Source organism: Exiguobacterium sp. KRL4 (genome assembly GCF_001870785.1).
GTDB lineage: Bacteria > Bacillota > Bacilli > Exiguobacteriales > Exiguobacteriaceae > Exiguobacterium_A.
This window is the reverse complement of the sequence record NZ_MOLV01000010.1, coordinates 57,672-114,849: the sequence shown is the minus strand read 5'-3', so window position 1 is coordinate 114,849 and position 57,178 is coordinate 57,672. Positions and strand designations below refer to the sequence as shown.

The 57,178-nt window shown below is 49.3% G+C and carries 62 protein-coding genes and 1 riboswitch (1 of these 63 running past the window's edge); of the genes, 16 read left to right on the top strand and 46 right to left on the bottom strand.

Features of this window, described 5'->3' with window-relative positions; genetic code table 11:
• The 3 genes from BLD48_RS08490 to BLD48_RS08480 form a co-directional block, all read right to left on the bottom strand.
• Positions 1-278, bottom strand: the 5' portion of a protein-coding gene (locus BLD48_RS08490) for a hypothetical protein (protein ID WP_026833248.1). It extends 139 nt beyond the left edge of the window; only the first 278 of its 417 coding nucleotides appear in the window; the start codon lies at positions 276-278; its stop codon lies beyond the left edge, outside the window.
• 59 nt (positions 279-337) lie between these two features.
• Positions 338-1,030: a hypothetical protein gene (locus tag BLD48_RS08485; protein WP_071499830.1), complete on the bottom strand. Its 693-nt coding sequence runs from the start codon at positions 1,028-1,030 to the stop codon at positions 338-340.
• A 68-nt stretch (positions 1,031-1,098) separates the two neighbouring features.
• Positions 1,099-2,052 carry a potassium channel family protein gene (locus BLD48_RS08480; RefSeq protein ID WP_236629973.1) on the bottom strand — a complete coding sequence of 318 codons (954 nt, stop codon included), beginning with the start codon at positions 2,050-2,052 and terminating at the stop codon, positions 1,099-1,101.
• A gap of 112 nt (positions 2,053-2,164) precedes the next feature.
• Here BLD48_RS08480 and BLD48_RS08475 point away from each other — a divergent pair, with 112 nt between their 5' ends.
• The 3 genes from BLD48_RS08475 to BLD48_RS08465 all read left to right on the top strand — a co-directional run bounded on the left by BLD48_RS08475 (position 2,165) and on the right by BLD48_RS08465 (position 3,625).
• Positions 2,165-2,392, top strand: coding sequence for a DUF1659 domain-containing protein (locus BLD48_RS08475; RefSeq protein ID WP_026829726.1), 228 nt, complete (start codon positions 2,165-2,167; stop codon positions 2,390-2,392).
• A gap of 28 nt (positions 2,393-2,420) precedes the next feature.
• Positions 2,421-2,627 (top strand): DUF2922 family protein, encoded by a 207-nt coding sequence (locus BLD48_RS08470; protein ID WP_071499829.1) that lies wholly within the window; start codon positions 2,421-2,423, stop codon positions 2,625-2,627.
• A 98-nt stretch (positions 2,628-2,725) separates the two neighbouring features.
• Positions 2,726-3,625, top strand: coding sequence for a hypothetical protein (locus tag BLD48_RS08465; protein ID WP_071499828.1), 900 nt, complete (start codon positions 2,726-2,728; stop codon positions 3,623-3,625).
• A gap of 152 nt (positions 3,626-3,777) precedes the next feature.
• Here the strand turns inward: BLD48_RS08465 and BLD48_RS08460 are convergent, their stop codons facing one another.
• Positions 3,778-4,200 carry a hypothetical protein gene (locus BLD48_RS08460; protein ID WP_071499827.1) on the bottom strand — a complete coding sequence of 141 codons (423 nt, stop codon included), beginning with the start codon at positions 4,198-4,200 and terminating at the stop codon, positions 3,778-3,780.
• 354 nt (positions 4,201-4,554) lie between these two features.
• Here BLD48_RS08460 and BLD48_RS08455 point away from each other — a divergent pair, with 354 nt between their 5' ends.
• Both BLD48_RS08455 and BLD48_RS08450 read left to right on the top strand, forming a co-directional pair.
• The gene (locus tag BLD48_RS08455) at positions 4,555-5,238 is read left to right on the top strand and encodes a lytic transglycosylase domain-containing protein (protein WP_071499826.1); all 684 of its coding nucleotides are present in this window, start codon (positions 4,555-4,557) and stop codon (positions 5,236-5,238) included.
• A 14-nt stretch (positions 5,239-5,252) separates the two neighbouring features.
• A complete protein-coding gene (locus tag BLD48_RS08450; RefSeq protein ID WP_071499825.1) occupies positions 5,253-5,834 on the top strand; it encodes a DUF1643 domain-containing protein in 582 nt (193 codons plus the stop codon).
• A 42-nt stretch (positions 5,835-5,876) separates the two neighbouring features.
• On the opposite strand, the gene BLD48_RS08445 is transcribed toward BLD48_RS08450, so the two are convergent.
• The 8 genes from BLD48_RS08445 to BLD48_RS08410 all read right to left on the bottom strand — a co-directional run bounded on the left by BLD48_RS08445 (position 5,877) and on the right by BLD48_RS08410 (position 17,591).
• Positions 5,877-8,252, bottom strand: coding sequence for a glycoside hydrolase family 31 protein (locus tag BLD48_RS08445; protein ID WP_071499824.1), 2,376 nt, complete (start codon positions 8,250-8,252; stop codon positions 5,877-5,879).
• Positions 8,253-8,409: 157 nt separating this feature from the next.
• Entirely contained in the window at positions 8,410-9,933 is a 1,524-nt protein-coding gene (locus tag BLD48_RS08440; protein WP_071499823.1) for a cardiolipin synthase, read from the bottom strand.
• A gap of 103 nt (positions 9,934-10,036) precedes the next feature.
• Positions 10,037-11,161 (bottom strand): GTP-binding protein, encoded by a 1,125-nt coding sequence (locus BLD48_RS08435; protein WP_071499822.1) that lies wholly within the window; start codon positions 11,159-11,161, stop codon positions 10,037-10,039.
• 191 nt (positions 11,162-11,352) lie between these two features.
• Positions 11,353-12,222 carry an alpha/beta fold hydrolase gene (locus BLD48_RS08430; protein WP_071499821.1) on the bottom strand — a complete coding sequence of 290 codons (870 nt, stop codon included), beginning with the start codon at positions 12,220-12,222 and terminating at the stop codon, positions 11,353-11,355.
• Positions 12,223-12,234: 12 nt separating this feature from the next.
• Entirely contained in the window at positions 12,235-12,681 is a 447-nt protein-coding gene (locus BLD48_RS08425; RefSeq protein WP_071499820.1) for a DinB family protein, read from the bottom strand.
• The gene (locus BLD48_RS08420; protein WP_071499819.1) at positions 12,674-13,189 is read right to left on the bottom strand and encodes a GrpB family protein; all 516 of its coding nucleotides are present in this window, start codon (positions 13,187-13,189) and stop codon (positions 12,674-12,676) included. Before BLD48_RS08420 ends, BLD48_RS08425 begins: the two co-directional genes overlap by 8 nt.
• 84 nt (positions 13,190-13,273) lie before the next feature.
• Positions 13,274-15,991 (bottom strand): bifunctional 2',3'-cyclic-nucleotide 2'-phosphodiesterase/3'-nucleotidase, encoded by a 2,718-nt coding sequence (locus tag BLD48_RS08415; RefSeq protein ID WP_071499818.1) that lies wholly within the window; start codon positions 15,989-15,991, stop codon positions 13,274-13,276.
• 205 nt (positions 15,992-16,196) lie between these two features.
• Positions 16,197-17,591: a hypothetical protein gene (locus tag BLD48_RS08410; protein ID WP_071499817.1), complete on the bottom strand. Its 1,395-nt coding sequence runs from the start codon at positions 17,589-17,591 to the stop codon at positions 16,197-16,199.
• 223 nt (positions 17,592-17,814) lie between these two features.
• Between BLD48_RS08410 and BLD48_RS08405 the strand changes: the two genes are divergently transcribed.
• A complete protein-coding gene (locus BLD48_RS08405) occupies positions 17,815-18,264 on the top strand; it encodes a hypothetical protein (RefSeq protein WP_071499816.1) in 450 nt (149 codons plus the stop codon).
• 4 nt (positions 18,265-18,268) lie between these two features.
• Positions 18,269-18,763, top strand: a complete 495-nt coding sequence (locus BLD48_RS08400; RefSeq protein WP_071499815.1) for an SMI1/KNR4 family protein — start codon at positions 18,269-18,271, stop codon at positions 18,761-18,763.
• A 14-nt stretch (positions 18,764-18,777) separates the two neighbouring features.
• Here the strand turns inward: BLD48_RS08400 and BLD48_RS08395 are convergent, their stop codons facing one another.
• The 3 genes from BLD48_RS08395 to BLD48_RS08385 all read right to left on the bottom strand — a co-directional run bounded on the left by BLD48_RS08395 (position 18,778) and on the right by BLD48_RS08385 (position 21,417).
• Positions 18,778-19,332: a GNAT family N-acetyltransferase gene (locus tag BLD48_RS08395; protein ID WP_071499814.1), complete on the bottom strand. Its 555-nt coding sequence runs from the start codon at positions 19,330-19,332 to the stop codon at positions 18,778-18,780.
• A gap of 129 nt (positions 19,333-19,461) precedes the next feature.
• Positions 19,462-20,619, bottom strand: a complete 1,158-nt coding sequence (locus BLD48_RS08390) for an MFS transporter (RefSeq protein ID WP_083412278.1) — start codon at positions 20,617-20,619, stop codon at positions 19,462-19,464.
• Between the two features lie 39 nt (positions 20,620-20,658).
• The gene (locus BLD48_RS08385; RefSeq protein WP_071499813.1) at positions 20,659-21,417 is read right to left on the bottom strand and encodes an MBL fold metallo-hydrolase; all 759 of its coding nucleotides are present in this window, start codon (positions 21,415-21,417) and stop codon (positions 20,659-20,661) included.
• A 117-nt stretch (positions 21,418-21,534) separates the two neighbouring features.
• Between BLD48_RS08385 and BLD48_RS08380 the strand changes: the two genes are divergently transcribed.
• Positions 21,535-21,945 (top strand): Lrp/AsnC family transcriptional regulator, encoded by a 411-nt coding sequence (locus BLD48_RS08380; protein ID WP_071499852.1) that lies wholly within the window; start codon positions 21,535-21,537, stop codon positions 21,943-21,945.
• A gap of 95 nt (positions 21,946-22,040) precedes the next feature.
• Here the strand turns inward: BLD48_RS08380 and adhE are convergent, their stop codons facing one another.
• Positions 22,041-24,635 (bottom strand): bifunctional acetaldehyde-CoA/alcohol dehydrogenase, encoded by a 2,595-nt coding sequence (adhE, locus tag BLD48_RS08375; protein WP_071499812.1) that lies wholly within the window; start codon positions 24,633-24,635, stop codon positions 22,041-22,043.
• Positions 24,636-24,968: 333 nt separating this feature from the next.
• Between adhE and BLD48_RS08370 the strand changes: the two genes are divergently transcribed.
• The 4 genes from BLD48_RS08370 to BLD48_RS08355 all read left to right on the top strand — a co-directional run bounded on the left by BLD48_RS08370 (position 24,969) and on the right by BLD48_RS08355 (position 28,717).
• Complete coding sequence (locus tag BLD48_RS08370) at positions 24,969-25,520, top strand: beta-class carbonic anhydrase (RefSeq protein WP_071499811.1); 552 nt, start codon at positions 24,969-24,971, stop codon at positions 25,518-25,520.
• 148 nt (positions 25,521-25,668) lie between these two features.
• Positions 25,669-26,991 (top strand): Na+/H+ antiporter family protein, encoded by a 1,323-nt coding sequence (locus BLD48_RS08365; RefSeq protein WP_071499810.1) that lies wholly within the window; start codon positions 25,669-25,671, stop codon positions 26,989-26,991.
• Between the two features lie 204 nt (positions 26,992-27,195).
• Positions 27,196-27,789, top strand: coding sequence for an undecaprenyl phosphate transporter UptA (uptA, locus tag BLD48_RS08360; RefSeq protein WP_014970176.1), 594 nt, complete (start codon positions 27,196-27,198; stop codon positions 27,787-27,789).
• A 58-nt stretch (positions 27,790-27,847) separates the two neighbouring features.
• A complete protein-coding gene (locus BLD48_RS08355; protein WP_071499809.1) occupies positions 27,848-28,717 on the top strand; it encodes a hypothetical protein in 870 nt (289 codons plus the stop codon).
• Positions 28,718-28,763: 46 nt separating this feature from the next.
• Here BLD48_RS08355 and BLD48_RS08350 read toward each other — a convergent pair whose 3' ends face one another.
• The 3 genes from BLD48_RS08350 to BLD48_RS08340 all read right to left on the bottom strand — a co-directional run bounded on the left by BLD48_RS08350 (position 28,764) and on the right by BLD48_RS08340 (position 31,393).
• Positions 28,764-29,531: an ABC transporter permease gene (locus BLD48_RS08350; protein ID WP_071499808.1), complete on the bottom strand. Its 768-nt coding sequence runs from the start codon at positions 29,529-29,531 to the stop codon at positions 28,764-28,766.
• 1 nt (position 29,532) lies between these two features.
• Complete coding sequence (locus BLD48_RS08345; RefSeq protein ID WP_071499807.1) at positions 29,533-30,456, bottom strand: ATP-binding cassette domain-containing protein; 924 nt, start codon at positions 30,454-30,456, stop codon at positions 29,533-29,535.
• Positions 30,457-30,586: 130 nt separating this feature from the next.
• Entirely contained in the window at positions 30,587-31,393 is an 807-nt protein-coding gene (locus tag BLD48_RS08340) for a transporter substrate-binding domain-containing protein (RefSeq protein ID WP_071499806.1), read from the bottom strand.
• Between the two features lie 206 nt (positions 31,394-31,599).
• On the opposite strand from BLD48_RS08340, the gene BLD48_RS08335 reads away from it, so the two are divergent.
• Positions 31,600-32,241, top strand: a complete 642-nt coding sequence (locus BLD48_RS08335) for an SDR family oxidoreductase (protein ID WP_071499805.1) — start codon at positions 31,600-31,602, stop codon at positions 32,239-32,241.
• A gap of 44 nt (positions 32,242-32,285) precedes the next feature.
• Here BLD48_RS08335 and BLD48_RS08330 read toward each other — a convergent pair whose 3' ends face one another.
• The 4 genes from BLD48_RS08330 to BLD48_RS08315 form a co-directional block, all read right to left on the bottom strand.
• Positions 32,286-33,314 (bottom strand): YhgE/Pip domain-containing protein, encoded by a 1,029-nt coding sequence (locus tag BLD48_RS08330; RefSeq protein ID WP_071499804.1) that lies wholly within the window; start codon positions 33,312-33,314, stop codon positions 32,286-32,288.
• A gap of 72 nt (positions 33,315-33,386) precedes the next feature.
• Positions 33,387-33,809 carry a MarR family winged helix-turn-helix transcriptional regulator gene (locus BLD48_RS08325; protein ID WP_071499803.1) on the bottom strand — a complete coding sequence of 141 codons (423 nt, stop codon included), beginning with the start codon at positions 33,807-33,809 and terminating at the stop codon, positions 33,387-33,389.
• 80 nt (positions 33,810-33,889) lie between these two features.
• Positions 33,890-34,198, bottom strand: a complete 309-nt coding sequence (locus BLD48_RS08320) for a hypothetical protein (protein ID WP_071499802.1) — start codon at positions 34,196-34,198, stop codon at positions 33,890-33,892.
• A 27-nt stretch (positions 34,199-34,225) separates the two neighbouring features.
• A complete protein-coding gene (locus BLD48_RS08315; protein ID WP_071499801.1) occupies positions 34,226-34,960 on the bottom strand; it encodes a nuclease-related domain-containing protein in 735 nt (244 codons plus the stop codon).
• 128 nt (positions 34,961-35,088) lie between these two features.
• On the opposite strand from BLD48_RS08315, the gene BLD48_RS08310 reads away from it, so the two are divergent.
• Complete coding sequence (locus BLD48_RS08310) at positions 35,089-35,406, top strand: hypothetical protein (protein ID WP_236629971.1); 318 nt, start codon at positions 35,089-35,091, stop codon at positions 35,404-35,406.
• 49 nt (positions 35,407-35,455) lie between these two features.
• On the opposite strand, the gene BLD48_RS08305 is transcribed toward BLD48_RS08310, so the two are convergent.
• From BLD48_RS08305 to BLD48_RS08220, 18 genes are all read right to left on the bottom strand, one after another.
• The gene (locus BLD48_RS08305) at positions 35,456-36,088 is read right to left on the bottom strand and encodes an ABC transporter ATP-binding protein (protein ID WP_236629970.1); all 633 of its coding nucleotides are present in this window, start codon (positions 36,086-36,088) and stop codon (positions 35,456-35,458) included.
• Positions 36,089-36,100: 12 nt separating this feature from the next.
• Positions 36,101-37,519, bottom strand: a complete 1,419-nt coding sequence (locus BLD48_RS08300) for a hypothetical protein (protein ID WP_071499799.1) — start codon at positions 37,517-37,519, stop codon at positions 36,101-36,103.
• Complete coding sequence (locus BLD48_RS08295) at positions 37,516-38,274, bottom strand: hypothetical protein (RefSeq protein ID WP_083412276.1); 759 nt, start codon at positions 38,272-38,274, stop codon at positions 37,516-37,518. Before BLD48_RS08295 ends, BLD48_RS08300 begins: the two co-directional genes overlap by 4 nt.
• A gap of 18 nt (positions 38,275-38,292) precedes the next feature.
• Entirely contained in the window at positions 38,293-39,042 is a 750-nt protein-coding gene (locus tag BLD48_RS08290; RefSeq protein WP_071499797.1) for a permease prefix domain 1-containing protein, read from the bottom strand.
• On the bottom strand, positions 39,032-39,376 hold the full coding sequence (locus tag BLD48_RS08285; RefSeq protein ID WP_071499796.1) for a PadR family transcriptional regulator: 345 nt from the start codon (positions 39,374-39,376) through the stop codon (positions 39,032-39,034). The genes BLD48_RS08290 and BLD48_RS08285 overlap by 11 nt, the downstream gene beginning before the upstream one ends.
• A gap of 114 nt (positions 39,377-39,490) precedes the next feature.
• Positions 39,491-40,228, bottom strand: a complete 738-nt coding sequence (locus tag BLD48_RS08280; RefSeq protein ID WP_028106556.1) for a Bax inhibitor-1/YccA family protein — start codon at positions 40,226-40,228, stop codon at positions 39,491-39,493.
• Positions 40,229-40,286: 58 nt separating this feature from the next.
• Positions 40,287-41,078 (bottom strand): AAC(3) family N-acetyltransferase, encoded by a 792-nt coding sequence (locus tag BLD48_RS08275; RefSeq protein WP_083412275.1) that lies wholly within the window; start codon positions 41,076-41,078, stop codon positions 40,287-40,289.
• 10 nt (positions 41,079-41,088) lie between these two features.
• The gene (locus BLD48_RS08270; protein ID WP_071499794.1) at positions 41,089-44,097 is read right to left on the bottom strand and encodes an AAA family ATPase; all 3,009 of its coding nucleotides are present in this window, start codon (positions 44,095-44,097) and stop codon (positions 41,089-41,091) included.
• Positions 44,079-45,200 (bottom strand): exonuclease SbcCD subunit D, encoded by a 1,122-nt coding sequence (locus BLD48_RS08265; protein WP_071499850.1) that lies wholly within the window; start codon positions 45,198-45,200, stop codon positions 44,079-44,081. The genes BLD48_RS08270 and BLD48_RS08265 overlap by 19 nt, the downstream gene beginning before the upstream one ends.
• Before the next feature lie 71 nt (positions 45,201-45,271).
• On the bottom strand, positions 45,272-45,472 hold the full coding sequence (locus BLD48_RS08260) for a helix-hairpin-helix domain-containing protein (protein ID WP_071499793.1): 201 nt from the start codon (positions 45,470-45,472) through the stop codon (positions 45,272-45,274).
• Positions 45,473-45,563: 91 nt separating this feature from the next.
• Positions 45,564-45,953 carry a hypothetical protein gene (locus BLD48_RS08255; protein WP_071499792.1) on the bottom strand — a complete coding sequence of 130 codons (390 nt, stop codon included), beginning with the start codon at positions 45,951-45,953 and terminating at the stop codon, positions 45,564-45,566.
• Positions 45,954-46,065: 112 nt separating this feature from the next.
• Positions 46,066-47,094: a ThiF family adenylyltransferase gene (locus tag BLD48_RS08250; RefSeq protein WP_071499791.1), complete on the bottom strand. Its 1,029-nt coding sequence runs from the start codon at positions 47,092-47,094 to the stop codon at positions 46,066-46,068.
• Complete coding sequence (locus BLD48_RS08245; RefSeq protein ID WP_071499790.1) at positions 47,091-47,858, bottom strand: thiazole synthase; 768 nt, start codon at positions 47,856-47,858, stop codon at positions 47,091-47,093. Before BLD48_RS08245 ends, BLD48_RS08250 begins: the two co-directional genes overlap by 4 nt.
• Position 47,859: 1 nt before the next feature.
• Positions 47,860-48,063, bottom strand: coding sequence for a sulfur carrier protein ThiS (thiS, locus tag BLD48_RS08240; RefSeq protein ID WP_071499789.1), 204 nt, complete (start codon positions 48,061-48,063; stop codon positions 47,860-47,862).
• A complete protein-coding gene (locus BLD48_RS08235; RefSeq protein WP_071499788.1) occupies positions 48,048-49,052 on the bottom strand; it encodes an NAD(P)/FAD-dependent oxidoreductase in 1,005 nt (334 codons plus the stop codon). The genes thiS and BLD48_RS08235 overlap by 16 nt, the downstream gene beginning before the upstream one ends.
• Positions 49,049-49,645, bottom strand: coding sequence for a thiamine phosphate synthase (locus BLD48_RS08230; protein ID WP_071499787.1), 597 nt, complete (start codon positions 49,643-49,645; stop codon positions 49,049-49,051). The genes BLD48_RS08235 and BLD48_RS08230 overlap by 4 nt, the downstream gene beginning before the upstream one ends.
• Before the next feature lie 89 nt (positions 49,646-49,734).
• A riboswitch (TPP riboswitch) is annotated at positions 49,735-49,837 on the bottom strand.
• 59 nt (positions 49,838-49,896) lie between these two features.
• Complete coding sequence (gene nagZ / locus BLD48_RS08225; protein WP_071499786.1) at positions 49,897-51,135, bottom strand: beta-N-acetylhexosaminidase; 1,239 nt, start codon at positions 51,133-51,135, stop codon at positions 49,897-49,899.
• A complete protein-coding gene (locus BLD48_RS08220; RefSeq protein WP_071499785.1) occupies positions 51,132-51,557 on the bottom strand; it encodes an OsmC family protein in 426 nt (141 codons plus the stop codon). Before BLD48_RS08220 ends, nagZ begins: the two co-directional genes overlap by 4 nt.
• A gap of 197 nt (positions 51,558-51,754) precedes the next feature.
• Between BLD48_RS08220 and BLD48_RS08215 the strand changes: the two genes are divergently transcribed.
• Both BLD48_RS08215 and BLD48_RS08210 read left to right on the top strand, forming a co-directional pair.
• Positions 51,755-52,948, top strand: coding sequence for an MFS transporter (locus tag BLD48_RS08215; RefSeq protein WP_083412274.1), 1,194 nt, complete (start codon positions 51,755-51,757; stop codon positions 52,946-52,948).
• 221 nt (positions 52,949-53,169) lie between these two features.
• The gene (locus BLD48_RS08210) at positions 53,170-53,667 is read left to right on the top strand and encodes a C40 family peptidase (protein WP_071499783.1); all 498 of its coding nucleotides are present in this window, start codon (positions 53,170-53,172) and stop codon (positions 53,665-53,667) included.
• A gap of 77 nt (positions 53,668-53,744) precedes the next feature.
• Here BLD48_RS08210 and BLD48_RS08205 read toward each other — a convergent pair whose 3' ends face one another.
• The 5 genes from BLD48_RS08205 to BLD48_RS08185 all read right to left on the bottom strand — a co-directional run bounded on the left by BLD48_RS08205 (position 53,745) and on the right by BLD48_RS08185 (position 57,128).
• A complete protein-coding gene (locus tag BLD48_RS08205; protein WP_071499782.1) occupies positions 53,745-54,824 on the bottom strand; it encodes a hypothetical protein in 1,080 nt (359 codons plus the stop codon).
• Positions 54,825-54,834: 10 nt separating this feature from the next.
• On the bottom strand, positions 54,835-55,644 hold the full coding sequence (locus BLD48_RS08200) for a hypothetical protein (protein ID WP_071499781.1): 810 nt from the start codon (positions 55,642-55,644) through the stop codon (positions 54,835-54,837).
• Positions 55,641-56,321 carry an ATP-binding cassette domain-containing protein gene (locus BLD48_RS08195; protein WP_071499780.1) on the bottom strand — a complete coding sequence of 227 codons (681 nt, stop codon included), beginning with the start codon at positions 56,319-56,321 and terminating at the stop codon, positions 55,641-55,643. The genes BLD48_RS08200 and BLD48_RS08195 overlap by 4 nt, the downstream gene beginning before the upstream one ends.
• Positions 56,314-56,694: a GntR family transcriptional regulator gene (locus BLD48_RS08190; RefSeq protein WP_071499779.1), complete on the bottom strand. Its 381-nt coding sequence runs from the start codon at positions 56,692-56,694 to the stop codon at positions 56,314-56,316. The genes BLD48_RS08195 and BLD48_RS08190 overlap by 8 nt, the downstream gene beginning before the upstream one ends.
• A gap of 143 nt (positions 56,695-56,837) precedes the next feature.
• Positions 56,838-57,128 carry a hypothetical protein gene (locus BLD48_RS08185; protein ID WP_071499778.1) on the bottom strand — a complete coding sequence of 97 codons (291 nt, stop codon included), beginning with the start codon at positions 57,126-57,128 and terminating at the stop codon, positions 56,838-56,840.
• Positions 57,129-57,178: the final 50 nt, after the last annotated feature.

The window sequence follows — 57,178 nt, the reverse complement described above, 5'->3', positions numbered from 1 at the left end:
GGCGATCCGTCAAACGTCTCGAACTGCTGGCAAAAAAAGGCTTCTTCCGCCTCACTCCAGGTTACGGCTTCTCCAATAAATCCGGTTGAGAATCGGACGAAATCGGCAATCGACGGACCAATCACTTCGGATGGCAAACGTTCACTCATCCGACCGACCAGTTCGTAGCGATCGCGTTCCGCCTGCTCTGCTTCTTCTAATGAATGGCACAGCAAGACTTCCCGATTGATCTCCACCAAAACGACATAATCACCTTGCGGCAAATTGACGTGTATCATCACTACACCCCTTGGATTAAATTCGTGTAGTTTCTAGATGTCACTTTCTATGAGTTAATTTATAATGTCCATTTTCGATCAAACATCAATTCTATCGGTTCGTTATCCTTAGACTTTAACATACGAACCCGTGTCGTATCAATTTGATCGAGTAAATCCGCATCGCTCAATGATCGGATGGCTGGTGCTTCCGACTGCTCAATCCGTGACCGGAACGATGTCAGCAAATCCTGTTGCCCGCTCGCAATCGCATACCAGGCAAGTCGTGCGAATGGCTCATCCTTCGCCGTTTCTAAGGCATAACTCTCAAAAATATCTGGTAAGTAACTGGCAAACTGATCGAGCGCGTCGATCCGCTCCGCGAGATCAAGAATCGTCAACCAACTCGGCAACGACAATAACGATTCACTTGACCACCAATCGATTAAATCAATATGTTCCTTAAACAGTTGTTGCGCTTCCGGACGGTCGATGAAATGCTGCATCGTCTGGATCAATTCGTTCCAGGCGATCGACCAGTATTCGTCAGACGGATTGGCGGAGATGAAAAATTGACGATAGACCGTCAACAGTTCCGACACTTCTTGAAGATGCTCGACTTCTAGCCGTTGATTCAACCGACTAACTGCTTTTGTAAAATAACTTGGTTCTAACGTCAGTGCCATATACAGTAGTTTCGGTACATCTTTTAGTTCGCCTTGATCGACCGTCTCAAATAATTCCTGGATCCATTCTGGTTGTGGGTTCGTCATACGTTTTTCTCCTCTGCATAGTAAATGTATTTACTATACCCGAAAAAGAATTAGTGTAATCCACTTTTTCATAATGCCCCAATCTGTTTCGCCGTTTCTTCACTGCATAAAACGATCAACGTCGTATTCGGCGGAATCGGTTCATCAAGCCGGCGGTTCAAATCCAGCCGTTTGCCGTCCGATAAAATCGTCACCCCGTCTTCGAGCATCGCGTGGAAAGCTTCCCGAAACGTCGTCCATTCCGGTTTTGCCGGAAGCGAAAACATGCCGTCCCCGTCTTTCGTCAGCAGATTCGTCACAACCTTCGTCACGCCGGGATGGTGGGCGGCGAGAATCGCCATCCGGGCAATCGTCTCGTCGCCGAGCAGGACTTCATCGACTTTGACTTGTTCAAAACTGTCGAGGTGTTCCTCGAGCATCATCTCAACGATCGTATAGATGTTCGGATTGGCGCGTTCGATGCTCGCTGCAATCAATAAGGTCCGTCCGTCCGCCAGTGCCGGGGGGATCGAATGATCGGCGAGGACGATTGCCCGGGTCGCCTTTTTGATGTTCGCCCGTTGTAACGTCGATTCGAGTGCCGGGTCGCCGCTGACATAATGGAACCGGGGATGGCTGAACGGTTCGCGTTCCAGATCGTCGATCAAGATGACGTCCGTCGCCTCCAGCAACTCATCGATGACGTGTTTCGAACGCCGGCTGTAGCCAAACACTAACGTATGTCCCGTTTCTTTCACTTGCAATAACCCTCTTTCCTTTTGATTTCGGATCAACTGGACGCCGTCGACGAGCTTTGAAATCAATCCGCCGACAATCCCGATTCCGAAGATGAAGACAAAAATCGTCATGAAACGACCAAAATCCGTATTCGGGAAAAAGTCCCCGTATCCGACTGTCACGACGGTCGTCATCGTCCAGTAGACGGCCCGGAAGTAAGTCCCGAACGTGTCCGGTTCTGCGAGATACATAATCAAGGCGACACCAAATACAAACACAAACGAGGCATACGCTAACGTCCGCATCCTCAAAAAGGACATGCGACGTAAAAATCGTAACCAGACCATAACTTTTATTCACCCTTTCCGAACAATTTGTCCTTTCGTCCTGTCAATAAGGGCGAAGGAGGTGATACACATGACACAGGCAGAAGAAATCAAAACGAGTTTAGTCGTCGTCTTCGAACGAAACGACAAGGTCACACCAAACGGAGATGCCGTCATCGCCCGCCGTCGCTTCAACGGACTGCGCGCTGACTTGGATCCACAAGCTGTCGCTTCGATTGGCCAAGCCATCGGGAAACTGCTCGCTGGCGCGTACACGCACACGGAAATCAGCCGTGACTTTGCCTTACTTAATGCCTAACACACCCACTCACTAAAGGAGGAATTCGATGGAACACACAATTGTTTTGACATTCGAGACGATGCTGAAAAAACCGTATCGCTTGCGTCTCGCCGGTGCCAAACCGGAAACGTCGGTCGATGAGATCAAGGCGCTTGCTCAGTTGATGGTCGACCACGATCCGTTTCATGACGGGCTCGTCAAGTTGAGCCAAGCCGAGCTCCAAAACAGTTCCGAAACGGCTTACGTCATCTAATGAACGAAAAGTTCTTCCGTCATCATCACCCGTAGAGGTGGTGGTGACTTTTTTTTGGTATACTAGAATCATCAAGCAACTGGAAAGGAAGTCAATTTATGGCCAAACGCCCTCTTACGCCCCGCGAATGTGAACTTGTCGTCAGCAGCCTCTACGTGATGGAGCTGATTCCGTTCGAAGGAATCATGGAACGACTCGAATCGATCACACTGCGCGACATCATCGGACCGGTCGCTTCCGGCGAGATGACCCGGGAACAGGCAGCCGATGCTCTCGATCAATACATCAAAGTGCGCCGGCGTCGCTTCCGCAACGTCCCACCGGAACACCTCTGGTCCCTTGACGACCGGATGGAGCAAGAAGCGTTACGGATGATCCGTAAACGGGCTCCGTTGACGGCGGGTGAAAAACTTCAACCAAAAGCGATTCCCTTTGAAATGGGTGACACCGTCGAGATGACCGTGACCGAAGTCCAGGAACGAAACGGGAAGGTCAACGTCATCGGAAAAGTCGGTCAAGTGACGGCAAAACTTCCGGTCGCCAATCGTCAAGCAGTCAAGAGCAGTAAAAAACTGTCGGCTTGGGTGACGGGAATCGAAAAGAAACCCGCCTTGATTCACTTGTCGACATCCGACTACGGCAAACATCAGCCGTCCGCCGACGTAAAAGAAGCCTATGTCACGGCCATCGCCGCGCTACGGCACTATTTCGAGACGAACGTCCTCCCCTCGACGGAAGAAGTCGACCTCGCAAAGTCGCTTTTCCAACGGATGATTCGTCGCGACCAAAACGATTGGTTCACGGTTTATGTCGCGATGGGGCGCCCTCAGCTCGATCATGTCCGGCGCTGGGTCAAAGTCATCCAAATGCTCGGCAAGTCCCTCCGTGGCGACGAAGAAGCGACACGTCTTTTGGCGTCACAAGAAGACCGGTTCTTTAAAGATGCGTTACTGCGCGCGTGCCGGGCGACTGAAACCAACTTTTCTACACCTATGTAAGTCTTTCGACTAGGACGAACCTTTCTCCTCGTTCATTCATACAACATTTTTTACCAACCGTTCCGTCCGTCTGTTTTTTCAGATAGACCGGGGCGGTTTTTTTGAGGAACATTAAAAAAGACCGACGGGCATTTGCCCGTCGGTCCGACGTATTACGTGATATCAATCGTTGATTCCAGTGCCCGGCACGTCCGGCGTACGGTCGGAAGGAAATCCGTCCGTTTGGCGACGCCACCTTTAATCAGGAAATGTTGAATTCCTTTTGTACGCTGAATCGCGGTCAAGACCGTCACGAGTTCAATGAACCAGTTCGAGATCAATTCGACGACCTGCTCGTCAAAAGCTGCTGCTCCATACACATCATATCCATTGTCACAGGGATGGTTCGGGAAACGCTCCTTGAACCGAAAAATCAGTGTAGCCGTCGTCGGAATGTAAAAGTGATCGAAGATGATCCGTTGTTCGTGATCTGTTTCCTTCTCCGTCAGTCCATCCATCATCAACTTCGGTTGACTCCCGATATTTAGAGTCCAACTTGTTTTCTTTCGTTCGCCAGTGGAAGTGATCGTTCGCATGGTTTCGTCCATCTCCTTTGATGTGTAAGCGTTTACCTCTTCATTTTACAAGCTCGTCAACAGTTCCTGCAACCGTCAATTTCTTAAAAATGAACGATGACTTCATCTGACGTTCAGTCTACCAAATTTCCGCCGGTTTGACGATGTCAGTAATTAACAACTTTTTTCCTAGTGGCACACGTCTTGAACCCCACTCTCCGGATTTGTGTCGCCTTTTTGAACACGACATGAAAAAGTCGGTCCAGGATGTGAACGCTCTCACCGTTGCCCGAGAGCGGACTTCACAAAAATACTATTAGCCACTAGCGAAATGTGATACCATTCAGTGGAATCACAGAAAGAGGAGAGAACAATATGCGAAAAGTTTTTCGATTGAGCATCTTGTTCGTACTGATCGTCCTCATCGGTAGTAGCATCATCTACTGGCAAAACCGGGAACGTGTCCAAAATGAACTGTACCGCACCTATTATGGACAATCCGGTGTCCCAGCCGAGAACATCGACATCTACGAACAAGCCGGTGACCGGTACGAGGTCGATTGGAAGTTGCTTGCCGCAATTCACCGCGTCGAGACGATCTTCTCGAAATCGTCCGCCATGCAGTCTTCCGTCGGCGCCATCGGTCCATTCCAGTTCATGCCGAAAACGTGGGTCGGATGGGGCTATGAAGGCGGCACGTCACTTGGCGACATCGAGCACGACGGGATTGATCTGACGGATCCGGACGCCATCAAACAATACGGTGGTCTTGGCGTTGACGCGAGCGGAGACGGTAAAGCCGATCCAACTGATTTGACGGACAGCGCTCATACGGCAGCGAAGTACCTCAATCAGCATGACGTCACGACACGCTCCGACCGAGGCACGCTTGAATCTGCCCTGTTTGAATACAATCGCAGTGAACAGTATGTCAGCGACGTCCTCAACCAATACGATGCCTATCAACAACAAATCGAGCCGATTGATGCGAACGATCTCGATTTCAAGAAAGAGATACTCGCGCAACTCCTTCGCATCAGCTTACGTTTGACCAACTAAAAGGAGGCACCACCATGACACAACCCGATCGTTCGACATTGACGATTGAGGAATCGTCGATCCGCGTCCAGACGACGTTTGACGAAGCTAAAACGAAACGGTATTTACGCAGCTATATCTTTGACGACATCGAGGACGGCACGCACGTCGCTGCCCTAATCTATACGCCGCGGACGACGGACGCCTTTTTATCCGGGACGACGACGCAGCGCGCCTATAACTTGATGAAGAAATACGTCGAAGGACCCGTCCAGCAATACGACATCATCAGCCTGATACCGGACCTGCTCGTCAGCGAGGATTTACCCTTTGCCCAGGCGAGTTTCGACGAAGTCAACTATGAGTTCGTCGAGCAGACGTTACGCCAGGTCAAGGAAAAGAACGGAGTCGTCTTATGCGGCTGGGGTTCCCCCGGCCGCTTGATGCACCACTTGCCCGCCTATGAGAATCTGTTTGATCAATACGCGGATATTCTGTATTGTTCCGGTATCACCACGAAAGGTGAACCGAATCATTTACGGCTGACGGTCGACGACAGTCCGATGATCACCTATCAGGACATGAAACTGAAAGCCAAAAAATTAAAACGCAAATAAACAATCCCCCTCTGACGTCAAACGTCGCAGGGGGATTGTTCGTTAGAACAGCATGATTTCAAGCAGACAATCAACGAGATCCTTTTCAAGATCAAGCGCCTGCAGCTGGTGCATCAAGTTGACCGGTTCCAGTCGTTGCGATAACAACCGGTACAAGCGGTCCTTCAAATCATAGCCGATCTCGGCCTGATCGAGGAACGTATACAACCGTTCCATCCGGTTGTCGTTCGTCGACATGTCGACCTGAAGCGACAAAACTTGTGTCTCCCCGACCTCTCCGAGTTCGACCGACAATGATTGAGTCTGATGGTCGTAACGGCTCGGTAAAACTTCCCCGTTGCGCAAGACATGCCCTTCATTGACTCCGCGAAGAATCAACGTCACCTCACGTTTTTCCGGCAATAGTTCCCGTTTTCCGAATGGCGTCGCGATCGTCAACGTCCGCGCTGCCCAGTCGAGTTCGAATGCCGTTTCGACGTTTTCCCCGTCCCGGTGTGCGACACCGACGTTGTCATCCTCAAATAACGTGAAGCGGTTCGATGCGCCCGGGAAGACAAGCAATTCGAGATGCTCCGGATTGTGGAGCGCATTTGAATGTTCGAGGTGTTGACCAAGTGGGACGATCGCCCCAGCCTTCGCAAGAACCCCTTGATCTTCGAGTTTACGGAACAGACGCATCTGTTTGCCGCCCGAGTAGCGGTGACCGGTGAAGAAATCAAACCATTCGCCGTCCGGTAACCAAGCCGTCGTCGCCGCGACGTGCAGCTTCGGATTCATCGGTTCGACGATTGGTGTGACCATCAGTTCCGTCCCGAAGTAATACTGGTTCGGCACCGCGTAGGCGAGTTCGTCTTCCGGATGTTCGTAATACATTGGGGAAACAAGTGGGAGACCGTCAAAGTGGTTCCGGGCATTCATCGTATAGACGTACGGGACGAGCTGATGACGAAGTCGTAAATACTTCTTCATCACTTGTTCCGATTCGACCGAATACCGCCACGGTTCTTTCCCGTTAAAGATACTCATCGTACTGTGCAGACGCATGATCGGGCTGAAGACGCCGTACTGTAACCAGCGGGTCGACAGTTCATCGTCCTTTTCCCCACGCTGGTGTCCACCGATATCATGACTCCACCAGCCGTAACCGATGTTTGATGCCGTCGCCGTGAAGTACGGTTGGAACTTGAGTGATGCCCACGAAATCAACGTATCGCCTGAGAAACCGACCGGGTAACGGTGACTGCCGGGTCCGGCATACCGCGAGAAAATCAACGGACGGTTGCCGTCACGGGCGATGTCAAGCGCATGGTAATGATTGAGCATCCAGAGTGGATCGAGCCCCTTCATCTTCGAGTTCGCCCCCTGCTGCCAGTCGATCCACCAGAAGTCGACGCCGTCCGCTTCATGCGGGTGATGGAGTTTCGTGAAGTAATGTTCGATGAAGTCGCGGTCCGAGAAGTCAAACGGAATCCGGTCTTCCGTATCCGGGTCGACGCCCAACGCAACAGCCATCGCTTCATAAGACTCTTCAAAACCACGGACTCCGTCCGCCGGGTGCAGGTTGAGCGTCACCATCCGGTCGTCCGCTTTCAGCCACTGCAGGAACCCTTTTGGATCCGGGAACAGATCACGGTTCCACGTATACCCGGTCCAGCCACTGCCGTATTTCTCCGGAATGTCCGTCACGTGCCAGTCCATGTCGATGACACTGACCGAAAACGGGACGTCTTCCGCTTTGAAGCGGGTCATTAAATCCTTATATTCTTTTTCATTGTACCGCCAGTACCGGCTCCACCAGTTCCCGAGCACTTGCCGTGGCAACATCGGGGTCGGACCGGTCAGACGATAAAAATCTTTTAAGGCTTGTTTATAGTCATGTCCATAGCCAAAGTAGTAGATGTCTTGTGCGCCTTCCTGACGCGGTTCGACAAAATGATCTTCCGTCAGGATGAACGACGCCGAGTCATCGATTGCCGCGTATCCTTGTCGAGAGATGATTCCTTCTTCGAGCGGAATCTCCCCGTCGGCATGGTCAAGCGTCCGTGCGGTTCCTTTTAAGGTCCGCAGTGGTCCGCCGTACGTGTAGCGGCTGTAGTACGTACTGAAGTTTCCAAGGACGTCGATGTATAACGTGTTCGACGCAAACGGACCTTTCGTATAGTGCAGGTGGACGTGTTCCGTGATGATTTGCAAGTCGGTTTCGTCCTCGACGATCCGGTACGACGGAACCGGGAAATCACGGTTCCAGACAGTTTGAGTCGGTCGATCCTCGAATCGCCCGTCCGCTGCGTACTCGAGTCGGATGAGACGACTTGTTAAGACGGTGAAGCGATACGTGTCGCCTTGGACGATTGCTTCTGGTCGTGCCAATGGTTTCATGTCTCGGGTATAGAAATGGGATTCGTCAATTGTGCGCATACGGGATCAGGACGCGAACGTCCTTGTCACTTCCTTCCAAAAATGAATGTGCAACCGATTACACTACTAGTGTATAAAACTTGTTGTTCCCGTTTCAAGTGACAGCTAATCAAAAAACGCACCGCTCCTAGAAATCAGAGGCGATGCGGTACTCGTTTTAGAGTAGTGGTGAAATCAGACGCGAGAACGATTCGAAGATCCGGAACCGCATCGGTCGCTTGACATAATCGGCGGACGACAACTGAATCGAGACTTCAAAATCATCGATGAAATCACGTTCGAGCCGTGCCGCACTCTCCGAATCGTACATGAATGCCATCAATTCATAGTTCAAGACGAAACTCCGGATATCCATGTTCGCCGTTCCGACGACAGCAATCTTCCCGTCGACTAAAAATAACTTCGCATGGACGAAATGACGGTTGTACGTATAGATCTTGACACCGTCACTCAGCAACGGACCGAAGTACGACCGCGTCCCATAGTAGGATGTAAAGCTGTCCCCTTTTCCGGGAGTCAAAATCCGGACGTCGAGTCCCGCCCGCGCTGCAAGACGAAGCAACGTCATCGTCTCATTATCCGGAATCAAGTACGGGGTCGAAATCCAGATCGAGCGTTGGGCTGAGATGATGGCGGCGATCAGAGCGTTACGGATTGCCGGATCTTTTGATGTCGGCCCACTCGTCACGACCTGAACTGCGCCGTCTGATTCGACGTCATGTTTCGGGAAATAGTGTTGAATCGCTTCATCATCAGCGAACGTTTCCCATGTGTCACTGCCCTCTAGATGGGCATACAGCCAATCATCGAGGAACGTTGCCTGTAATTCCTTGACGGCCCGTCCTTCAAGCCGGAGATGCGTATCGCGCCAAAAACCGAACTTCTTACTTTTGCCGTCGTATTCATCGCCGACATTAAGCCCTCCCGTGAATCCGACCTTCCCGTCAACGACGACAATTTTCCGGTGATTCCGGAAGTTGGCCGTAAAGATGAACAACGGACTTGAAATCGGGTCATAGGCGGCAATCTTCGCCCCGGCTTCCCGGAGCGGCTTCAAAAATCCCTCCCCGAGCATATAGCTGCCGAGACCGTCGAACATGAACCGGACCTCGACCCCTGCTTCGAGCCGTTCGATCAAGGCATCACGAATCGCTTGACCAGTCTCGTCGCTTCGATAAATATAGTACTGGATATGGACATGGTGTTCGGCAGAACGAATCGCCCGGAGAATTTCCGGGAACGTCTCACTCCCGTTCGTCAAGATTTGACTCGCCGTATGGACGTCGACCCCTCCGCCGCCAAAGTTCCGGATCGTATTGGCAAGCTTCAAATGATTCGGTGGCAACTCACTGACGGCAAGTGACCGAACAGGACGAATCGCCTGTTTCAGTAACATCCGTTCGTCATGTGACCGGCGATTCCGCCGACGGCGACGCGGATTGCGTCCAAACATCATCCAGATGATGACACCGAGGATCGGCAGGAAAACCAATACTAAAAACCAAGCGATCGTCGACTCGGCCGTCCGGTTCTCAATGAAGATGATCATGATGACCGCGAGCGGGACGACGGTCGCGGAAATCGTCAAGACATAAAACAGGTAGCCTAATTGATATAGCCCCCAAATGATTCCACCTGCGACTAAAAACACGAGCGCGAACTGTAAAAGCCGATTGCGCACTAGACTTCCTCCTCTGCAACGTACTCTATTCTTTTCATTCCCTGTCTCCTTTAAAAATATAGCAAAAAAAGAAACCACGGATGTGATTTCTTGAAAAGTTGACCTATTTTGAAAAATTCATCTCGTACATCTCGCGCCCCGGAATCGGATCCCGGAGTGACGACCAGTCGTTTTCATCTGCTCGGACGAGACAGGCATCAAACTGTGCTTCGAGTGTTTGTTGATCAAAGCCGATGCCAATCAAGACCAGTTCCGTCCGGCGATCGTTGACACTCTCAAAACGTCCGGCATATTCCATGTTCGACGCATATCCTGCTTGATTGAACAACAGCGCGATTTCCGGACGCGTCGCGAGATACAAAAATCCTTTGGCGCGGACAACTTCTTCCGGCCACGCCTCAATCAAGGCCAGCAACCGTTCGGGATGAAATGGGAGATCCCGCTTGTAGACGAACGAACTGATCCCGTACTCTTCCGTTTGCGGAACATGTTCCTCGGCATTCAGCTCGCGAATCCAACCGGCGCTTGCTGCCGCCTGTTCGAAATCAAACAGATCGACATCCAAAATCTCAGCCGGATCGACCTGAGCATGCGTCGTCTCAATCAGTTTTGCGATCGGATTCAGCGCCTTCAAGTATCCGATCACCTCGTGTTTTTCTTCATCTGTCAGGCGATCAATCTTGTTCAAGAGAATGATGTCGGCAAACTCGACCTGATCGACGAGGAGATCCACGACTTCACGGACGTCCGTCTCGTCAACTGCCTGCTGCCGTTCAATCAACGATTCACCGGATTCAAAATCCTTCAAGAACCGGTAGCCGTCGATGACCGTCACCATCGCATTGATTTTCGTCGTTTCCGTCAAATCAATCAAACTGTCTTCATCGATGTATGTAAAGGTCTGGGCGACGGGAATCGGCTCGGAGATGCCGCTCGATTCGATGACGATGCCGTCGATATTGCCTTGGTCGACGAGCCGTCGCACTTCAAGTAATAGATCGTCGCGTAACGTACAGCAGATACATCCGTTTGACAACGTCACGAATGATTCTTCCGTCCGCGAAAAACCACCTTGTTCGATCAACGTCGCATCGATGTTGACCTCACTCATATCGTTGACGATAATGGCGAGCTTACGCCCTTGCCGATTGTTCAATAAATGGTTCAATAACGTCGTCTTGCCGGAGCCGAGATAACCGGACAGAACGGTGATGGGAATCGGATGCATATTCAAATCTCCTTTTTAGTCAAATCGTAATGATTACGTTTTAAATAGTAATCGTTCCGATTTAGACTGTCAACTGATTTTTCATCTAGCTACTCAAAGTCATGCAAAAATACCCTCCCCGTCCCGGTCTTTGGCACCAGGACAGAAAGAGCATGAAGTGACACGTTTAGCTATCTAATGATTTACGACTCTCACTCAAAAAACGATGTCCTGATCAAACGGACGATCTTTTCCGCCGCTTCCTGCGAGAACCCAGCAATCGTATAATGATTCGTGTTCGGGATCACATGGAAGGTTGCGTCCGGCAGACTCTCCGCAAACCGTTGATGGGCCGCATTGATCCGTTTCGTTAGCTCCGGATGCAGCCAGTTTTCCGGCATCCCGCCCGCCCAGTCGGAAGCTGATAACACGAGTACGGGTGGCGTGACATGGCTGACGAGCTGTAAGACGTGTTGATTGTTCGCTTCGACCGCCTGCCACTCGTCAAGCGTCCCGCGCCAATGATTTTTCCGTGCCATGTTGCGCCACATCGGCACACGGTCCGCTTCCGGCAAGCTCGTGAACATCCGCGCACCAAGATCGTCCGGGATCAGCCAGGCGATCGGTCGGACATGACTTAAGACATACAAAAAACGGTTCCATTCTTCCTGTGTCCGTTCGTACCAGTTCGGCAGTTCGGCATCGACCTCCGGATGCGACGGATCAAGCAAGACGATGCCTGCCGTCTCGTCCGGTCGGCGGCGACCGAGCTCAAGTGAAATATAGGCACCAAGCGAATGACCGATCAAGACGAACGGTCCGCGAATATCAAGCAGGTCAAGGACCCGTTCCAGCTCGTCCACTTGTTGGGTAAACAACCGTTTGTTTTTCCCGCGGGTCGATTTGCCGTAGCCCAGCCGCGAGTATTCAAAGACCCGTCCTTGTTTTAATAATTCACCGCGGAGCCAGCCCCATTGATGATGACTCGACATCATCCCGTGATCGAGGATGAACGTTACGTTCCCTGTTCCGGTCAGGCGGGTGTCAAACCGCCCGTCCGCTGTATCCACAATTCGTTCCATTACGACTTCCCCCTATTCAAATAATGCCAGATCAAACTCATAACCAAGTACATTCAGATAATCAAATAATTGTGACCGATGGTGATACAAATGGACGGCTGCTTCCATCAGCCAACCCGTCGAATCGTCCGCGACACCCCAGTAGGTCGGTCGGGTCGTAAAACCGGTCAGCAACCGCTGTTCATAATACTGAAACGACTGGTCCAACCGGTCTACGATTTGGTCGACCGGCACCGGGACGGCATAGAAGTCCGCCATCTCAGCCGCCGTCACTCCCGTTGCGATCCGTAAATCGGCTTCGAGCAAGACGGCAAGGTGGACGGCCACTTCATAGACTGACCGCTTGCCGGGAATCGGGCGCTTGTCCCAGTCACCCGGCTGAATCAGCCGAATCAGTTCACTGGTCGTCCGGACACCAACAGCGACATGGCGCCGTAACGCGTTTTTCCACTCATCCATGATCCGACCACACAATCGCCCGTTGTTCCATCGCTTTGACGAACGTATCCTTCCCGGCAATATACGCACTAATGTCCGCTGGGTACTGATTCGCCAGTTGTTCCTTGATCTCACTATAAGCCTGGACTTCATCCGGATGTTCCCGTAAGTAATCGCGAAAGACGACGTGGCGGGTAATTTCCGGATTCCCGCTCGCATAGAGATGAATATGGTGCGTCCGGTCGTCGCCGCCCTTACGGTAATACCGGCGTCCCGGCATACCGAACTCACCTTTCGCTTCGTAGCCGATCGTTTCCATCGCTGCGTCAAATGCTTCGATACCGTCCAGCATATCAACGACCGGCAGGATATCCAGAATCGGTTTTGCCGACAGTCCCGGGACCGACGTGCTGCCGATATGGTGCACCGCAAGCAAACGTTCCCCGAAAACCGTTCTGAGCCGCGTGGCTTCCTGTTCAAATGCGTCTGACCAAGACGCTTGATATGGTGTGACGATGACTTGTCTCATGGTATCCTCTCCCCTCGTATGTAGTATGCCAGTTTTGTTGACAAAATAAAAACGACTCCTCACGTGAGAAGTCGTTTTACTGCATTATTTTTTCGTGATGAAGTAACGTGACTGATCGAGACGATCAGATGCTGTATAGATGTTCATCTTGTATGAACCTGTCGCAAGACCTGTCCGCATCTTCAAGACGTAGTTTCCGTGGTTGTCCGCAACGTCCTGCGCAATCAATTTGTAGCCGTTGCTTGTTTTTTCGAACAGACGGACGATTTGACGTTTTTCAACTTTCCCCGTCAAGGTCTTTTTACCCGTCCAGGCTTTGACCGGATAGGTGTTTTTGATCGTGAACGACGCTTTTTTCGTGATCTTGTTTGAGATATCCGTCGACTTGACTGTGTATGTGCCCGTCATCAAACCATTTTTGACCGGAATCTTGAACCCGCTTGCCGTCGTCTTCGCTTTTGCGATTTTCGTCGACCCTTTATAAAGCGTGACATCAAGCCCTTCCGTCGCTTTTCCTGTCACGACCGTCGAACCGTAGACGGCTGATTTCTTGTCGATAGCTGGTGTCGCGACGACACCTGTCCCGACCGTAACTGTCGTTTCTTTTTTCATGAAGCCGAGTTCCGAGACGACCGTCAGTTTGTCACGGAGTTTGACCGGACGGACCGTGACAGAGTACTTACCCGTTTCGTCTGCCGTTGCCGTTCCAAGAACCGTCGTTCCGTTTTTGACCGTGACTTTTGCTCCTGCGACCGCTGTTCCCGTCACAAGTTTTGCGCCCGGTTTGACGGCACTGACGCTGACGTTAAAGTCTTTCATCGGAACGTCGAGCTTAAATTTAAGGAACGTGCCTGTCTCACCAACGCGTTTGACACCTGTATTCGTGATGCCTTCATACCGTTTCGTATAGTCCGCTGCTGCTTCGGCAGAATCAAAGTCAACCGTGATCGGTTTACTGGCGACGAGTGACCAGTTGTTGTCCGCTTGATAATCAACCGGCTGTTTCGCTTTGATGAAGTCCGAGATGACGTTCCGTGTTTCGTAAGCGGATTTGTAGACGATGTTTTTTCCGCCGCCGAGACCCGGGAAGCTTGCGCTGCCGGCACGATAGTTGTTCGTTGCGACGAGGAACTCTTGCTCGTCCGTGATTTCCTTGCCTTGATACTTGATGTTTTGGACACGATTCGCATCTTCCTTGACGACAACACCGTTGAAGTCATACTTCGCTGGTTTCGTGATGTCGATATCGTATGTCAAACCGTCCAAAATATCGAAGTTATAGCTGCGGAACTCTTTGTTCAACAAGTCTGTTTTTGCATCCGTCACTTCATTGAATTGACCAGCTGACATCTCGAGCCAGTTCTTCACGTCAGATCCTTTGACTTTGACGACTTCGAGCGTGTTTGGATAGACGTACAGATCGGCGACGTTCTTTAAGGCGATCGGTCCTTTTTTGATCAACGTATAGTCTGACGCGTTGACTTGATTGCGGCCACCTGTCTTGAACGGTGCGCCGGCAGACAGGAGCGGTAAATCTTTATATTGCGCGAGATCCGCATTTTCTTTTAATTGTTTCTCGACGTACCACTTTTGAGCGTTCGTGACGAACTGGACGGAATCGTCATCTTGAACGAGAGCAAAGAAGCTTTGGATGTCATCGTTGATCGTTCCGACTTGTTGGCGGATGTAAGCGAGTGTTCCTTCATGCGCCTTTTCAATCAACTTGACGGCTCCGGCGTCTGCCGTCGTATCTTTTGTGACGTCCGCCAGTTTCGCAGCCGATGTATCGACGACCCATTTGTCGCCGTCTTGTTTTAATTGAAGATCGATGACGCCAACATTTTTTCCTTGCGTGTTGGCCATGACGACCGGTTTACCGTTGATGAGACCGTTTGCAGCATCGACATTCGGTAAACCGTTAAAGGAAGATTTCGCATCCGGGAACTTCCCGTGCTGGTGACCGGTCATCAAGACATCGATGTCGGCGATTTTTGTCAACGCGTACCCGACGTTTTCATCGCCGTCTTTTTGATCCGCTGTATCCCCGATTCCTGTATGGGCAAGTGCGACGACGACGTCTGCACCGGCGTCTTTTAATTTTTTCGCCGTTGCTTTAGCGACCGGAACGATATCTTCCGCTGTCACTTTCCCTGTCAGGTTGCCGGCATCCCACGCCATGATTTGTGGTGTGACGACCCCGAAGACACCGACTTTGACCGTCTTCATCTGACCGTTTTGGTCTTTGACTTGACGTTCGATGATTTGATAATCCTTCCCGTCCGTGTTGAACTCGGAAACGATCGGTTTTTTCGTAACAGCATCGAGGACATTCGAGTTGACGAATTTGATTTCGCCGCTTGATGCTTTCATCGCTGATTTCAAGAAGTCGAGCCCGAAGTTGAACTCGTGATTCCCGAGGGTGACAGCGTCATAACCGAGGTATTCCATCAGCTCATACATCGGATGTTTGCCTTTGTTGCCTTTGTCGTACTGATTTTTGACGTAGTCACCAAACGGTGTCCCTTGAAGCGTATCGCCGTTATCAAACAGGAAGCTGTTCGATTCCCCGACGACGTTTTGTTCCTGTTTGATGACGGTCGCAGCTTTGACAAGACCAATCGTCTCATCTTGCGCATCCTTGAAGTAATCGTAGTTCATCGAGTTTGTATGTAAATCAGTGGTCTCTAAAAAACGAAGTTTGACGACGCTGTTATCGGCGGCGAGTGTCTTGACTTGAATGACGGGCGCAAGCATCGGTGCGATCAACGTGCTGGCAATGACGATTTTCGTGACTTGTTTCATCTGATTTCCCCCTAAGTATAAATGACTGCTCAACTAATTTAACACGCTTTCATTGTAGCTTATAGCGACTTTGAATAGGTCGGACATCCGTCTTATTTAACCTGCTTAACTAATTCCAAATACTGGCTTAATAATCTTCAAACAGCCTTTACATGTTAAATCAAAAAACGCCGGCCTTCCCTCTCAGGTCGACCGGCGTCATTGGTTATACAGTTGGTTTTCGTTTGATGACAAATCCGATCAATCCGGCAATCAATGCCATCCCGGCGGCATAGAGCGGCGTCAGTCCTGCCGGTTGCTGTGAAAACTGCAACAGCGCTTCATTGCGCCAAGCGACCGTAAAGTCTGCCGTCGTCGCTTGAGCAACGAGGAAACTCGTCACGCCGACGAGGACGGCGAAAACGATTGGATCGATAATCGTCTTGAACGCCCGGATACTTACGAGTAAATACAGAATAAACGGAATCAGAATCAAGATCCAGTACGCACTTTCTGAGTTGACTGGCTCCGGCGTGACTCCTGCTGATTCGGCATCAAGCGCTTGAATCGTCTGGCGGGCGATACCATAGTCAATTGGTTCAAGATTCAACCGGGTATCCGATAAATCGGGCCGTTCACCGCCGAGAATCGTCAACAGTTGTTCTGTCACCCGATCCGTGTCGACTTCTGCCAAAACATCTTCAATCGATTGATTTAATTGACCGGTCGAGGTTTCACCGTTCAGCATCGTCACCGGGACATCAACGTCCGCACCGAGCACATTCGCTTTGTAGGCAATCTGCCCCCCGTGCAACAAGTCGTACATACCGCCGCTGCCGGCATCCAGACTCGCGACGGTCAAGGCCGTCCGAAGTGCCGAATCCCCGTCATACTGCGTTTCATCTGTGACGACGAGATACAGTTGGAGGCAACTCGCGAACATTAAGACGAGCAAGCTGCCACGGGCTGCTGCCGATAAACCGGACAACCCTTGCGGATACAGTGCCAAATAACTTAAACCGATCACGATGCCGAGCGCAAGCAACCCTTGTGTCAACACACCGTCCTGGAACGATAAAAAGGAAATCGAGTCACTGCGCTGAACGAGCATGAACCAACCGATCCAAGCCGTCACTAAAAAACTGACGGACCGGACTGTCCAGCCGAGCCGGTTGGCTTTGATCCGCATCATTAAAAAGAGAATAAAAACAAATACGATACCGAATACAGACAGCAAAAGGGAACCATATGTCACGTCGAAGGTCAGCGGTGACAAGACTTGATTCAAATCAATCCCAAAGATCGACAGGACATCTCCGGCCGAACTTGCTCCGAGTACTTGGTTGATGATCGCTTCCCGGACGGCACCCGGCATCGTCACGTCGAGTCCGCCGATGAACAGCAACATCAGTGTGACCGTCACGTCATTACTGCCCCAGGTGACACCCGCATCCTGCATTTGCTTCACGAGTGACTGATAATCGCTTGAGGACTCGATTTGTCCGGTCACGAATGTCATCAGACCATATAACACGGCAAAGAAAATCAGACCAAGTCCTATCCCGAACACGAGATCCATAATTGAGAAGCGCCTTTTGCGCCGCTCTTGTCGTTGCTCCATCCTAAATCCCTCCTTTTACTCTGTTTGACTATTCCTGTTCTATCCCATTCAGAAACACTAACCGCCTAATTTCAATGACTTCTGGTCATTTTTGTACGATATACTCTAATTATAACCAAATTTGTATGGAAGAGGGATTTTGCTTTCATGAGGAGGAACGACGTGATGACCCAGACGTCACAAGGACTAATGACGTTAGAACATTAAAAGGAGTTGGATTTAGATGTCGATTGATCACACTTATCTCATGACACTGATTGAAATGAGTCGGTACGATAAAGCACAAACCTTATTTGATACGTATGACATCGATGAAATCAGTGACGAATTAGTCTGGCACGCTTTTGATCACGAAACAGATATTTTGTATCAGTTCGTCTGTTATCTGATCGAACAAAAAGAAACGGTCAAACTGCATGATTTAGCAATCGAATTATCGATGCATCCTTTTTGTCATTTGGACGGTGCTTACTTCCGTGCCTATGACCATTTTCAGCGAACAGTTGCCCTGACCCATCGTCAAGACGTCGCCTGCCTAGAGTATCTGTTGTTCTTAGCGGAAGTGCCCGATCAAGTCACACTGAAACAGGAAGCCCTTGCTGTGGCGAATGAAATCATTCTGTTGGAACCAAAGAATCAAATCGCAAAAGACTTTTTGAAGGGAATGAAATAAACATATGCATCAGGCAGGGATGGAAACATTACTTCAATTACAGGCCCGCTTAATCAACGGTCAGCTTGAAGTGCAAAAGGAAGAAGGATATGTCGAGGTCGAGTCGTTCACCTTCTACTCAGGCGCCAGCCCGAAAGAATTGGCTCGACTTCCAAAAGACACACCAAAAGAAATCGTACACTTTTTAAGTTTTCATAATGGCGCTCGTCTTTATTTCACTCCGGACGGCGGCGGTGGTTTCGAGTTGTTTACGATTGATGATATTTTAGCGTACCTCTCGATTTGGGAATGTCCAACGGGGTTCATTCCGATCGGTGCCGGTCCTGACGGCGAATGGCTCGTTTGCGAATCGATCAGTGAAAGCGACAACCGGATCTGGACCGGCGAATTTCTGACGTATGAAGACTCTGACTTCGAGCGGCTCCCCTTCTCTTTCTCGAAGTGGCTCGATTATCTGATCGTTGCGCAAGGGGCGATGTATTGGGACTGGTTTCGTTAATACTGTTTAACGAATCAATCTGTTTTGGTAATACGCGGTTTAAAGAGGAGAAATAACGGGATTCCCGCAAACTTTCGCAGCAACTGATAAAATTCATGTGTTTCTACAGCTGTTCCGTTTAAGAGTACTTCATATTTTGCCCATCGGTCTTCATACACCAGACCGGAATCTCGATAGCCGTTCCGCACATAGAATTTTTTCCGTGTCACCCGCTGTTGATAATTTCCAGCACTCTCATCCAGATTCTCAATGTTTAATATTATACGATTTCCCAGCCGGTGTTTTTCAATCTTCTTTAAGAGTTGACTCCCGTAGCCGCTAGATCTTGCCTGACCGTCAACAGAAACATACAAAACGTATGTTAAATCTTGATACGTGATCAGGTAAGTAAAACCAACAAAAATGTTTTGGTCATACAGCGCCCAAAAATCCACCGAGCGCTTGTTGGCTTTTCTTAACAACATGTTCATCGGCATCCGTTCATGATCCGGGAATGCTTCCAGGTATAATTGGTTCACCCGGTCGATATCCCGATGGTCTTTCGTCAATTGTTCTGTTTCCAAAAACATGTTCACTACTCCTTTTATAAAAAAGAAAACTCAATCCGGTCGAAAAACAAAAGTCTTCTCCGACCACATTGAGTTTTTTAGTTGTTTATTGAAATTCGTTTTTTGCATGACTTGCGTGCTATGTTGCATTCATCGCAGAGACAGACGACGGTAAAAAAGAATCGTCAACAACACGATGATTCCAAGCAGTACATACATGACGCTGTATCCAATAACCGGCAACATCAAGCCGAGTAAAACCGGACCGAGTCCATTTCCGATATCAAAAAAAATAAGAAACGTCGCCGTTGCACGTGCTTTTCCTTCGCGCGAGACAGCTTTAACAGCCATCGTCTGGCTGATCGAAGAGAGATTCCCGAATCCGAGTCCAATCAACAGGCTAGCGAATAGAAAGACAACGGCATCAGTTGCACTACTCAGTAAAAACAGTCCGACGGCAGACAGGAGAAAGGCGGGATACATGACCACGTCGGGTCCGCGCTGATCCATCAAACGTCCCGTGACAGGACGTGAAACCAAAACCGTCAGCGTGTAGACGATAAAGAAATAACTGGCAGCAGTAATTAGATTACGCTCGATGGCAAATAAACTGATATACGAGAGAATACTGGAAAAACAAAAAGTCATCACTAAAATAATCAAGCTGATGGGTAATGCTGTTCGTTCAAGCACATGCGTCCACTTCAAATACGGAGTCGGATTATTCGTTTTCTTCGATGGAACCGAAAGGAACCATCCACACATCACATTCAGGACTGCCAACAGCAAACAGAATAAAAAAATTGTCGTAAACCCTGTGCGGGGCATCAAAAACAGTCCAACGAACGGACCAATTCCGGTGGCTAATGCTGTACTTACTGCAAAGTATCCGATGCCTTCACTGCTTCTTTCTTCCGGAATTGTCAAGACGACGATCGTTCCGATGATAGTTGTTGCAATCCCCATTGCAAAACCGTTTAACAAACGGGTAAAGGCAAAAAAGGTAAATCCAAAATCCAAAATATAGAGCGCCATCGTCAGGGCAAAGAACAGTAGTCCAAAGCGTAACAAGGACTGACCGTTCACTTTCGACAAAAGCATCCCTGTCACCAGACGCCCCATCAACGCACCGATGATAAAAATACCTGCGACTAACCCCGCCTGACCAGTCGTCGTACCCAATTCATTGAGGGCATACAGTGTGATGATGGAGTTTAGCAACAAATACATAAAAATCAAGAAAAAGTTGATACTTGATAACACCACGAATTCTTTTGTCCATAAAGACCGTTTATCTATCTGCTTCAAAATGAGTGCCTCCAAAAATTACGGCAACCCCAATTAAACTTAAAACACAAACCGCTCGCCATCTTCCGGCACGATCAGTTGAGAAGAAAAATGATGTTCATCGGCAAACGTTCTTAAATCTGTTCGAGACAATGCCCAGTGATTCACAGCTTCCATATGGACAGAAAGAATCCGTGCGGTTGGTGCGACCTGATGAACAGCTAAGACGTCTTCCGCTCCCATCACCAGTGAGCCGCCTTCCACAAACTGGTTATCACCCGCGTTGACGACGATGACTTCCGGTTGATGCTGCTCGATCACTTTCTCCACTTCTTCATACCAGACCGTATCTCCGGCAATGTAGGTTGTTTTTTCATCTTCATGTTTAAAGACGACTCCGCATACCGAACCGGCGATTTCCAAAATGGGTCCTCTGCCGTGCTCGCCTTTTGTTTGAATCAACTGAATTCCTTCAAAAACCGTATCTTCTTGTAAAACTTCGACGTTTTGGAATCCGCTGTTTCTAATTTCTTGGGCATCCTGTTCATTCTGAGTGAACAAAGGAATGTCTTTTGATAGTACTTCTTTTGCCACATCGTCCCAATGATCGAGGTGCAAATGTGTGACAATGACAGCATCTGCATCGATAATGGAGTCGAGTGAAACCGGCAAGTCGTTTAACGGATTTTTTTGATCTTGTCGTGCCGAATTCGGAAATGCCGGATATGCTCCCTTGTCTGCTAAAAACGGGTCAATCAAAAATGTTTTACCGGCATAGTCCAGTTTTAACGTTGCATTACGGATATGTTGGATGTTCATGTATACCACTCCTTTTCGTTGTTAGGAGCCTAGTATATAATTTGAACGTCATCCCGATACAGAGCTTACTGAAGGTATTTTTGCCGTTTTACTTTACTTATGAAGGGATTTGAAATCGTGTTGGATCAGACGGACTTACAAATCATCAACGAGCTGTCTCAGAACAGCCGAATCACCATGAAAGAATTGGGTCAAAAAATTCACTTAAGTGGACCCGCAACATCTGCCCGGGTCTTGAAATTAGAGGAACAAGGAATCATTGAAGGATATACGATTCTTCTCAACCCCTTAAAGATGGGATATACGATCCATGCGATGATCAGTATCTATACGAAAGATACTCACCATCAACCTTATCTCTCGTTTCTAAAAAAACATCCGTTGTATGTTCTAAATAATTATAAAATCAGCGGGGACAGTTGTTACCTGCTCGAATGTCGTTTTCCATCTAACAAAGAATTGGATTCGTTTTTAGTTGATTTAAATGTGCATGTGAACTATCAATTATCCATTGTGATTAACAAATGAGTGAACTATGCTTCACGATTTCGAACACACGAAAGCCTTGCCTCCGTTAACCGGAAGCAAGGCTCTTTTCGTTTGCCATGATGTTTTTCTCTCTATTAGATGCCTTCGTAGGCGAGTTCCATGATTTGACGGAGTTCCGTCACGAGCGGCATTTTCGGATTCGCTGTCGTACATTGATCCTCAAACGCATCGACGGCCATCTTGTCGAGTTTCGCTTCAAAGTCTGCTTTTTTGATACCTTGGGCTTTGAATGACATCTTGATGTTGAGGCGTTGTCCGAGTTCACTGACCGCATGGATAAATGATTCGACTCCTTGTTCCGTCGTTGCTGCCGGCAGACCGAGGTAACGGGCGATTTCCGCATAGCGTTCATCCGCGATGAACGATTCGTATTTCGGGAAAGCTGCGAGTTTTGTTGGTTTTGATGCATTGTAACGGATGACGTGTGGCATCAGAATCGCATTTGTCCGACCGTGCGGCGTGTGGAACTCTCCACCGATTTTGTGCGCAATCGAGTGGTTGATGCCGAGGAAGGCATTGGCAAACGCCATTCCGGCCATCGTTGATGCATTGTGGACTTTTTCGCGTGCTTCGGCGTCTGAACCGTTATCGTAAGCGCGTGGCAAGTACTCAAAAATCATCTTGATCGCTTTTAACGCCAGTCCATCCGTATAGTCGTTCGCAAGGACAGAGACGAAGGCTTCCGTTGCGTGTGTCAGGACGTCCATTCCGGTGTCGGCCGTGATCGAGGCAGGTACCGTCATGACGAACTCCGGATCGATAATCGCGACGTCTGGTGTCAACGCATAGTCAGCAATCGGGTACTTGACGTTTTTCTCTTTATCGGTGATGACGGTGAACGGTGTGACTTCTGATCCCGTACCGGAAGTTGTCGGAATGGCGACGAACTTCGCTTTATTGCCGAGTTCTGGGAATTTATAGGCCCGTTTGCGGATATCCATGAATTTTTGGCGTAAGTTCGAGAATTTTTCGTTTGGCTGTTCGTAGAACAACCACATGCCTTTCGCAGCATCCATCGCTGATCCGCCACCGAGGGCGATGATCAAATCCGGTTTGAAATCGTGCATCGCCTGGGCACCGATCTGAACAGTCGTCACGGATGGATCCGGTTCGACTTGGTCAAAGATCCGGTAGCTGACGCCTGCCGGCAAGTTACGGATGACTTTATCGGCATAGCCGAACTCGACCATCGATTGATCAGTGACGATCAGCGCCCGAGAGACATTTTGAATCGATTTCAAGTATTGAACGGAGTTTTTTTCAAAGAAAATCTTTTCCGGTACTTTGAACCACTGCATGTTCACGCGTCGTCTCGCCACCTTCTTGACATTGAGTAGATGTTTCGCCGTTACGTTTTCAGAGACCGAGTTTTTCCCGTATGATCCACAACCGAGTGTCAGCGATGGTGTCAATTCATTGTAAAGATCGCCGATTCCGCCGTGTGCTGATGGACTGTTGACGAGAATCCGGCACGCTTTCATCCGGAGACCAAATGCCGTCATCAAGTCGTCGTTCATCGTATGAATGACTGCCGTATGACCAAGTCCACCGATTTCAAGCATGCGTTCGGCGACATGGAAAGCGTCATTCGTTGAGGCGACACTGTACGCACCGAGGACAGGGCTTAATTTTTCGTGTGACAATGGTTCTTCTGCACCGACTTTTTCGAGTTCCGCGACAAGCATGACCGTGTTGCTCGGAACGTCGATGCCGGCTTTTGCTGCGATCCATGTCGCTGGTTTCCCGACGATGTCCGCATTGACGGCACATGTATCGGTTTTGATCACGAGCGCTTCAAGACGTTTTTTCTCGTCCGGTGTACAGAAGTAGCAACCGAGTGCTTCCATCTCGGCTCGTACTTCCGCGTAGATCTCTTGATCGACGATGACCGCTTGCTCGGACGCACAAATCATTCCGTTATCAAACGTTTTCGACAGGACCAAATCACTGACGGCGCGTTTGATTTTAGCTGATTTTTCGATGTAACACGGTACGTTACCCGGTCCGACACCGAGTGCTGGTTTACCGGTTGAGTAAGCGGATTTGACCATGCCGGCTCCGCCTGTCGCGAGGACCATTGCGATATCCGTGTGGTTCATCAAGACTTTTGTTGCTTCGAGTGACGGTTGTTCGACCCACTGGATACAATCTTTCGGAGCACCGGCTTTGACGGCAGCGTCACGTAACGTTTTTGCTGCTTCGAGCGAACATTGTTGTGCTGACGGATGGAACGCGAAGACGATCGGGTTACGTGTTTTGATGGCGATCAATGCTTTGAACATCGTTGTAGACGTCGGGTTCGTCACCGGTGTGACGCCACACACGACGCCGACCGGTTCTGCGATGTACGTGATGCCGTTTTGGACATCCTCTTCTAAAATTCCGACCGTTTTTTCATCACGAAGACTGTTGTAGATGTACTCCGTTGCAAACATGTTTTTAATCATTTTATCTTCAAAGACACCACGACCTGTTTCTTCAACTGCGAGACGTGCCAGTTCGACGTGACGTTCAAGACCGGCAAGTGCCATGTCCCGGACGATCGTATCGATTTTCGTTTGATCAAATGTCAGTAATTCCTGAAGTGCCGTTTGACCTTTCGCGACGATTTGATTGATTGCTTGTTCGACAGGTGAGACATCTTGTTTGATTTTTTCTTTGACAGCCATGTTAGGTTTCCTCCCTATTTTGGAACGAATCTGAGTCTGCATTTCCCTACTGCATGTTAGGAATGCCAAGCTGGTTTCGAATAGTTTGTGCTTTCCTTCACAAATCAATCATACCGCCTTTTGTTACATTTGTGCATGGCTATCCTGTGAACTATTTCACATGAATGAGAGCGTTTTCAGCGAAACAACCTGTTCTGACGCAAGGATTCGCTTTTTTGCCCCGCTCCTGTGACAACTGTCACAGTAAATCATGAATCTGCTTGTCTGACCAATCGTTCATCGTGTACGCTAGAAATAGTTCCATCATTCATTTGTCTTAAAGGAGGAAGTATCATGTCAGTCGTTAATCAAATGCTTGCGTTTAATCAACAGTTCGTCGAAGAAAAACAATACGAACCATTCATCTCGGATAAGTTCCCGGATAAGAAGGTTGTGATTCTGACCTGTATGGATGCACGTTTGACAGAGCTCCTTCCCCACGCACTTGGTCTTAAAAACGGTGATGCAAAAATCATCAAAAATGCCGGGGCCGTCCTGTCCCATCCATTTGGATCCGTCATGCGGTCGATTCTCGTCGCCCTCTACGCCCTTGGTGCGGAAGAAGTCATTGTCATCGGACATCATGACTGTGGGATGAGTACGATTGATCCGACGAAGATGATCGCCGAGATGCAGGACCGAGGAATCAATGAACAAGTGCTGCACACGCTGGATGCTTCCGGTGTCGACTTGAAGCAATGGTTACGCGGCTTCACTTCGGTCGAGGAAAACGTCAGTCACTCCGTTGGTCTGATTAAAAATCATCCGTTGTTGCCACCAGGTACGGAAGTTCACGGACTCGTCATCGATCCGGGAACAGGAAAACTCGATCAAGTCGATTGCTGAATCGCTCTTTAATGTAGAAGAAAGGTATGACCTGCCTCGATTTGATGCCGGTCATACCTTTTTGTGTTTTTTTCTTGACAGTCCAAAGAACGGTCTGTATGATACTTTAGTATAGTACAGTGATACCTAAAGAAAGTGTGGTTTTATAATGTTTAATGCCGTTATTATTGCCGTTGTTCTATTATTTGTTTTAGCCATCTTCCGCGTCCATATCGTCCTCGCGATGGTCCTCAGTTCCCTTGCAGGTGGATTGATTGGGGGACTTGGTCTTAATACGACGATCGGAACGTTTGCCGAAGGACTTGGCGCCGGAGCCGAAATCGCTCTTAGTTACGCCTTGCTTGGCGCATTCGCCGTCGCCTTGTCAAAAACCGGTCTTCCGGATGCCTTGGCACACGCCTTGATTACACGTTCCAAAGGCTCAGCGGATGCGACATCCGTTAAAAAGCTCAAAGGATTCATCATCTTTGCGATTCTCTTGCTGGCGATCAGCTCACAAAACGTCTTGCCAATCCACATCGCCTTTATCCCGATCATCATTCCGCCATTACTTGGTCTTTTTAATGAAATGAAAATTGATCGCCGTCTGATGGCAATCGTCATGACGTTTGGTCTCGTCACACCATACATGTTCCTGCCGATCGGATTTGGTGATATTTATTTGAATCAGATCCTGTTACCAAACATCTCGAAAAACGGGATGGATATCGCCGGCGCGTCCGTCGTTCAGGCGATGGCGATTCCTGCACTCGGAATGCTCGTCGGTTTGTTAATCGGACTTTATGTATACCGAAAACCACGGGAGTATGAAATGCGCAACATCGCACCGGACGATTATGAAATCCCGGTCATCACGAAAACGAAGTTGTTCCTCAGTGGACTCGTCGTCCTTGCGACTTTGATCGTCCAATTGACGACTGAATCGATGATCATCGCGGCGACGACAGGACTGGTCTTGTTCCTTGTCCTCCGCCTTGTCCGCTTCAGTGAAGCAGACGATGTCATCACACGTGGCATGCGGATGATGTCGTTCATCGGCTTCGTCATGATTTCAGCAAACGGATTCTCAAACGTCCTTCGCAAGACGGGTGACATCAACCCACTCGTCGAGAATTCGAAATCATTGATGGGCGATTCGCAACTTGTTGCCGCCTTTGTCATGCTCTTGATTGGTTTGCTCGTTACGATGGGAATCGGTTCAAGCTTCTCGACGGTTCCCGTCATCGCCGCGATCTTCGTTCCACTGTGTATCCAGTACGGATTCAGCTTGGAAGCGACGATCGCCATCATCGGAACAGCTGGTGCACTCGGTGACGCCGGAAGCCCGGCCTCTGACTCGACGCTTGGTCCGACCAGCGGACTGAATGCGGATGGCCAACACGATCACATGCGGGAGACCGTCATTCCGACGTTCTTGCACTATAACCTGCCGTTACTCGTCTTCGGTACGATTGCCGCAATTGTCTTGTAACCGATATGTCCACGACAATGAACCAACGTCCTTTGCTGACGTTGGTTCATTTTTTAGGATGACATGACCCGTTCAAATTTTCATTTTTTACCTCAAAGATGCTGTTTGTATATCAGTTTAATCGAGTCCTTCATTTTTTTCTTTCAATTTTCGGGTTTCTTCTCTAATATAAAGGGATGAAGTGAAGCAAAAGGAGTGTTCGATGTGTTATCTCAGGTTGTCAACAACGTCTTATTATATTTAGCCGACTTAGGCTATTTCGGGATTGCACTTGGTCTCATGATTGAAATCATTCCGAGCGAAATCGTTTTATCCTATGGTGGATTCATGATTTCTCAAGGAACAATCGGCTGGCCGCTTGCTGTCGTCGCCGCTGTCATCGGTGGTTTGTTTTCGCAATTATTTTTATATTGGTTTGCCCGTTACGGCGGTCGACCGTTGATTTTGAAATACGGGAAATACCTGTTGATTACGGAACACCACCTTGATCTCGCAGAACGCTGGTTCGTGAAGTACGGACAAGGTGTCATCTTTGGGGCCCGCTTCATCCCGGTCGTCCGTCACGCGATCTCGATCCCTGCTGGTCTTGCCAAGATGGATCAGACAAAATTCTCACTCTACACGATCCTAGCGATCATTCCCTGGTCCATCTTGTTTCTTTATCTTGGAGAGACGCTCGGAACGAACTGGCGCTCGATCAAAGAAGTCGCCGCTCCCTATACGAACGGGGTCTTGATTGCCGCCGTCGTCATGATCATTCTTTATGTAGCTCTGAAAAAACGGCAGCGTACAACGTAATTCAAGTTTTGCAGTCTGTCCTCAGTGGCAGACTGTTTTTAAAAAGGAGCGACTTATATTGGATACTTCCAACACATTAAAAATTCACCTCGACCGTGTCACGGCTTCTCAAGTGACGGGCAAGCACGTAGCGACCGGACTGACGATCTCAGGACAGATCATGATGATCGAACAGATTTACGATACCAAACGCCATCGTGATGTGCTACACGTCCACCGGTTACACGACCAGTGGCGGACGACGACGATTGTCGCACAAGCAGAAACGGAGTTCAGTTATGTTGATTCGTTTTCAGATGGTCGGATTCTGCTTGTCGCCTCACGATGTGACGATGATATTGATGGATCGTGGTTACCGAATGCTTTCATTTATGATTCATCCGGTCATTTGTTGGATAGTTTTTGTCTCGATGACGGCATTCAAAATGTCCATGTCGATGAAAAAGATCAGATTTGGGTCAGTTATTTTGACGAAGGCGTCTTTGCAGATGCCGCAACCAACTCAATCGGATCGTTTGGTTTAGCCGTCTTTGACGAACACGGTCAGGCTGTCTTTAAAAATAAGGATTATCCGATCGATGATTGTTATGCATTAAACGTCTGTTCGTCGAATGATGCGTGGTTTTTCTATCATCCGGATTACCGGATCGTTCACCTTGAAAATGGGAAAGGAACCAGTTATACCGCTCCTTTACGCCACTTTTCCGATTTCATCGTTCAAGGCGAGCATTTGATCTCAACCGATAATGACAACACTTATCTATTGAAACGAGATGGAGATCGTTATGACGAGCAGGCCCGGATTCTGTTTGAATCGGAAAAAGGAACGCCGCTTCAAGGGACGATCAAGATGCGTCAGGACCGGATCGTCCTGTCGACCGAGACACGGTTGTATGCCGGAACGTTTAGTGACTTCATCGTTGAGTAAGAAAACAGCCGAACGCTCGCCAAATCATGGCGTGTCCGGCTGTTTTTTATTTTTTAAGCGCCCCTCTTGCGTTCATTGCCGCAAATACGACCATCGCGATGCTAAGAACGGCAGCGACTATGACCCCTTGCGTATAGATACTCCAATCAATCGTCTCGCGTAACAGGACCGCCCGCATCCCTTCCATGATATAGGTCGTCGGATTGAGCGTCGCCGCAATCTTCAGCCATTCGGCTTCGATCAATTCCTTAGGGACGAACGTCGTCGACAAGAAGATCAACGGGAAAAATAATAATGTCCCTGCTTGTGCCGCCTGTGCGTTCCGGGTTTTCAGAGCGACACCGACCGAGTACCCGGCGAAGGCGAGACCAAAACCAAGGGCGAGGACGATCGTCAGGAAGAAACCGGCCGCTCCTGCAGGGATCGACAGACCAAGTAAAAACCCCATCCCGAAGATCAACAACGTCTGAACAAACAATTGCAACATCCCGGCAAGCATCGGTCCAAGGACAATCGCCGTCCGGGAGACCGGTGTCAGCAAGAGCCGCGCGAAATATCCACTTTCGATATCCTTGACAAGAGCTTGACCGGCTCCCCCCGCGCCACCCACTGCACCGGAAACGATCGATACCGGCAAGATGAAGTTCAGGTAGTCGACCCCGCCGAACTGTGGCAGACTGGAGATGCCGGATAATCCGCTCGTATAAACGAGTAAAAAGAAGACGCTGATGATTAAGTTCGGGATGAATGAAAACGGATTCCGTAACGTCACCAACAGACTGCGTCGTGTCAAAATCATCGTCTCGCGCCACATCTCACTTCTCCTCCTTATAGGCTTGACCGGTCAGCTGGATGAATACATCGTCGAGCGACGGTTGTTTGACGACGAGCGAGCGTGCCGTCAACTGATGTTCGTCAAGATAGCGGACAACTTGTTTAAGCGTTTCCGTCCCTTCTGACGGCAGCAGAATCGTTCCTTTTTCGAGTCGCCCGGCAAATGCCTCTCTAAATGCTTCCGTCGCCCGGTCGTCTTCGAGCACGACCTCGATCCGCTCTGCCCCGTTCATCGCCTTCAGTTCCGTCGCCGTCCCTTCGGCAATCAACTTGCCTTCATTGATAATCGCAATCCGGTCAGCCAACTGATCGGCTTCTTCCAAGTATTGTGTCGTCAAAAAAATCGTCGTCCCGTATTCTTCATTTAACCGACGGACTTCCGTCCAAATTTGTTGCCGGCTCGCCGGGTCAAGTCCCGTCGTCGGTTCGTCCAAAAAGAGGACGGCAGGTTGATGGACAAGCGTCAACGCCAAATCAAGCCGCCGTTTCATCCCGCCGGAATACTTACCGGCTCGACGATTTCCGTCGTTTGATAACCCGACCAATTCCAGCAGTTCGGTTGCCCGAGTCGTCGCCTTGGCTTGCGAAAAGCCAAATAATTTTCCTTGCAGGACAAGCAATTCTCGTCCGGTTAAATCATTGTCGATGCCCGTCTCCTGCAGCGCGACGCCGATTTGGAGACGAACATTTTTTTGATCCCGTTGTATGTCATACTCATTAATCGTCGCGTGACCGGACGAAACAGAAATCAAGGTCGTCAACATCTGAACCATCGTCGACTTCCCGGCACCGTTTGGTCCGAGAAATGCAAAAATCTCACCTTTTTTCACATGAAACGAAATCTGATCGACGACTTTTTTCCCGCTGTATTCCTTCGTCAACTGCTCTACCTGAATCACGGTCATCCTTCCTTTCTGCTAGACGGTTCAATACTTAAGCGACTACATTACCTTTACCCCTTTTTAGACATTTGTACAAAAAAAGAGCCAATCCACTTTCGGATTCGCTCGGCTCATACTATGTTAGAGGCATTGGTCACGACGCAACCTTCCATTTTTCTTTTAATTCTTGAATACGTTCGTTTCCTTCATATGAATTCATCCAGAGGTTCATCACATCGATCACTTCCGTTTGACGATCCTGGACGAGATAACTTTTTTCGGCTGGAATCCACTTTTCACTAATCTTCGGAGCACCTAATCGCGAGTCCAAAGACGCATAATAGATGGCTTCGACGGTATCGGTGATCATGACATCGACTTCCCCCGTTGCGACAGCTGCCGGGATGGTCAGATTATCCGCATATATGACGATATTTGCCTGATCAAATGTCTGGCGGACGAACTGTTCGTTTGTCCCTCCCGGATTCAAGCCGATCGTCACATCCGGACGATTGATCGTTTCGATCGAGATCAAACGGTGTTTGTCTTCCAAACGGACGAGCGGCGTTTTTTGAAACGACAAGTAACTTTTCGTAAAGTCGCCGACGATTTCCCGTTCGATATTCTTCGTGACGCCACCGACAACCATATGGAACCGTCCCGCCCGTAAGTCACGTGTCAATGTTGCCCAGGTTGTCGGGACAAACTCGACTTCAAGCCCAGCCGTCTTCGCGAACGAGCGGATGACTTCAATATCGAATCCTTCGTACTCGTTCGTCTGACGGTTCAAATACGTAAACGGTTTATAATCTCCAGTCGTCCCGACAACGATTTTCTTCGTCGTGAAGACGTTTTGTTTACTGACTCCAAACGTATCCGGCAAATCCTTCAGCTTCGTCACTGCGAGCAGGCTCGAAAGCAATAGTCCTCCACCAAGCGCCAATCCTTGTCGTTTATTCACTCCACTCGCATCCTCTCTCTGTCTCACGCTGCTTTCTGTATAATACTCAAAACAGTATCATATTCTTTTATCTTATCCAAGAGTTTTTTGATTATTTCGGCAGTTCTCGTCTTCAATGTTCCACCGTCAAGCCCTCTTGATTGCAGGAAGCAACTACTTTCTTCCATACTAGTCAAGAACGCATCAACGAATGGGAGGAATGGAAGATGAGTAACGTATTCATTATTGGAGCAAACGGAAAAGTCGGTCGTCAGGTGGCGAAGCAGTTAAACGGGTCGGCACACGATGTCCGCGTCGGCTTGCGTTCGCCCGAACAATTCGCTGACTTTGAAACACTTGGCGCAACACCGATCCTACTTGATCTGGAACAGGACGTCTCAGCCCTGACAGATGCCATCAATGGGAGTGACGTCGTCATCTTCACAGCAGGATCGGGTGGACATACCGGTGCCGATAAAACGATTTTGATTGATTTAGATGGCGCAGCGAAATCGATCGCGGCAGCAGAACACATTCAAGCAAAACAATTCATCATGGTCAGTGCATTAAATGCCGACTCGCCGGAAACATGGTCGGACAGCATGAAACCGTATTATGTCGCGAAACACTATGCCGACCGTCTGCTTCGGGACAGCTCGCTCGCCTATACGATCTTACGTCCGGGTGGTTTGACCGATGACGCAGGAACAGGTGCCGTGACGACGGATCCGGCTTCAACGGACAAGACGACGATTGCCCGCGAAGATGTCGCGCGTGTCGTCATTGCATCGATTGAACAAGAATCTGCGTACCGTCAAACGATTCCCCTGCTCGAAGGAACGACACCGATTGCTGATATTTTTGCTTAATATAAAAAACGAGCTCAATCCAAATGGATCGAGCTCGTTTTTGGTTACGATGCTTGTTTTACTTCAATGATATGGGCCTGCTCCCGGCGTAGCGCGGTCAGAATCAAGGTGACCACAACCGTGATCAATAAGATGACTGTTAAACGGATGACAAACGACGAGATATCGCCATCAAAGTAAATCAATCGGGTCAATCCGGCGACCGCATTCGGTACCGGCAGATAGTGACCGATCGTCTGGTAAAACGGAGCTAGCATCGACGGGGGAACGATATTTCCTGCCGTCATCAGCTGGAACGGAATCAAGGCGACGTTGACGAGTGGCGCGATTGGTCCGAAAATCGTGAAGTTCATCTGGGTAACGCCGATACAAGCTGCCGTCAACAACAGTTGGAACGCCCATACCTTGATAAAGGACGCTTGTATATCCGAAAAGGCAAACGCAAGCGACACCATGACAAGTGGGACGACCAACAGGACGATGCCGTGCAACAGCTGTTTGCTCCAAAAGAGCGACCACTTGGAATGTTGGTTTTTTAGAATCTGTGTCACAAGATTAAACTGGATCCCCATCGTCATGACGGCGATGTAGATGACGAATCCCAGTAAGATCGGCAGCATGGATGTCGAAAAATCAGATACTTGATGTTCGACGATGACGTCCGACGTAATCACGGGTGTCCCGTTTAACGTTTGGCTAATTTCAGACGTCGCCTGTTTGAGAATCCCGTTCGCGAATTCAGCATTCGCCTGATTGACATGGAACGTCAGTTTTTTTTGATCAGCCAGATCCGCTACGAGGACCATCTCGACTTCTCCCGCATCCAGCTGTTTCAGGCCTTCCGTTTCCGACGTGACGGCTTTAACGGTAAAAGGACTTTCTTTCTGTAAGTTTTCATAGAAACCGACCGTCGAACTATCCTTGACGACGGCGACACGTAATTGATCGAGACGCTCAGTCGCCCCTTGGTACCCCGTCATCCAGACGACGAGGAATAAAATCGGGACGATCAAAGCAAACATCAACCCGACTTTCGTTTGCGTAATTGAAAAAACATCTTTAAACGTCTTCATGTGTTTCGCTCCTTTTTATATGCATTACTTATAATAGCATATGCAACTATTTATCTAAAAAAGAGAAACCACTTACGTCACATTTTTGTGAATGGTTTCAAGTGTTTTGATGAAATGTTTGATTTCTTTTTTTGAGAGACCGGAAAACGCTTGCTGCTGCAGTTCACCGAGCGTCGGTTCTAACTGTCGAATGACCTCAGCCCCTGCTTTTGTCGTCAGTAGGATGAACGCCCGCCGGTCCCGTGGATCAGCAGAACGGATGACAAGTTCCTTCTTCACCAGTTTATCCAGGATCTTTCCGACCGTCGTCTGATCCCGCTCCGTGAACAGGGCCAACTGCTTTTGCGAGATGCCTTCTTGTTTATGAAGTTCACTCAAAACCGAAAACTGTTCCGGTGTCAGATCGTATTCTGCCATCCGTTTTGTCGCGGCACGCTTGAAGGAATGATAGCTGCGTGATAGTTGCATACCTAATGACCAATCTGCCTCTTTCACTTGAACTCCCCACTTTCGAAATAAATAGTTGCACTACTTATTATTCAACTTATTCACTATAAGTTGCTTGTGAAGGTTTGTCAAATGGATGGTTGTTTTTCTCTCTTTTTGTCGTTGTAGACAGCATTGCGGTCTTTCAACCGTTGCATTGCAGCCATGACTTTATCAAAATCGGATAGATCGTTCGGTGTATTCGGAGTCGTCAAGATATGGGCTACTCTACGATAAGCAATGGTTTTTCCGTATCCCATCAATACATAGACAGCACGGTTATATTGTTGAGTTTCTTGCCAATCTACATCACCATACACAACACGATAATAAGCATCTTCACTATGCTGTGGTGCAGGAATATCAATATAATCGATTGGGGTTTGATGAATGGCCATAATTTCACTTCCATCTCTAATTTTTTTTCACGACGAAAACGATTTAATCGCTTCGATATGCGCGTCCTTGACCTGTTGATCGACTTGAGATTGCTGTTTGAGTTGCTCGTAGACCGAATCAACTTGCATTGATGTCAAACGTTTGACTGTCGCGAGCCGCTTGATCGTCCGACGTAAATCGTTTCGTTTGATGACGTGGACATGACTGGAATCAATCGTAATCTTTTTCAGTTCACACCGTTCACTGAAGACGATGATAGATTGAAAGACATTGTCTTCCACTGTTTTGGCTAAAAACTGTTCCATGCTTTTGAGGTGTTGCTCGTTTTGTTTGATCGGGTTGTAAAAACGTTGTTTGTAGCGGTTTTTAAACATTTGTGTCCACTGGCGGTCGGCTTCTTTTCCAAAAATCCAACCACTGTAGTTTTTCGACTCTAAGACGTAGATGCCGCTTTCGTGAATAAACGTGATATCGATTTCCGTTAGACCCTTCCCTCGTGCTTTTGGTAAATAGGTGTTGATGACAAACTTCCCGTAGCCCTCGACTTTTTCAAGCTGACGCGTCGTCAAGTATTCTCCCCAAATGCCTTTGTCGCGGACGGCTTTCAGGAAACGTTCCTGCGTGACTTGCTTATATGTACTTTTCTCAAACGATCGGCGACGGAAGTAAAACAAACTGCCGAACGTGACGGCAAACCCGACGAACATGACGCTTCCGATGAGAAGTAACGCCGGAATCAATGCAGCTAACAAATCTTCCACTCATTTCATTCCTTTCTTTATGTAACCCTTAATTTTCCACTATCTTAGAATAAACGGAATTCTTTAGGATTTCCACTAATTGTTACAGGGTACATGCTATGGTACGGTAAGAAAAAGGAGGGTTTTTGATGATAGACTCATTTTTTTCAATATGGTTGCCCTTGATCCTGCTGATCATCGTGTGGCAATCTGTTTCGCAACAACTCACAAAACTTCGCATGACCCAACAGCAAACACTACGTGAACTGACACGTCTTCAAGAACATCTCGGCATGACTGATGCCGCAAGCAGTCACAGCCTACTGAATGAACAGATTGAGCAACTTCTGTCTGATCATGAGACGGTGGAAGCGATTAAACTGGTTCGGGATACTCTCGGATATCCATTACTCGAAGCCAAACAATATGTCGATGCAATCAAAGAGGCACCGTCGGATAGGCGCTGAACGAATAACAGGCAAGTCTTCCGAGAGGAGGACTTGCCTGTCTTGATGTTTAACGGACCTTCTCCAGTCGCGCCGCTTGAATTTGATACACTTCGTCACACAGTAGATCGATGTCCTGCTGATGGTGACTGGTCAGGAAAATCGTCCGCCCTTCTTCTTTATACTGCACGAGTAATGTCCGGATCCGTTCGACACTATCCGTATCAAGGGCATTAAACGGTTCGTCGAGTAACAAGACCTGCTGATTTTCCATGATGGCTTGGGCAATCCCGAGTTTTTGTTTCATCCCAAGCGAATAGTGTTTGACCTTTTGCGTCAAATTCGGTGCCAGTCCGACTTGTTCCATCGCCCGGTGAATCGCCGCATCATCGATTTTATTTTGAATCCGGGCCAGTTCCTTTAAATTCGTGAATCCGTCCAGTTGACCGATGTAACCCGGTCGTTCGATCAAGATGCCGAAGTCTTTCGGAAAGCGGTGTTTCCCCGTCAAGGTTTGCCCGTCGACTGCAATCGTTCCCGCGTCCGGAAAGACAAACCCGCATAACATCTTGAATAACACCGACTTGCCGGACCCGTTGACACCGGTAATACCGTAAATCTTTCCCGGTCCGAACGAGACGTTCATGTCGTGAAACAGTTCATGCCCTTTATATTGTTTGCTGACGTTCTCTAATGTAATCATCATTTTGCCTCCTTAATGATTTGTTCGGACATGTTTTCGGAAAACGAGCTGGATGACGATATAAACGAAGAGGCTTGCTCCAACCAGTTGCAGACTGATTGCGTAAGCGGAATGGTCAAGCAGCTGAACCGTTCCATTTCGTCCAATCGGTATCCAGTCCTGTTGAACGAGCGGCAACAATGCGACCATTCCACCGCCAATCCAGTAAATGCCTTGGACGGTTTCCCGTGTCCAGTACAAGACGAGAAACAGAATCAGACCGTACACGATGAGTTGGAGTGTCCCGTTGATGATCGTCTGGTAAAGAATCGTCGCGAGATCAACCGACAAACCGTTCACCTGTGTCGTCCACTCGACGCCCTGTAAAAATGCAAACAGTGTCGCTAAACTGACGAGACCGATGACCGTCCCGGTTGCTGTCACTAAAAGCCGCGCCAATTGTTTCGAAAACCATCGATTCAACGACCGGTGCCGGATGATGTGATAAAGTCCTTGATCGATGACGTCCCGTTCATATCGTTGCGTCAGCAGGTAGGTATAGCCAAAAAATAAGACGGCATGATTCAAATATGCCTGCAGCGTGAAACCATCAGACCGGACGCCGCTGAATACAGTCAGTAAGTAATCACCATACGTTTGTCCCGATGGTTGAATGAGCAAAATCAACAGGCAACATACAATGTAAATACTGATTGCAACAAACTGCCGCGGGAAGCGGAACCGACGATCCAACAACACGACAACAGTTGTCAACAGAACAATACATCCCAGCCAGTAACTCAATTTTTGATTTCCCAGTACGTTCGGTAACGACAAGACCAGAAACAAATTGAGATAAAGACCTGACGTAAACGATAACAGCGTACCGATAAAGGAAATACTTGCAACGACATACACCAGTTTTACGCGTCTTGTCAGCACATACACCAGACCGAGCATCAGATAAATCAGCAAACCGCCGATAAATAAAAATCCAAGTTGCAGACAATGGGCAGTCAGCGGCGAAAAGTTAAGAAACACCGAGTCTTTTGGGATATAAAACACCTGTCCGGCCCGTGCCGCAAGACTCCAATTCGTTTCAGCCGGTGCCTGCAGTGCAAACAGGTATCCGACAATCGCATACACTAATAAGCCCATTCCCCACGATTTAGCGAACCGTCCGGTACTATGTATTAACGCACTCCGTGTATTCCGGAAGCGGATCAACCGGAAATCCGTTAAGTCCCTTTGTATTCGAACAATTGATAACAGGAGAACAAGCAACAAAATATCGTACATCAATAAATAGGTATTCATCGTCACTGCCGTCAGCAAATCCCATTGATTAAACACGATTCCTTTACTAAGCGCTTCCTGTTGATCTTGATACATCCAGATACCCGCAAAAAGCGTCACTTGAAGCCAACAAACCGCATAGACGATCCGACTCACAGTTCCCACTCCGTCCGCTTCACCCCTGTGATCATCAGTCCGATCAACATCAATCCAAGGACACTGAACGGAACAAATATCGTCCACAACGGCATCGCGATGATGTTAAACGGAAAAATCGTGCTGATGGGTGAAAATTGCGGGGCACTGAGCAGACCAGTCGCAAAATTCAACAAGTGATAAAACAAAAACGGAAGACCGACTGCCAGAAATAAATTCCCGGACAACACCAACAACAGGTATGCAATTGTTGCATATACCATCGCATTGAGTCCGATCCATCCCGCATAAGCGAGCATATACATCCCATCCGTCGTGAAGACTTGGGTGAACGTCGTCAATGATTCCGGACCCTGTTCATATGTCATCCAGTGCAAGCTCGGCTCTACGAACCGTAAAAACAGCATCCAGCCGAGCATCGTCACAAAAAAGACGGTAAACGTGATCAAGGCGTTGACGACTCCTTTGGCAATGAGATAGTCCTTTAGCGAAACACGGGTCCGCGCGTACCGGATGAACTGATGATCGATTTCACGGGCGACCGTTGGCAGGTACAGCACACAACAGAGTAACGGAAACGCGACGGCGATAATCGTTCCGGCAGATTCTTCGAACACCCCCTGCCACGTCAAGAATACGTATCCGGTCCGAACCTGGTTAAACTGTAACAGGATAATCAGCGGGAGCAGCAAAGCCATACATAACGTCCGACGTGTCATGCTTCGTTTTAATTCTGTCCAGATGATCGATTGCAACAGCTTCTCCTCCTTTGGTTATGGTCGTTTTTTTGTGACGAAATACAACAAGATGCTGAGGGCGGGAATCACGATCGACAAGACGGTCGTCGTTCGCGACAGCCGATCCGTCCGGTGCCGCTGAATGATGATCCAGATTGCAAACAAGACATGTGCCGCCGATAATCCGAGCAAGGCGAGCGTCAATCCGAGCACGACCGTGTCAATCACATCAAGTTCGACTTCCCATCCTTCATCTGGTGTACCGTTTGTAAGTGATGAAATGAACGGTCGAAAAACAGACGGTACATTATCTCCGTAACTCTGTTCGAGCGTCACCTGATTGTTCGACAAGCTGTATATCCGGGCTCCCGTGACCATCCACTCTTCTTCGACAACTGTTTTCAGCGGAGCCGAATCAGTGGTTTTCCATGCTTCTCCAAGTTGATAAGGAATGCCACGTTCAAAGGGACTCGAGATATCACGTGCTACAAAACCACTAATCCCCGCCAGTAAACTGAATATAAGTACAACAATCCCGGCACGCAAAATCTGTTTTGCAAACAACTTTTGGATCAGTTGTAATTCATGAATCAATGCCTGCGACTGTTCTTCACCACCAAACCGATTGATGGCGATTTTCATCGCTGCCTGTTCCGAGTACCCGTCAAACACCAACTCGGCGACGGTTTCCTCCAAGTGTTGCCGCGTTTCGTCTTTCAGCTCCTTCGTTTCCGGCAAATCCGGATCAGCCGAGCGGTAGAGCTGATTTACATACTCATCTATCATCGCGGTCCCCTCCTAAAAATTGATCCATCAATCGTTTGACGACCTGCCATTCCTGCCGTTTCGTCCGCAGTAACGCCCGTCCCTCATCCGTCAGATGATAATACTTGCGCCGTGCACCGCCAGCCGCTTCGTCACTCCAGTACGAGATGACGGCCGACTTCTTTTCCAGTCGCTTCAGTGACAGATAAAGCGTTCCTTCTTTTAACTCAAACGCATCCGCGCTTTTTTCCCGTACTTCTTTTGCGATTTCATACCCGTACCGGTCTTTGTCGACGAGTAACGCCAAAATCAAGGTGTCGATATGTCCTTTTAACAGCTCTTTATCAATTTCCATCTTCTCCCACCACCTCTTACATACAATGTAAAACAATGTACTCTATAATGCAAGGTACTTAATAAAAAAAGAATCGCTTCCGCTAAAAAGCGGAAACGATTTCTCAACTACGCATCAATCTCGTGCTGCCAAACGATACAACAGATCAAGCATTTCGATGTACAACCAGATGATCGTAACGATCAAACCGAACGCTGCGACCCATTCCATCGATTTTGGTGCCCGTGCCTGCACTTGTTGCGAGATGAAATCAAAGTCCATCACCAGTGACAGGGAGGCAACGATGACGATGACAAACTGAATGCCGATCGCAAGCGGCGAGCTGCCCGTCATGAACGGTAAGCTGATGCCGAACAACGTCAAGAGTAAGTTGACTCCGTACAAGACGAGGATCGACAGGATGGCTGCCGTGACGGCCGAACGGAATCGTTGCGTCACTTTAATCATACCGGTCGAATAGACGAACCACATCGCAAACGAGACGACGAAGGTCGCGAGGACCGCCTTACCGACTAACCCTGGATACATGCTTTCGAACATCAGTGAAATCGCGCCGACGGCGACCCCTTCGACAATTGCGTAGACCGGTGAAAGTACCGGAGCGGTCCGTGGTTTAAAGGTGATGATCAGGGCGAGAATCAATCCGAGGACAACTCCGCCAATCAATGCAGGAATTAAGAATTGCGGATTTGCGGCCAAGAAGAACCAGGTCCCGCCGGCTGCTGCCGTGACGAGGGCAAGTAAGAGGAAAATCTTACTCATCGTCCCTGCTTTTGTCATCGGCCGTTCGCCGGCACGCGCCGTCTCAAAACCACGGCGTAAGGCAGGGTTAACTTTAAATCGTGTTGCCATCTTGCGTTCACTCCTTCTATTTTATCTATTCCTATTACGTTTGTTTCCCGGAAAAGTTTCAGCTTAACCAACTATTTAAGGCATTCAGCTGAAACATGACGACGGGAATCGATTCCTTTGCCGAGACGAGGTGCGATGTCGCTTGTCCGACTTTGCCTGTCGTCACGAAGGACTCATGCGTCAACCCTTCACCGATCGGTCCAAACGGATCACTGTCGATCATCCGGTGACGGTACGTGATAAAGACCTCTTGACCGGCCTGATTGACTTTACAGCCCGACTCTTCATCCGGGCGGTCAATCCCATATTCGGCATAATGCCAAACGGTTGTCGCATCCCACGGTGAACCGAGATGAAGAATCTGACCGTCCGCTTCGATGAATTTCTCAAGCGGTGAACCCGGACCAAATCCATTTTCAATCGTATGTCCGGCAACGAATGCCGCTGCTTCGTTTCCCCACGCCGTGACCGACCACATCGGGTGGGCACTGCGTTTGACGTCCGGGAACGTCCGGAACAGTTCCGGAACTTTCCCGATGGCGCGTGTCGGTGTCTTCTTCGGATCGTACGCCGGCATTTCCTGACGGATCGTTTCCCACCAGTCTTCCGGTACGGCGGGACGACTCCAGTTTTTCGGGTCTGAATTATCGGTGCTTTGTGCCGCCATCATGATCAGACCGTCTGCTGTGACAACTTCTTGCAAGGCTTCAATGATCGATTGTGCACCGCCCGGGATCCAACCGATCTCCTTCATCGAGCTGTGGACGAACACTTTCATGCCCGCTGAGACACCAAGCTGTTTTAAATCTGTGATCAATTTTGATTTCGTGACCATCTGTTTCGCTTCCATTTTACACCCCTCACTCAACGACCAGTCGAATCGTCGATCCTGTTTTACCTTGCGTGACCTCAATTTTGGCATCGACCCGTGATTTCAGTTCCTGGACGTGGCTGATGATTCCGACCATCCGGCCGCTCGCCTGAATCGATAACAACGTTTCGATCGCCTGCTCAAGCGATTCCGGGTCGAGTGTACCGAATCCTTCATCGATGAACATCGTCTCAAGCGACACACCGCCGCTTGCTTCCTGCACGACTTCCGACAGACCAAGCGCCAAGGCGAGTGAGGCCTTGAAACTTTCTCCGCCGGACAACGTCTTGACGTGCCGCGTCTGCGACGTATAGGCATCAAAGACGTTTAAGTCGAGTCCGTATTTTTTCAATCCTTTACCGGCTTCCGTCTTCCGTTCAAGCAAGAAACGACCCGACGTCATCCCGTGCAGATGCCGGTTTGCGGCTTGCAGAATCTCGTCGAAGTAGGCGGTTTGGACATACGTCTCAAACGTCATCCGTTGCGCGTTTTCACCGACCCCGACCCGTGCCAGCTCACCGATGATGCCATAGCGTGTATCTTCCGCCTCAATTTGCTGCTGTAACGTCGACCAGGCATCGACCAATTGTTTGACGTGGAGCCGTTCTTTTTCGACGCCGATCCGCTGGTCCGTCGCTTCGGTCAGTTCGGCTTCCACCTGCTGGACAGACAGTCCGATCGTCGCTAAGTCCGGTCGGTCCTGCGCTTTTATGATCTGACGGATCCGCTCCAGTCCGCTCTCGACGTCCTGACGTTTCCGCCGGTCGGCTTCCAGTCGTTCCGCCAATTGCGCAATATCTTGCCGCGTCATCCGCGCCTGTTCAAACTGTTCGATCGTCGCAAACCGTTCTTCTTGCAGGCTACGCTCAAACAATTCTTTCGCTTCCGCCCACTTCGATGTACGCTCCGTCAAGTCTGTTTTGATGTGCTCCAACCGATCGCGCCGCACCGCGACGTCTTGATCCAGTTGTTGTTTCTGATTGTGGGCTCCCGTCCGTGCTTCTTCAAACGACGCTAACCGTTTGCTTAACGTCTGCTGTTCCGTCTCTAATTCACGGCGTGACGGAGCATCCGGATTCCGGGTCAACATGCCCTCGAGCCGGGCCAGTTCCAGCTGCAGCTTCGACTGACGATCCGACTCTTCCTCAATCTGACGGTCCAATCGTTCCAGTCCTGTCTCGATTGTGCGCAATTGTTGCTCGAGCTGTTGTTTTTGCTCCTGTTGCCGTTGCAATTCGGTTTCCTGAGCCTGCAAGGACTCGATCTCTGTCCGGATCGCCGTCAGATCAGTCGGAAGATCCTTCCCTTGACCAAGCGTCGTGATGTCGTGTTCGAGTTGTCGTTTTCGTTCCGCAACCGTCCGGTACGTCGCCTGCAGTTCCTGATGCGCCGTCTGGGCTTTTAAATAAACCTGATGTAAGGCTTCGACATCAAGTGGTTCCGCTTTAACCGCAAGTTGCGGATGCGTCGTACTTCCACAGACCGGGCAAGCGTCTCCGTCATGCAGGTGTGCTGCCAGTTCTGCGGCCAGTTGACGGCGTTCGTTTTGCCGCCCTGTCGTATAGGAAAGTTCCGCCTGCTCTTTTTCCTGTTTGACCCGCGTTCCCTGTTCGATCAACCGGAGCCGTTCCGCTTCATTTCGTTGCCATTCCTGCTGTTTTTGCTCAGCAGTCTGTAAGAGGAAACGCCGTTCCTGAATCGTCAGGCGGTTGCTCGATTCGTCCGTCATTACAGCGAGAGTTGTTTGAAGGGTCGTTCGTTCGCCGCGCGTCTGATCACGTTTCTTACGCAGGGCTTCCGGATTCAGCTCAGCAATCGCCCGGGTTAACTGCTGTTGTTGTGTTAACAGCTGTTCTTGATCCTGCAACCGCTGTAATTCTTCCTCGATTTGCTCCAGGCGGCGTGCTGCCTCACGCATTTCCGGTTCCTGCGCCGACAACCACTCGACATCTTGATTCACCTGATCAAGCCGATGCAACAACTGCTCCAGTTCTGCTGAGACATGTTGTTTCGTAGCCGTCAACTGCTGGACCGTCTGTTGTTCCGATTGGAACGTCTCGAAAACTCCACTGATTGCCGCCGCCCGCGTCGCCGCATCGTACCGTTCCGTCTGACGTTTCGTCTCCGGCAATGTCATTGCCAGTTGTTGTTCGAGTCGCAGCAACTGATCATACTCACGGAACATCTGTTCAAGTTGTTCCGCCTGACGCAAACGTTCTACCAGCTGTTGAACCGATTGACGGACAGTCTGTTCCACCGTTTTCGTCTGTTCGATCTTCTCATCAAGTGATATGAGTAACTGATCCGTCTGATGCCGGATTGTCGTTTCCGTCGCCTCTGCCCAGTTCAGCTCAAGCGGCAGTTCTTCAAGTTTCGACAACTGCTTCGTCTTCGTTTCTTTGATGGCTGCTGCGAGATCCAGCGCTTTGCGGTGCAAACGTTGTTGGAACTCACCATACTGTTCCGTCTTGAACAGTTGCTTCAAAATCTGGAGCTTGTCTTTTGACTCTGCCATCAACAGTTCCCGGAATTTATTTTGTGGCAACAATAAAATTTGCGAAAACTGTTTATGGTCGAGTTGCAATAACTCCTGGACCTGTTGGCGGATTTCTGGAATCTTTAAGGCGAGTGGTTTCCATGCTTCTCCATCGTGTCGTGCCAGTTCCGCTTCGTGTCCATAATCTGTCTTATTGACCGGGTGGGGTTGACTCGGTTGGCGGATAATCCGGTACCGCTCGCCTTTTAATAGGAATTCCAGTTCCACTTCCGTCTTTTGGTCCGGTTTCGCGAAATGACTGCGCAAATCGCTCATTTCCCGCTCGCCGCCGGACGTCTCCCCATATAAGGCAAACGTCAAGGCATCAAAGATCGTCGTTTTGCCGGCTCCGGTATTGCCGGAGATGACAAACATCGTTCGACCGGCGAGTTGACGGAAATCAATCGTCTCTTCGTCCGCAAAAGGTCCGAAGGCACGTAACGTTAATCGTTCTGGGCGCATGCTGCTTCCTCCTCTAAAACGGTCTGCATCGCATCCGTCGGTTGTTTTTCGCGGACGGCTTCATAAAATTCACTGAACAAATCCGTAATCGTCGCCGCCTGAACCTGATCACGGGAGGCTTGCACGGCGCGTGTACTTTCGCGTGTAAACCCGGTTCGCTCCAGATGTAAGATGTTCGGATAGATTTTTTTCAGTTTCCCCATCGGATCGATTAAGGCTTCCGCGTCCGTCAGGTTGATTTTGATGTAATCGTCCGTCGTTTGTGTCGCGACAAACGCCGGGTCCGTCAGTTCAGCAAGGTTCCCGGTCAGTTCCCGTAAATCCCGTTTGGCTGCCAACGGCTCGAACCGGCGATCAAATGTCCCCGCCTCATTGAGCGTCAGGATATCGACACCTTTAAGATGATTCGCTTCCGAAAACGAGTATTTCAGCAATGAGCCGCTGTAGCGGATTGTCTCCGACCGAATCGCCAGTGGATTATGCAAATGGCCAAGCGCCGTATACGTAAACGGTGCAAAGGCACTGGCACTGACTTGCCCGGCCGTTCCGACCGACAGTTGCCGTTCCGAGTCCGTTTCGAGTCCACCGATCACAAACGCATGACCGACGAGGACACTTGGTCCCTCGATCGGCATCGACTCGATGATTTTTCGCATCGCTTCATCGTGCGTCCGGATCGATTCATCTTGGTAGACATAACGTACAGTGGCAGGATCGGCGAACGGAACCGGATAGAACCGAACGCCTTGGATCGTGATCGGCTCGATTGAAGGCGTTAATTTTCCTGCCAGATGAAGCCCCGCCCGTTGTAACATCGTCGTTCCGAAACTGAGCCGTTCGGCCGAGTCATGATTGCCACTGATCGCGATGATCGGGATATTTCGTTCGAGGACGATCTCGGCAAAGATTTCGTCCAACAATTCGACCGCTTCCGTCGGCGGGACGGCACGGTCGTATAAATCACCGGCAATGACGACGGCATCTGGCTGTTCCCGATCAATCAGTTGTAACAATTTCTGCAGGACGAAACGTTGGTTTTCAAGCATCGATTCGCCATGAACTATTTTTCCTAAGTGCCAATCGGCAGTATGAATCCATTTCACCTGTATCACGCTCACTTTTCCTCTATAATATCCTTATTTTAGCATGACTTGGAACGGTTCTGCCGGACGATTCATTTCTTAAACGTCAGTCCTTGCTCCGCTAACGCTTGTTTGAGCTTCGGCATCGAAGAAGGACCGATGCCATGCCATTTTCGGACCTCTTGTTCCGAATGCGCCGCGAGGAGAACGATCGACGTGACACCATGCTCTGCCAGGGCTCGTTTCGCCGGCTGACCGAGCATGGAAAAGACCTCCTGCTGTTTTTTCTCCACACTGCTCTCCTCCTTTTACTGGATACGACAAAAAACCGTCACCCTATTGAGTAAGGTGACGGTCTTTCGTGATTCTGCTGACAGTTAATCATTAGTGAGTCTGACGCTTTTGACGAAATCGCTTCACCGAGGTGAAGATCGACACGGATCCTCCAATGATTGCACCGACGACAATCCCGGTCGTGAATTTCCCACCGGCATGTTTCGCAGCACCTGATACACTTTTTGTTATATGCTCTTCCTGTTTCTGCTCGAATAACTGTTGGAGAGGGGAGGATGTAGGCTCGACTTCGACGATCCGGTCAACTTCTTGCTGACGGTCTTCCCGACGTTCGACGCTGCAAGGTGACAGATAAAATGGATTCAGATTCGTCCGATACCGGTCTGGATTCCAATTCGCTTGCTGAACAGCATCAGCTGTATGGTCTGTCCGCTTCGTCTGATCCAATGACTGGATCGATTGATCGAATTCTTGTTTCATCGTAATCACTCCTCTTCACAATTCAAATCGTTCCAAATAAAGCTCCGACTTACGTCTGAAGTCTTATTTACCTCTTTTTCAAACATCTAAAACATGTATTCAAAAAATTATTTTACTTTTTTGTGAACGCTTTCGTAAAATACGTCTCGTATACATGCTTCGCCTGTTCAACATCCGGTTCCCCATGAATCAAGATCCGCCCGTCTGCAAAGGCAACAATCCGGTTCTGTTCCGTTTCGAACATCAGTAAATACGGGTTTCGTTGACTTTTAATCCCGCGTGCCACCATCTCGTTTTCAAGCCGGACCAAATCTCTTTTTCCTTCTCCCCGGACTTGAACGGTATCCCGACCGCACAACGTCACGAATTGGAGTGGCGTTCCGTTGAGATAAGGATAGACGGCAGCGTCACCGCACGAAGGACATGCCGTTTGCTTTAAGGACGTGACATCGATCTGGCTCTGCTGATTCGTCCAAAGATCAAACGACAGCAACGTCTGACGTAGTGCCGGTTTCGCACCCGTCAACAGTTTCAATGCTTCCGTCACTTGATGCGAGGCGACCAGTTGGACGGCCGGACTGATGATGCCCCGAGTATCACACGTATCCTGTTGCTGCGGCAGGTGATTCAGCAAACAATGCAGACAAGGCGTTTCCTTCGGCAAAACGGTGTATGTCATGCCGTAACTGGCGACACATGCCCCGTAAATCCAGGGAATTCCCTGTTGCGCCGCTACATCATTGATCAGCATCCGGATCGCGAAATTGTCTGTCGCATCCATGATCAGATCGGCCTGCGCAACGAGTCGATCAATGTTCGTTGCCGTCACGTCTTCCACAATCGCTTCAATCGTCACGGTCGAGTTGATGTCGCGAAGCCGTTGCTTGGCTGCGACCGCTTTCGGGAGCCGTTCCCGGGCATCCCGTTCCGTGTACAATTGTTGCCGTTGGAGATTACTCCACTCGACGTAATCGCGGTCGATCAGGATCACCTGTCCGACACCTGCCCGGACGAGCTGTTCCGCACTGGCTGTCCCGAGCGCACCGAGACCGATGATGACGACGCGGCGCTCGGCCAGTTGATTTTGTCCGCCTTGGCCGATCGGACGAAAGCGGATTTGTCGGCTGTAGCGGTCTGTCATGGGCGGCTGATTCCGGTCGTCGGACTGCTTGCCGTCGCATACCGTTTTTTCTCGATCCGCCCCGCTTCAAAACCAAGACGCCCGGCTTCGATTGCCAGTTTCATCGCTTGCGCCATTTTGACAGGATCGTTAGCATGGGCGACCGCAGAATTCAACAAGACACCATCGGCACCCAGCTCCATCGCGTAAGCCGCATCGGCCGGTGAACCAATTCCCGCGTCGATGATGACCGGGACCGTCATCTGTTCGATGATGAAACTGAGCGCGAGCGGGTTCAGAATTCCCTGTCCCGAACCAATCGGTGACGCTGCCGGCATGATGGCGTGACAGCCCAGTTCCTCGAGCCGACGGGCGAGCAGTAAATCATCTGACGTATACGGCAAGACGATGAAACCGTCTTTGATCAATTCTTCTGCCGCCCGTAAGGTTTCAATCGGGTCCGGCAATAACGTCTTGTCGCAACCGATCACCTCGACCTTGACCATGTCACACATGCCGGATGCCCGGGCGAGCCTTGCCAGCCGGACGGCTTCTTCCGCCGTTTTTGCGCCCGCCGTGTTCGGCAACAGGTCATAGCGACTTAATTCGAGTGCCGCAAGTGGATTCGTCTGTTCCTTCGCAAAGACGTCAAAACGCCGGACGGAAAACGTTAAAATGTTCGTTTCCGATGCTTCGACCGCTTGTTGTTGCGTCTCAGCGTCCGGATATTTTCCCGTTCCGAGTAATAATCGTGATGCAAATGTTTTTCCGCCAATTTTTAACATGTTACCCGCCTCCTACAAAATGAACGATTTCAACGACATCACCGGGTTGGACGTTCGTGTCCGTATACCGGAACCGGTCAATGATTTGATGATTTTGTTCGATGATGACGACCTCTTCATCGATATTCAACTGCTGAATCAAGTCATGTAGCGTCTTCGTATGTTCCGCCAGTGGATAGGCTTTCCCATTCAATCGGATTTGCATGTATTCTCCTCCTCGTGTCGTCTGCAACAAAACGCCTCCAGCGTAACTTCCGGTTTTCGGTTCATGACACAATCGGCGAGGACTTGCGCTGTCACCGGAGCGAGCAGGATGCCGTGCCGGTGATGTCCCGTCGCGACCGACAAGCCGTCGACCCCTTTGACCCGTCCGAGATACGGTAACCCGTCGCGTGTCTGTGGCCGGACTCCGGACCAGATGTCGATCAATGCCGCGTCACGGATCGCCGGATACACCTCGATTGCTGCCGCTAACAGTTCCGAGACACTACCCGCGTTGACCGTCGTCGATTCCTCACCAACGTGTTCCGTTGCGCCGATGATGATCCGTCCGTCTGCTTTCGGGACGAGATACACCGTCTCATGAAACAAGGTCTGCTCAAGTCGACCGGTTGTGAGACGGACAGACAGGCACTCGCCTTTGACCGGAAGCGTGTCGATCGGAATCCCGATCGTTTGCAACAACGGTTCCGATCCTCGTCCGCTAGCGATGACGACCTGCCGACCAACTTGTGGTCCCCGGCTTGTCTCCACCCCGGTTACCGTATGTTTGTCCCGCAAAAGACGCAAGACAGTCATCTGTTCTTCAATCACTCCGCCCCGCTGGTCAATCGCTTGCCGTAACGCGCGGACGAGCAATCGGGGATCGATTTGGCCGACCCGTTCAAATTGCACGGTTTGATCCTTCTGTCGCAACTGAAACGGCAGTTCGAGATAGCCGCTCGTCAAACCGGTCTCGTCAAACAACTGGCGGACAAGTTTCGGATAAAGCGCGCGACTCACTGCCGCTAACGCATGTAACGGTTCCGACAGTTCTTCGTCCGTCGCGAGCATCCCCGCTGCCGCCCGTGTCGCACCTTGTCCGACAGCCGACTGATCGAGCACGTGAACACGTTGTCCCCGCTGCAACAATTCATATCCGAGCGTCAAGCCGATGATTCCGGCGCCAATGATCAAGACGTCTGGTTGTGTCATCCGTCAACCACCGCCCTGTACTGTTTGGCTGACTTTACGGGTTCCGCCTGTCCAAGAATCCCGGACAAAACAGCGACTCCGGCACAGCCTGTCGTCAAGACATCCGAAACACGGCTGGATGCGATTCCACCAAGGGCGATGACAGGAACCGACGTCCAGTCGACGACTTGCGCCAAGGCATCCAGTCCCCGTGGTGGAAGAGCAGCTTTCGACGCGGTCGCATAGATATGCCCATACATGACATAGTCCGCACCTGCTTGTTCCGCCGCCATCGCCTCCGTTAAGGAATGGACCGATTGACCGATCCGAATGTCCGGAAAACGGGACCGGACACGGTCGACCGGGATGCTGTGTTGTGTCAGATGAATCGTCGTTCCCGTCACAAGTGCTGCGTCGAGCCTGTCATGCACGATAAGTTGATCGACACGGACACCGCATCCCTGTAACGTTTCGATACACGCGACGAGTTCCCGGACCGACCACATCGGCTCCCGCAGGTGAATCCGGTCGACGTCTGAAGCAAGCACGGGGATGACCCGTTCAAGCCATGACCGTGGTTGTTGTCCGGTCGTCAAGATATGTAAGTTCGCCATCTTCTACTCCTTTCCACACGAAAAAGGACCACCCCATGAACTGATGGAGTGGTCCTACAAAAAAGGCGACGGTTGTCGTTACCTCGATAGATGATCGGAAACCACTTCCCTCCGCTAGTACGAACTAGATCAGGTTCAAAGGGTCCGGATACTTCCGTCTCAGTCTGCTGCGAGACTCCCCTAGTGTAGATATTAATTTGTGTGGTACGTCTGTAGTTTACCACGGGTGGTTCCGTCTATTCCACCCTTGATTAGCGTCGCATGTCCGATTCGACCGCTTTGACCCGTTCGATCAACCGTTCATATTCGTCGACGCGCTTCGTTTGCGACAAGTCATATGTTTCTTTTAAGCGTAAGACCCGCCCGACTTTCTGATCGAGATCCGGTACCGACAGTTTTCCTTGTTTAATCCGTTCCATGATTTCCTGGTGGACGGACGCGTACGCACCCGGTGAGGAGAACATCGCCATGTCGGCACCGCTTTCAAGCGCAAGACTTGCCGCCTGGGCAAGTCCGTACCGGTCAGTAATCGCTCCCATCACAAGGTCATCCGTGATGATGATACCGTCAAATTTCAGTTCATCCCGTAACACACCGGTCATGACACGTTTTGACAACGAGGACGGACGGTTTTTGTCGAGCGCCGGGAACAGGATGTGCGCAACCATGACCATTTCTGCCCCTTCCTGAATCGCCCGTTTGAACGGTACCAGTTCCGTCTGTTCGAGTTCCGCTTTCGAAGCATCGACCCGCGGCAGACCAACATGCGAATCGACGGTCGTATCCCCGTGACCCGGAAAATGTTTGACGACCGGGACAACATCTTCCGACTTCATCCCCTGCATTAATGGCACTCCGAGGCGGGCGACTTGTTCCGGGTCCGCACTGAGGGCTCGGTCACCGATGATCGGGTTCGCCGGATTACTGTTGACGTCAAGAACAGGGGCGAAATCCATGTTAAAGCCGTAAAAACGGGAAATCGAACCAAGCGTCTGTCCGACTTCCTTCATCAATTCGGGATCATTTTTATGACCAAACGCCAGGCTCGGTGATAACTTGAGTTTGACGTCCGGAACCCGGCTGACGCGCCCGCCCTCCTCATCAAAGCCAAGGAACGCTTTTGAATCAGCCGGTTGGGCTTCAGTAATCGCTGTCGTAAAGGTCTTCAGTTGTTCGGTCGATATGATGTTACCACCGAGTAACAGCACACCACCGAGCGCATGGTCCTGTAGTAGCTGACGATCGGCTGGTGTTAAAGACGTTCCCGTCACACCGATGTAGAGCAGCTGATCGACTTTTTCCGCCGTCGACATGTTCGAAACGGTTTGCTTGAGTTGTTTCTCTGCCCGTTCAGCAGCAGAGGGTCGATCCGGCTGCGGCGGTTTCGTTTTCTTCGCCGGCTTCGGTTGCGGCTCGACCGGCTGTGTCGGTTCATCGGCGCAACCGGCGAGCAGGACGCTTGCTAACAGAACAGGGACAATCCGCTTCAAATCGGTTCCTCGTTCCGGACACCATTGATGGAATAATAGACTTCAATTTCCGCATTTAAGGATTGGGACACGGAGCAGTATTTGTCTTTTGACAACGAAATGGCACGACGGACCTTGTCTTCCGGTAAATCGCCTTCGAGTCGGTAATGGATCGAGATCGTCGTGAAACGGCGGGGATGGTCGTCCGCCCGTTCCCCCTCGATGTCCATTTCAAATGAAGTCAGCGTCAAGCGCATTTTTTCTAAAATCGAGACGATATCGATTCCGGTGCAGCCAGCGACGGCGTGAAGTAACAACTCCGTCGGGCGCGGAGCTTGATTGTCGCCTCCGTTGTCCGGTGCCGCATCCATCGCCAGGTGATGCCCGGATTCGGTCTCACCGCTAAAGCCCATCTTCTGATTCCAAGTGACTGTTGCTTGCATGTTCCGTCACGTCCTTTACTCGTTTTTTAGTTGTCTTTACTTCTTCAGTATACCCGAATATTCAGCAAGTGAAATTGACATGCTATTCGCAATAATTCTTCTTTTTCACCGTCCTCTAAATCCGGTTTCCGACCGGTGCAAATCATGCTATTCTGATAAACGATAGTTTTTTTGCGCATAGGCGCCAGAAGTGAGGAATGTATATGTCATCATCATCGACTCGTTTGAGTCAAGCCGACTGGCTGTTGATCGCAACGTTATCCATGTTGACCTTTGTCCTGGGAACAAGCGAATTCGTCATCGTCGGTATTTTATCCGAAATCGCGGACGGTCTGAACATCACGATCGCGAAAGCCGGAACGCTCGTCTCCGCCTTTGCGATTGCCTTCGCGATCGGAACACCGATTACGATGTCCTTAACCGGACATCTCGAGCGGCGGAAATTAATGCTCAGTCTGATTTTCGTCTGGATTTTGCTGAATGTCTGCAGCGGGATCGCACCGAACTATGAACTATTACTGTTGACACGGATCGTGACGGCTGTCTTAACAGGCGTCCTGATTTCACTTGCAATGGTCGTCGCAAGCGACAGTGTCCCAATCGCAAAACGCGGTGTCGCCGTTTCATTCATCTTCGGCGGATTTACGATGGCAAACGTCCTCGGTGTTCCAATTGGTACCTTCATTGGTCAGCATGCCGGCTTCGCCGCAACATTTTGGCTGACGAGCGGCCTTGGTGTCATTGCGTTGATCGGTGTCTTCAAAGTCGTCCCGGTCCAACGATCGACAACGACCAGCTCGATCCGTGACCAACTCAGCTTACTCGCCAATCCACGAATCATGATTGCTTTTTTCATCCCGTCGTTCGGATTCGGTGCGACGTACGTCGTCTATACGTATCTCGTTCCCGTTCTGGAGTTGGAGTTGAAATTGCCGTCGACGTGGATCAGTCCGATTTTGCTCGCGTATGGTGTCGTCTCGATCTTCAGTAACATCTTAGCGGGGAAAATCGCCAGCCGGAATCCGATCGGTCGATTGCGGTTCGTCTTTATCGTCCAGGCGATCGTTCTTGCCGCACTCTACGTGACGACGGCATCCGTCTCACTGGGTCTGATCAACATTGCCTTGATGTCGCTGATGTCGATCTTACTGACGACATCGACGCAAATTTATCTGATTGATTTAGCCGAAAAGTTCAATCCGGAAGCAAAAGGACTGGCCGCGTCCTTGATGCCCGTCGCAAGCAATGTCGGGATTGCCTTCGGTTCTGCCCTCGGCGGACTGGTCTATGCAAACGGTCCGATCATGAATATCGCCCTCGTTGGTGGTGCCGTTGCCTTACTCGCAGCCGCTTTGACGGCTGTCAGTCATCGGCTCGATCAGCGGGCGTAACCGCAAAAAAGGCTCCTGTTCCAGTTGTGTTCTCAAAATGAGGCACGCGGAACTGGAGTCTTTTCTTCTTCAAGGACGTACAGACTTGAAGCCGATGTTCCCTCAGACCGAACCTTACAAGAATGTTAGGTGAACGTATCCAATTTGTTGCTTATTTTGTCATTTCGTATGGTACGGTAAGAACAGCTTATCCATCCCAACTACTTAAAGGAGTTTTGATTATGAAATCGTATTACGCTCTTCCATTAACCGCTTTGTTGCTGACAGCGACGGTCAGTCCGGTCGCGACGTCCGCTGCAACACCAACAAAAGTCGAAACAAAAAAACCGCTGTCGGAAAAAGCACTCGCGAAAAAGAAAACGGAAATCGCAAAACTGGCGACATCCTTAATCGGGACACCCTATAAAGAAGGCGGCACGACAACAAAAGGATTTGATGCGTCGGGCTTCACGCAATACGTTTATCAAAAAAGTGGTCTGACACTCGAGCGGACGATTGCGAAACAAGCCGCGATGCCGCTGAAAACGGTCACACTCAAAAAAGCGATGCCGGGCGACTTGTTATTCGTCCAAGCGAAAAAAGCAAAAACACCGAACTTCGTTGGAATCTATACCGGTAAAAATACGTTTGTTGCCGTGACGACGAAAAAGGTCGAATCGCAGGACCTGACGTGGAGTTACTACGCGAAACAGGAGATCATCATCAAATCGTATCAATGAAACAAAAACAGTCATCCGGAACTCATACGAGTTTCGGATGACTGTTTTTTGAATACTGTGATACTTATGACTGCCAATCAATTATAGACAAGTGAATTCAAAGTCGTTTCTGTTCGTTTGAGTTTGTCTTTGATGTTTCCTTCGTATATGACACGTTCTGATAGTGCATCAATGACAAGGACATTGAAAACACCGTCACCAGTTCGATTCGCCGTATAAATCAGATCATCTTTCAGTTCGGTATACTCTCCTGATCCAGACTCATCCGTTACTGACGGGATACTTATCTTATGTTTTATCGATTTCTTTGATGCCAGATCGTAAATAGTCCAATTTAATTTTTTTGGTTCACATTCAAGCATAATCAGTTTCGTTCCATCTGTACTTAGTTTAGTTTCTCCATCACCGAACGATTTCAATCCCTTTAAACGCTGAGATTTTTCGCCGTCACTAAGATACAGTGTCTGCTTTTCATCATCTGCCCCTTCAACGATTTCAGTCGTATAATAAACAATTGTCTCATTGTGGATACCTAGAATAATTATCTCACCTTTAGAAATAACGGGTAAATTGATTTTTTGAATCGTATCGTTTTTCAAATCTATTTTGTATAATAACGTTTCCGAATCGTTTTGAATGTCTTGTGCAAGGACGTATAAACTGTTGCCAAACCGTTTATCTGGACTGAGTTGAGTTTCACCTAACTTCCTAGCTTCAGGAGGTGCCGGAAAGATTTTTTTGACGACACGCTGTTTACCCTTCTCCCAATACTGTAATTCCCATTTATTATTGTCCTTTGTACCCATTGCATACGTGGTGCCTTGCTGTTCGAACGTAAGTACGTAATCTGAACGGATGAAGCGCCGGAAATCAGCTGGCGCACCATTTTCATTATATGGACCTTCAAACATGCCACTAATCCAATTATCTTTCGCTTTTTCGACTCGACCGTCCAGCGCAACGTTGTAATCAACTTTTTTTAACCCTTCATCATAAAGTTCTGCTTGAACAGACCGGACAGCCGGCTGTTTCGGGTCACCTTGAACCGTCTCAACAATAAAATCTGATTCATCGATTGAACGAATAAACAGAGCGTAGATACCCAGCGTCAAGAAGCTGACGACAGCCAGTATCAGTACAAATTTAAATTTTCGCATGACGTCCTCCTCAGACCGAAATTTTCCATTTTAATAAACGAAGACTTTTCCAAATCGTATAGGCAAAGTAGAGAACAAAAATTGCTAGCATGATCCCTGATATTTCTTGTGATAAAAAGATATCGAGCGTTTCAATCACGTACATACCGCCCATCATGATGACCAAAAGGGCAATCACTTCAAGCACGATGAACAACAGTCCTTTTGCTTTGCGATATGACCGTTCCAGTAGTACGAGCATGAATAAGAAACTGACAACGAAAAGTGACAAAATAAGTAATATTAGAACATCTACTACATTCATCGTATACAACTGTTTTAATGTCATCGAGATATCAAAAGATGATGCACGATAATTGTTTTTAATCAGCCAATTGAAAATGGCATAACTGAGCTGGATGACTGCCCACTGCAAGCCGATGAAGCTGATGATCACAAGCGCCAGTGATGTCCATTTGGCAAAAAAGATTTTGGCACGACCGCCTGGTAACAATAATAAGCGGTATATGTACTTGGATTCACCGAACCAATCCCGGTACCAGATTTGTATGGCATACAAAATGACGAGAACGATTCCAATCATAATGACATAGCTGAAATAAGAACTGGCCTGTTCAAACGATAACTTTCCAAATGAACGCAGGGCTTCTGATTCAGTCACTTTCGCGTCACTCATATAGTTTCGAACCTGTCGTTCTTGGTAGATGACCCGTCCGACGACGGTCAGGATTTCGATACTCGCCATCGCAAGGATAACCGCTACAATCATTTTCCAGCTTCGTTTTAACTCTTCATTCGTTAACATCAAATACTGTTTCATCGTTGATAGACCTCCAGCATCCGGTCCTGGACCGATTTTCCGTATACTTCTCGCATCTCTTCCGTATCGTGTTCATCAATGATCCGACCATCCTGCAAAAAGACGACCCGGTCAATCAAATGTTCGATTTCGACGATTTCATGTGTCGTCATCAGGATGCCGCGCCCTTCCATGTAATGACTCGAAAAGATCCAGGAAATCTGTTCCTTCGTAAATAAATCAATTCCGGCAAACGGTTCGTCGAGCAGCAAATACGGACGATCGAGTGCAAAACCAAGCACTAAACTGAACTTCGCCTGATTCCCTTTCGACAGCTCTAAAATCTTGTCGGTCGTCAATAACTTGAACAGACCCATCAATTCTTCGGCGACCTTCGGATTCCAGTCCGGATAATAATCACCCATATACGTCAGAGCGTCACCAATCGTCATGTAACCGGGCATCGTCTGCAGATCCGGAACGAAGGCAATTTTTTCACGCGAAACTTCTCCGTCAACCAATACTGTTCCAGCATCAACCGGAACCAGTCCCATGATTGCTTTTAAGATCGTCGATTTTCCTTCGCCGTTTAATCCGATCAGACAGGTAATGCTATCGGGACGAACCGAAAACGAGACACCTTCTAAAATCGGTTTCTTCCGACCGTATCGTTTTTTCAAACCATGGACTTCAAGCATCGATCTTCCTCCGTTCCGTTGATTGATACACCGTCTCGACTTTCGTGACGACTTCGCCTAATGGAATCTGAATCGCTTGGACCGCCTCGATGAACTGGGCGACTGCTTCGTCGAGCATCTCCGTCCGGACTTTTTTGACAATTTCTTGATCCATCGTGATCTTACTCGGTACGTTTCGTTCTGTCGTAATCAATTGCTGATCCTCCATTTCTTTGTACGCTTTTTGTGCCGTATTCGGATTAATTCCGAGTTGCGCAGCGATTTCCCGGCGCGATGGAATTTCCTGCCCGCATTTGAGTTCTTCTGTCGCGATTTGTTCCTTGAACCATCGGACGACTTGAAGATACACCGGGCTTCTTTGGTCAAATTGCATCGTGTTCTTGACCTCCCTTTCCCGTTCGTTGTATTAAAACAGTAATACACTTTCTTTCTGTATCATACGCATAGTACAGTTTACTGTCAATCCATTTCCAAAAAAATACCGCACTCCGAATGGAGGCGGTATCGTGGTTTGATTTATTTTTGAAATTCTAAGATTGTTTGTTGCATCGGTACCCCAGACATCGAAACGGTCCGTTCAACGAACAGGTACTTTTTCCCATCGACGAGAAATTGACGATTTCCGATGTATTCCACTTGTTTCCCATCTTGTGTTAATTTTTTTTCAATCGCCTTAACGTGTTCCTCGAGCGTGTAGAACCGGTCGTCAAATGTCATCGCGATGTTTTTATTCCGATAACCCAGTAAGTAACTGAAGAAAAACCAAAATACTGCCCCAACTGCTAGAAAACCTAGGATAAACCCCATTTACTTTTCCCCCTTTTGATACCTTATTTTACGTTCAAGATAATGTAAGG

Bases quoted from the DNA above. Each gene is read 5' to 3' on its own strand.
- BLD48_RS08370 (WP_071499811.1), top strand. From the start codon at position 24,969: ATGTCAGTCGTTAATCAAATGCTTGCGTTTAATCAACAGTTCGTCGAA.
- BLD48_RS08290 (WP_071499797.1), bottom strand. From the start codon at position 39,042: ATGATAGATGAGTATGTAAATCAGCTCTACCGCTCGGCTGATCCGGAT.
- BLD48_RS08425 (WP_071499820.1), bottom strand. From the start codon at position 12,681: ATGGATGAGTGGAAAAACGCGTTACGGCGCCATGTCGCTGTTGGTGTC.
- BLD48_RS08200 (WP_071499781.1), bottom strand. From the start codon at position 55,644: ATGAAACAGTATTTGATGTTAACGAATGAAGAGTTAAAACGAAGCTGG.
- BLD48_RS08205 (WP_071499782.1), bottom strand. From the start codon at position 54,824: ATGCGAAAATTTAAATTTGTACTGATACTGGCTGTCGTCAGCTTCTTG.
- BLD48_RS08190 (WP_071499779.1), bottom strand. From the start codon at position 56,694: ATGCAATTTGACCAAAGAAGCCCGGTGTATCTTCAAGTCGTCCGATGG.
- BLD48_RS08460 (WP_071499827.1), bottom strand. From the start codon at position 4,200: ATGCGAACGATCACTTCCACTGGCGAACGAAAGAAAACAAGTTGGACT.
- BLD48_RS08330 (WP_071499804.1), bottom strand. From the start codon at position 33,314: ATGAAGACGTTTAAAGATGTTTTTTCAATTACGCAAACGAAAGTCGGG.
- BLD48_RS08185 (WP_071499778.1), bottom strand. From the start codon at position 57,128: ATGGGGTTTATCCTAGGTTTTCTAGCAGTTGGGGCAGTATTTTGGTTT.
- BLD48_RS08485 (WP_071499830.1), bottom strand. From the start codon at position 1,030: ATGACGAACCCACAACCAGAATGGATCCAGGAATTATTTGAGACGGTC.
- BLD48_RS08310 (WP_236629971.1), top strand. From the start codon at position 35,089: ATGATAGACTCATTTTTTTCAATATGGTTGCCCTTGATCCTGCTGATC.
- BLD48_RS08395 (WP_071499814.1), bottom strand. From the start codon at position 19,332: ATGTTTTTGGAAACAGAACAATTGACGAAAGACCATCGGGATATCGAC.
- BLD48_RS08235 (WP_071499788.1), bottom strand. From the start codon at position 49,052: ATGACACAACCAGACGTCTTGATCATTGGCGCCGGAATCATCGGCTTG.
- BLD48_RS08405 (WP_071499816.1), top strand. From the start codon at position 17,815: ATGTCGATTGATCACACTTATCTCATGACACTGATTGAAATGAGTCGG.
- BLD48_RS08385 (WP_071499813.1), bottom strand. From the start codon at position 21,417: ATGAACATCCAACATATCCGTAATGCAACGTTAAAACTGGACTATGCC.
- BLD48_RS08345 (WP_071499807.1), bottom strand. From the start codon at position 30,456: ATGACCGTGATTCAGGTAGAGCAGTTGACGAAGGAATACAGCGGGAAA.
- BLD48_RS08475 (WP_026829726.1), top strand. From the start codon at position 2,165: ATGACACAGGCAGAAGAAATCAAAACGAGTTTAGTCGTCGTCTTCGAA.
- BLD48_RS08195 (WP_071499780.1), bottom strand. From the start codon at position 56,321: ATGCTTGAAGTCCATGGTTTGAAAAAACGATACGGTCGGAAGAAACCG.
- BLD48_RS08435 (WP_071499822.1), bottom strand. From the start codon at position 11,161: ATGCATCCGATTCCCATCACCGTTCTGTCCGGTTATCTCGGCTCCGGC.
- BLD48_RS08365 (WP_071499810.1), top strand. From the start codon at position 25,669: ATGTTTAATGCCGTTATTATTGCCGTTGTTCTATTATTTGTTTTAGCC.
- BLD48_RS08255 (WP_071499792.1), bottom strand. From the start codon at position 45,953: ATGAAACAAGAATTCGATCAATCGATCCAGTCATTGGATCAGACGAAG.
- BLD48_RS08215 (WP_083412274.1), top strand. From the start codon at position 51,755: ATGTATATGTCATCATCATCGACTCGTTTGAGTCAAGCCGACTGGCTG.
- BLD48_RS08210 (WP_071499783.1), top strand. From the start codon at position 53,170: ATGAAATCGTATTACGCTCTTCCATTAACCGCTTTGTTGCTGACAGCG.
- BLD48_RS08455 (WP_071499826.1), top strand. From the start codon at position 4,555: ATGCGAAAAGTTTTTCGATTGAGCATCTTGTTCGTACTGATCGTCCTC.
- BLD48_RS08465 (WP_071499828.1), top strand. From the start codon at position 2,726: ATGGCCAAACGCCCTCTTACGCCCCGCGAATGTGAACTTGTCGTCAGC.
- BLD48_RS08400 (WP_071499815.1), top strand. From the start codon at position 18,269: ATGCATCAGGCAGGGATGGAAACATTACTTCAATTACAGGCCCGCTTA.
- BLD48_RS08270 (WP_071499794.1), bottom strand. From the start codon at position 44,097: ATGCGCCCAGAACGATTAACGTTACGTGCCTTCGGACCTTTTGCGGAC.
- BLD48_RS08430 (WP_071499821.1), bottom strand. From the start codon at position 12,222: ATGGAACGAATTGTGGATACAGCGGACGGGCGGTTTGACACCCGCCTG.
- BLD48_RS08335 (WP_071499805.1), top strand. From the start codon at position 31,600: ATGAGTAACGTATTCATTATTGGAGCAAACGGAAAAGTCGGTCGTCAG.
- BLD48_RS08320 (WP_071499802.1), bottom strand. From the start codon at position 34,198: ATGGCCATTCATCAAACCCCAATCGATTATATTGATATTCCTGCACCA.
- BLD48_RS08230 (WP_071499787.1), bottom strand. From the start codon at position 49,645: ATGGCGAACTTACATATCTTGACGACCGGACAACAACCACGGTCATGG.
- BLD48_RS08450 (WP_071499825.1), top strand. From the start codon at position 5,253: ATGACACAACCCGATCGTTCGACATTGACGATTGAGGAATCGTCGATC.
- BLD48_RS08350 (WP_071499808.1), bottom strand. From the start codon at position 29,531: ATGTGGCGCGAGACGATGATTTTGACACGACGCAGTCTGTTGGTGACG.
- BLD48_RS08480 (WP_236629973.1), bottom strand. From the start codon at position 2,052: ATGCGGACGTTAGCGTATGCCTCGTTTGTGTTTGTATTTGGTGTCGCC.
- BLD48_RS08245 (WP_071499790.1), bottom strand. From the start codon at position 47,858: ATGTTAAAAATTGGCGGAAAAACATTTGCATCACGATTATTACTCGGA.
- adhE (WP_071499812.1), bottom strand. From the start codon at position 24,635: ATGGCTGTCAAAGAAAAAATCAAACAAGATGTCTCACCTGTCGAACAA.
- BLD48_RS08250 (WP_071499791.1), bottom strand. From the start codon at position 47,094: ATGACAGACCGCTACAGCCGACAAATCCGCTTTCGTCCGATCGGCCAA.
- thiS (WP_071499789.1), bottom strand. From the start codon at position 48,063: ATGCAAATCCGATTGAATGGGAAAGCCTATCCACTGGCGGAACATACG.
- BLD48_RS08220 (WP_071499785.1), bottom strand. From the start codon at position 51,557: ATGCAAGCAACAGTCACTTGGAATCAGAAGATGGGCTTTAGCGGTGAG.
- BLD48_RS08410 (WP_071499817.1), bottom strand. From the start codon at position 17,591: ATGGAGCAACGACAAGAGCGGCGCAAAAGGCGCTTCTCAATTATGGAT.
- BLD48_RS08415 (WP_071499818.1), bottom strand. From the start codon at position 15,991: ATGAAACAAGTCACGAAAATCGTCATTGCCAGCACGTTGATCGCACCG.
- BLD48_RS08285 (WP_071499796.1), bottom strand. From the start codon at position 39,376: ATGGAAATTGATAAAGAGCTGTTAAAAGGACATATCGACACCTTGATT.
- BLD48_RS08305 (WP_236629970.1), bottom strand. From the start codon at position 36,088: ATGATTACATTAGAGAACGTCAGCAAACAATATAAAGGGCATGAACTG.
- BLD48_RS08470 (WP_071499829.1), top strand. From the start codon at position 2,421: ATGGAACACACAATTGTTTTGACATTCGAGACGATGCTGAAAAAACCG.
- BLD48_RS08275 (WP_083412275.1), bottom strand. From the start codon at position 41,078: ATGGAAGCGAAACAGATGGTCACGAAATCAAAATTGATCACAGATTTA.
- BLD48_RS08420 (WP_071499819.1), bottom strand. From the start codon at position 13,189: ATGAGACAAGTCATCGTCACACCATATCAAGCGTCTTGGTCAGACGCA.
- BLD48_RS08280 (WP_028106556.1), bottom strand. From the start codon at position 40,228: ATGGCAACACGATTTAAAGTTAACCCTGCCTTACGCCGTGGTTTTGAG.
- BLD48_RS08445 (WP_071499824.1), bottom strand. From the start codon at position 8,252: ATGCGCACAATTGACGAATCCCATTTCTATACCCGAGACATGAAACCA.